This is a genomic window from Cytobacillus stercorigallinarum (assembly GCF_014836495.1).
In the GTDB taxonomy this organism is placed as follows: Bacteria; Bacillota; Bacilli; order Bacillales; family Cytobacillaceae; genus Cytobacillus; species Cytobacillus stercorigallinarum.
Genome location: NZ_JACSQT010000003.1, coordinates 212,230 through 269,900, shown reverse-complemented (window position 1 = coordinate 269,900; position 57,671 = coordinate 212,230). Strand labels below are relative to the sequence as shown.

Here is a 57,671-nt window from a genome sequence, read left to right as displayed (position 1 = left end):
TTCTATCCCACCTGCATCTTTAGCGAGTGGAGCCCAGCCAAATGTAGATGGAAACCCAACCATATCAACCGCTTCTTTTACAACTACTGGGATACCTGCTAATGGACCGAGCTTTTCCCCGCGCATTCGTTTCGCATCGATGGCTTTCGCATCAGTAAGGGCCTGTTCGTTCATAAAAGTAAAAGCATTATATGTCGATTCATATTGTTCAATACGATCAAGGAAAGATTGAATGACTTCTTCAACCGTATACTCACCTGTATCATACAATTTGTGAAGCTGTTCTATTGTTATCTCCTCGAATAAAAATAAATGCTGATTTTCTGATAGTAACGAGTTCGTTTTCATCACATAATCTCCCTTCAACATTTGTGTATTTAACCTATCTTATTACAAGCGAAGATCTTTTGCATGATTTTTGTGAGAAAATTTAACAAAAATTGTTATTGTGTTTGTAAGATTGGTAGATTAAAATCGGCCAAGAGGTGGTTACATGTTATCAAGAAAGAACGTATATATTTTACTGTTGCCAGTCTTTTTTCTCTTTGGTTGCCAAGGAACAGAAGAAGAAGTATTCCGATATAAGGGTGCTTATATTGGTGATAATAGTGCCGTGGGAAATATATTGAATGAGACAGCAGATTCGATCGATTATTTTGAATTAAAGACCGAGCAAGAACCGTATGGTGTAGAAGTATTTTATCATGAAGTCGATGATGGGGAGACATTAATGAAAAAGCAAGCGACTACTCTGTTTTCCTTAGTACAAAACGTGGAATGGATAAGCTTTCATGTAAATGGAATTGAAACGAAAGTAACAAAAGACGAAGTAAACAGTTGGTATGAAAAAGATATAGCAACTATAGGGAGCCAAGAAGAGCTAGAGCAATTGATAAACAGTTGGAACTAGATCTATTCTACCTATAACTTAAGAACTACAGGTCTACATAGACACTTTTGCAGATCCTTTTTGATACTAAAACTACATAGTAAATTGGAATGGGATATAAATATTTGGTAGAACAAGTGACCTATTAAATGCATGTAAAGGGTTGAATATTTTTCCTTATTTTTCTTGTTGTACTTATAGGTCATTGGATTTAAAAGTATTGCTAGCAAAGGAGTCGGTGCACTCATTCTCTATGATTTAAGTGGGAATGAGTGTAAATAATAGGAAGAATGAGAAAAACATAGATATCGATAATATATTCTGAATTTTTGCTAAACTATTACGTTTTTCATTATTATGCGTCTCATTTATACTACATATAGTGTTTTTTATCAAGAACAATATAGAACATATGAAAGAACAAATCACGAATGGAAGGGGGAAAGTGATGATTCTAGGATAAAAGTTGCGGCAGTGGATGACTAGCTTTGCTTTTTCCTAAAAATGAACACACATCTATGGTTGATTCCCCTACGAAAAATAAATGTGAGCAAGAAAGGACAGTATGAGGGTGAAAAAGGTAACGACCATCACAATCATTATTTGTCTCATGATTGGACTAACAGGTGTCTTCGTTCAAGCATTTTCGAGCGAATCCCTAGGAAAGTGGAGTAATGAATTAATCGAGTTAAGTGAGCAACAGACCAATATAGAACTGGCAACAGCCTATGAATCTTGGTCTGAACAAATGAAACAGCAAAAGTTGGATGCACAATTAACCTTTGAAGAGGAAATAGAAAAAAACGTAGTAGTTTCTAGTGAAGAAGCAAAAAAAGAGATCGACCAATACTTATATTTGTACAAAGTAGACCTTCAAAATATAAAAAAAGAACTAAGCGATTCATTTCATACTTATGAAGGTGAAAAGAAGGAAGAGCTAAATTCTGAGATGGATCAAGAAATACTATCATTCTTAGAAGAAACGTTAGAAAAATAAATTTCGACAAAAGGGGTCGGGAAGATGAAAAAGAAAATCATAGCTGGTGCAGTCACAGTCGGATTGCTAACGGGAGCAGGCTTTTCATTAGCAAATACAGATGCGGGACAAGCTTTAAAAACTTGGTATGATAACTTATTTAACCAAACAAGTGCTGAGGTTTTAAATGAGTCGGATGCCAATTTTGAACAGTTATTAACAGAACTCAGAGCAGAAAATGAAGCGTTAAAAGAATTAGCAGCCAGTCAAATTGATGAGAAAACATTAAGTGAAATTGAAGGGTCTACTTTAACTATTAACCAAGCAAAATATGAACATATTACCTCATTAGATAGTGAGAAATTATTGATTCTGGAAAATATGGATTATCAATTCTATCAATTATTTTTAGAAGGCTATTTTCATATTAAGGCAAAAGGAGATTTAATGGAGGAGGAAGCAACGGCTAATTTCCAAGCTTTTGCGAGTGAAAAGGGGCAGTCGGCTTTAGAGCAAGTCACAGCGGAATTAAATCAAGCGAAAGCAGATGCAGTGACAGAACTTGAACAAGAGATTGTAGCAGCGAAACAAGAAATTGTTACAAAAGTCGAATCTCAAGTTGAAATTAGTAGCCGAAACTTACGTAGCCAGGCAAATTGGAAGGCAGAAGAAATCCGAGAGGCATTAGATGCCATCTTAGCTAATTTAGTTGCAGAACAAGAGGCTGCAATCACAGCGAAAGCTGCTGAACTAGAGGCAGATGCAAAAACGAGCTTAGATGATGTTGTCAACAATATTGTCAATGATTAATTAGTTTCAGGGCCAAGTAATTTGGCCCTGGAAATCTCGAAAAGGGAGGAAAACAAAATGAATCATAAGAAAAGAAAATATGTCAAAATATTGTTTAGTTGCCTTTTCGCAGGTTTCCTTCTGTCTGTTAGTTTTCGACTTGTGTCTGCAGGTGAAGGTATGGAATCGATGCTAACGAATTGGTTCTCTGCAAAAAAAGCAGCGTCCATCGCCGAGATAGAAACGGCTGTAAACGAAGAAAAAAAGAAGCAAATTGCGAAATTAAAAGAAGAAATCCCACAAAAACTAGCGGCAGCAGATCAACAAATAAAAGAGAAAACACAGTCAGAAGTAGCCAAACGTGTAGCTGAATTAGAAGCGTACACAAATGAACTGATCCAAAATTACGATCCAACCATTGAAGAGAATCAAAAGAAAATCGCTGAGTTAGAAGCCATAATGGAAGCAGCAAAGGCTGATATGGCTGCAGTAGCTGAGGAGTAGTTGGGTCCAATCTTAACTGATTACACTACTTCATCACAATCATGGGCCCGTTCTTGATTCGATGTTGGCTGAAACCAATCAAACATAGATCCGCATTCGTAAATTTGACGCGATTCAAGTTTAAACGAATCAAAATTAGAGATACCTTCAGATAAATGACGCGATTCAAGAATAAACGAATCAAATTAAGCGATAGCTCCAGATAAATGACGCGATTCTGGAATAACCGAATCAAATTAAGCGATAGCTCCAGATAAATGACGCGTTTCCAATTTAATCAAATCAATTAATTCAATATCTACCTATATTGCTACGTTTTCATATGAATCAATCAAACAGACATCAAGGTTTAAAACTTCATCTAAACACAATCAAACCTCAATCTAACCCCTATCGATTCCAATTTCAATCCATAAAGGTACGCCACACTATAAAAAAGAACAAAGGCCAAAAAACCTTTGTTCACGGGTAATGTATTTTTCAATGGTTCTGACTGATAGTAAGTGCCATTTCCGTTCTATTAATAAAACTTCGCAACGCGTTCTAGTGGTAGCCTTGTTGTATTAAAGGCGGGTGCAGCACTTTTGCCGATAGCGATTAAAGTAATTGGGAATATGTTTTCTTCTAGTTCATATTGTTTGGCGAAGGCAGCTTTATCGAAGCCTCCCATTACGATTGTATCTAGCTCGCGTTCTTTTGCTAGCAGAAGCAATTGCATAGAAATCAGACCAGCATCATAGCTTGCGATGTTCATTAGTCCTTCTTTCGGTTGGCCAGGATATAGTTGGTGTGTATTGCTGATGGTACGGTCAGCAATGGATTGATCCATGTAACCAGCTTCGACATTTTGAGTATAGATTTCCTCGACATTTTTATAAGCCTCAATATCGCCAAGTACGGCAATAACAGCAGAAGCATTTTCTACAATCGCTTGATTATTGCCAAAGACAGGTAAAGCCTTTTTCATTGCTTCCTCTTGGATAACGATAAATCTCCATGATTGTAAATTACTAGAAGAAGGAGCTGAAATAGCATGTGCTAATAATTCTTCTAAACTTTCTTGCTGTATTTTAAAAGAAGGATCGAACACCCTAACAGATTTGCGTTCATTCATAAGAGTTACTAATTCTGACATTTATCTCTCCACCTTTACTTATGTATCGTAAGTTTATTTCGTTTTTTAAACTTACCATTCGTAAGTTATGTTGTCAACCAATGAATATATGATACTATTTAATGAGGACAGGTAAAGGAGCTATAAAGAATGGATTGTAACCATAATTTGAAAACGGATTCTAAGCATATCTGTAGCAACTACCATGAAGCGATTGAATTTATAGGTCGCAGGTGGATGGGCATGATCATCTATTCCTTAATGGACGGACCGAAGAGATTTTCTGAATTAGCTGATGAAATCAATGGTATTTCTGACCGATTACTTACAGAACGATTAAATGAACTCGTTAAGGAAGAACTTGTGAGTAAAACATATTTAGAAGATTCCTCGAAAAAAGTTGAATACGCCTTAACAGAAAGAGGAATGAGCCTGAAGAAAGTCATTGAAGCCATTCTTGCTTGGATTGCAGAAAACGAAAAGTAATAGCCGAGACAAATATTTTAGTGAAGAACGAACAGATCTATAGAGGATTTGTTCTTTTTTTGACTCTTTTTCTTATTAAAAGGGTGAATGATCTCCTGTTGAAAATTTAAATGAATAATAAATTGTAAAGGAAAAGGTGGAGTAAAAAATATCTATGGATCCATAATGGTTTGAGGAAATTTTCACACGTATCGATCATTTGAGAATCGTCGATAGGGAAATCCTAACTACAGAGCAGTTGTAGGAAACTTGGCCAAAGCGATTTTATAACGACCAATTTAATTGCAGATGAAAGGGATTTTAGAAAAAATTGCTGCAATTCCATGCTGATGGACCAGAAAAGTGTACAACCTATCCCCATTCTTTTCGGTAAACTGACCGCCGAGCAATGGGGAAGGGGATATACAAACATCTGGCTCATCATCTTCGTTCTTCTTTTATCTTCTTCATCAACGCTTCACAACCAGCGCTCACTAATTCATATGTTTCTTGGAAATCTCCGGTATAGTAAGGGTCAGGCACATCTTTTACACCTTCAGTTAAATCTAACAAACGGAAAATTTTTGGATGTTGAGGTTGACCAAGTATACTGTATATATCTTTTATATTCGATTCATCCATTGCCACAATATAATCAAATGCTTCAAAGTCTTCTTTCTGTAGTTGACGCCCTTTTAATCCTTTAGAGGAAATACGATAGTCGTTTAAAATAGCGAGTGTCCCTTTATGTGGAGGCGCGTCAATATGCCAAGCGCTCGTCGCTGCAGAATCTACGAATATTTCCTTCTCTAACCCAACTTGTTCCACCTTATGTCTAAATATCGCCTCCGCCATTGGTGAACGACAAATATTACCTAAACAAACAAATAACACTTTAATCATGAGGATGCCCCTTTCCTTTTACAAAAAAAGATTCAGTCGAAACGACCATCAGTTCAACAATTTGTTCTGCCATATAAGTGGGCGTATGCGGGAAGTCCTCTTCAATCCAACGAATAATGAGACCGGCAATGCCATTGGCGCGATAAATATATAACCATTTAGCGTCAACTGAACTGTCCTTAGGTAGGACATAGTCGTATTCATCTAAAAAAAGCTGTTCAATGGCCTTTGCCATTTGATAGCGGAAATCGACGCGAATATGGTCACTTAATAATAATTGATATAGTGATGCCTGTTCTTTGAAATAATTGAATAATGTAATCTCCTCAATCGGAAGTTCTCGTAAATAAACTTGTTCATAAGCTTGATAAGGAATACCAATTTGTTCAATCATCTCATGTAATGTTTCATCAATGACCTCTTTTAGTAACTCGTCCATTGAATGAAAATTGGCGTAAAATGTTCCGCGATTATAATTTGTCTCTCTTGCAATCTCAGATATAGTAATTTGGTCGAAAGACTTTTTATATAATAATTCAATAAATTTTGTTTTAATAGCCGCGCGTGATCGTTGTACGCGTTTATCTAAAAAATCATGCTCCAAGAGAATCACCTCTTTTCTTATTATGTTGAATTCCTACATATTTTGCAATTTTACTGAACAAAATAAAATTGGTTGAACATTACTGAACAAAATAACCCAATTTGTATATTGAGACACTAAAATTGATGAGATTTAATAGAAACTGAACAAAGGAAAGGGAGGAAAGAACAATGACATTTCCAGTATTAGAAGGTAAAGTCGCTATTGTTACAGGCGCAGCAATGGGCATGGGGGAAGCGACGGCTAAACTTTTTGCAGAGGCAAAAGCGAAAGTAGTAGTAGCTGATTTTAATGAAGAAAAAGGCCAAGCCGTAGTAGAAGAAATCAAAGCTAGTGGTGGAGAGGCCGCTTTTGTAAAAGTAGATATCTCGAAATCAAAAGAAGTACAAAACATGGTGCAATTTGCTGTAGACACATACGGTAAATTAGATGTGGCTGTAAACAATGCTGCGTTAACACCAGATGATAAATTAGCTGCTGAGTTCGATGAAGATTATTGGCACCGCTTAATGTCTGTTGACTTAACAGGTACGGCTCTTTGTTTGAAATATGAGCTACAACAACTAGAAAAACAAGGAAACGGTGGTTCCATCGTTAATATCTCATCTGTAAGCGGATTCCGTCCACAACCACAAAATATTGCTTATGTAGCAGCTAAGCACGGAGTAGTTGGAATGACAAAAGTAGCTGCTATGGAATATGGTCCACAAAATATACGTGTGAATTCAGTAGCTCCTGGTGCAATTGATACACCAATGCTTAGAGGTGCTCTTGATCAGTTTGGTTTTACGGAAGAAGAGTATGCACCACAACTAAGCTTGTTGAATCGCTTTGGTCAACCAAGAGAGATTGCACAAGCAAGTCTTTGGTTAGCATCGGATGCATCATCTTATATTACAGGTACTACGATTCATGCCGACGCTGGATATACATCTAGATAAGATACAATTGTTAGGGCTCTTTTTTAAAAAGGGCTCTATTTTATTTCCTCTTAATAATCTCATCCCTCACCCATATCGCTTTTGTATAGGCAACCCTCATTCCTGCCCGCTCCATATTCCTCTGACTAACTGAGCCATAGGAGGCTTGCCCAGCGATCCATTTGCAGCCAATTTCCTGCGCATGTTGCATTCTTTGTTGAATGAGTGCAGACTGCCCCCCTTTTTGACGAAAAGCAGGTAAGGTAGCAGCAGCGGCGAGGTTTGCCCCTTTTTCATTACAAAAAAGCACGCCGATTCCAGCAGGTTCATGATTGACTAGTGTTAAGTAAAATTTCCATTCAGGTAGCGGATAAAGGACGGCATTGTTCTGCGCTACGTCTTCTAGTAAGAAAGAGGGCATTTGAAAGCCTTGTATGTATATGTCAGCAAAAGTCTGGAATTCATCTTGGCGTAAAGTACGGATTTCTATCGCATGATTTACTGGTTTTATGGTATCGGGTAACTGCTTATATAAAGTGGTATGAAAATCTGTCTGATAAAAACCGCGCTTGTGCAATGCTTTTAATAATGATCGGGAATAATGACTTGGTGCAATTTCGAAGCGAGCAGGAATATGTTTCTCATCATACCAATCAATTATTTTATCAAGCAATAACTCGTCTTCCGCACAAAACCCTTTGATTACATTAAAAGCTGGCCCCGGAATATTTTTAACAGTGTAGGCCATTGTTTGTCCGAATGATTGGATGGATACACCGAGTGGATTATTTGGTCGGTTTCCAATAGCATGAAGGCGCGAAGTGAGTGTATCCATTTCGATTTGTTCCCATAATTTTTCATTCATATATTTCACATCCTCCGTTCAACCTTTTTCGACACCTTTCTGGATATTTCCTCTTTGAAAAATATTTTTCTATTTTATGTCAGCATCCGTTTCTTATGTCATCTATTTTTTATAAAAGAAATACCTACCTACGGACATAAAAAATATTTTATAAGAAGAACGGTTTGAACAATTAGAAAAAAATGTTTATTTATAGTGATTTACTCCTCGGGAATTGTAGTATTAATCCAAATCCTACTGTCATCTATCGGTAAAAAAAGTTTATTTCCATGTGATGGCAGTGAAATATTTATATATTAATATATTAATCGTGCCAATTTGACAATGAAAAAAAAGGAAAAGAGGAGGCGGGCATATGTGGATTATTGTTGTTTGCTGTCTCATTTTATTAACGGCAGGAATTATTGAAAAAAGAAAACATCGTAAAAGGCTAGATGCATTAAAGATACGAGTTAATATTAATGGAATCCGCGGGAAATCGACTGTCACAAGGCTTATTACTGGGATATTATTCGAAGCTGGTTATAAGACAGTAGGAAAAACAACGGGAACGGATGCGAGGATGATTTATTGGAATGATCCAGAAGAGAAACCAATTGTGAGAAAGCCTCAAGGGCCTAATATTGGTGAACAGAAGGAAGTAATTAAAGAGACGGTTAATCGTGGAGCAGAAGCATTAGTCAGTGAATGTATGGCGGTCAATCCCGATTACCAAATTACTTTCCAAGAAGAATTACTACAAGCGAATATCGGGGTTATCGTGAATGTCTTAGAGGACCATATGGATGTGATGGGACCAACATTAGATGAAGTTGCTGAAGCTTTTACAGCGACCATCCCTCATAACGGTTATTTAATTATTACTGATGATGCATATCGTGATTATTACGAAAAAGTAGCGGCTGAACGTAACACGACTGTGATTGTCGCTGATAATAGTAAGATTTCAGAAACATTTTTAAAACAGTTCGATTACATGGTTTTCCCTGATAATGCCTCTTTAGCACTGGCAGTAGCAGAAGCGATTGGTATTGATGAAAAAACGGCAAGACAAGGGATGCTCCATGCACCACCAGATCCAGGAGCGATGAGAATTTCGCCAATTGGACATTCGAAAGAACCATCCTATTTTGTGAATGGTTTTGCAGCAAATGATGCGTCTTCGACTTTGAATATTTGGAAGCGAGTAGAAGAAGTTGGATACCCGACAAAGGAACCAATCGTTATCATGAATTGCCGTGCAGACCGTGTCGATCGTACGGAACAATTTGCGAGAGATGTTTTACCATTTATCCCAATGAAAACGCTTGTTGTGATTGGGGAATCGGCAGAACCGATTGTGAAAGCATACGAGCTGGGACTTATCCCTGCACAATCATTAGAAAACTTAGAAGGATCGGATACGAGAGAAATTCTCGAGCATTTAAAAGGAGAAATGAAAGGTTCTACCATTTATGGAGTCGGCAATATACATGGTGCTGCAGAACCGTTAATAGAGGAAATTCAACATTTGAAAATAAAACAATTAGTCAGTTAAGGAGCGTTTTCCATGTTTGGTGATGATTTATACATATCTCTTATTCTAGGCGTCCTACTCAGTCTCTTATTTGCTGAGAAATTTGGGATCATGCCTGCTGGGTTAGTCGTGCCAGGTTATCTGGCTCTTGTATTGGACCAGCCAATCTTTGTTTTAATTATTTTGCTCGTCAGTTTATTAACCTATGTGATTGTAAAATATGGCGTATCAAAGGTCGTTATTTTATACGGACGTCGCAAGTTTGCTGCGATGCTGATTACCGGGATATGTCTCAAATTGATATTAGATTATTTTTACCCGATATTACCGTTTGAGATTAATGAATTTAGAGGGTTGGGGGTCATTGTCCCAGGATTGATTGCAAATACGATTCAAAAACAAGGAGTTACCATTACATTAGGTAGCACCCTGCTTTTATCCGCTGCAACATTTGGCATTATGTACGTGTATTACCTATTTTAAAGGAGTGAGAAGGCAAGAATGGAACAAAAAAAGAAACATAGGAAGCTCAATTTCCATGAACAACTTCTTCGTTTCTTAAAGAAGCAGAAAAGACGTATTCCTATACATATCATGATTCTTTTTCCGGTGCTAATTGTCGCATTTGCTATTATTTATAGTTTTGATATTCGTACGGAGGCAGATGCTCAGCCAGAAGAAAATGCGCAAGTAACGGGCGTGGCTGTTGGAGATGTAATGGTTGGGAGACATGTGGAAGAAGTAACAAAACGTTATGGTTATGACTATTTATTCCGTTATGTTGAGCCATTATTTAATCAGGCGGACTATGTCACAGGGAATTTCGAAAATGTAGCAAGTGATCGAGAGCTTGAACCGATGGAAAACAAAGAGATTACATTGCAAGCCAATCGTGAATCGGTTGCGGCGATGAAGGACGCTGGTTTTCAAACGATGGCCATGGCAAATAATCATATGATGGATTATGGCGAACAGGGAATGATTGATACCCTTGATGCCTTTCATGAACAAGGAATCGATGCCGTTGGCGCTGGGACAAATCATACCGATGCTAGAAATCGTATTTCTTATCAGGAAATCAATGGATTAACAATTGCGACACTGAGTTTTTCTGACTTAAGTTCTGATGAAACGAAGGCAGGAGAAAAAAAAGCCGGCATATTGGATTTTGATCCAGCTACTTTTATCCCTTTAACCGCAGAAGCAAAGAAAAAGGCAGATTACGTGATTGTCCATGCCCATTGGGGACGTGAATATAATAGTCGAGCGAGTGACCGCCAAAAAGAGTTGGGAAGAGCGTTGGCAGATGCTGGAGCAGATTTAGTTATTGGACACCATCCTCATGTATTAGAGTCTATTGAGGTCTATGATGACACAGTTATTTTTTATAGCTTAGGTAACTTTATTTTCGACCAAGGCTGGTCAAGAACGAGAGAAACAGCCCTCGTACAATTTCATCTCATGCCTACAGGGGAAACGAATTTCGAAATTACCCCTATGAAAATACGAGAAGCTACACCGGCCCCTTTATCAAACTGGGACAAGCTCTCAGAGCAGTCGATTATGCGTCAATTAACGAGAGATTTGGATGTGGATCACGCAACAGTTGATGATAAATTAACGTTTACAGTTAAACAAAGGGAGGGGGAAGAATGAAGAAGGTATTCAATCGTTTATTGCCTTATTTATTTGTAGCCGGTTTATTCCTTTTCATTGTGGGCTTTAGTCAAACAGATACACTAACAGAAAAAGAAGAACAAGAAATACAAATAGAATTGTTGAAGGTGAAAGTGCAACAAAGCCAAGATTAAAGAAGGAGGAGCAATGAAGAAAAAACTTATACTGCTAGGATTGCTGGTCGTTATTCTCATTGTGATTGTTCTTCTGTGGGTTTTTGATGGAAAGGGTGAGGAAGAGGTGAGCCTCCCGATGATAGGAACAGAGAGCGGTGAATACGGGGTAAGTGCAAGCCACCCGTTAGCTGTAAAGGTAGGAATGGAAGTATTAAACGAAGGGGGCAATGCAGTTGATGCAGCTGTTGCTGTGTCTTATGCATTAGCGGTTGTCGAACCATATGGCTCAGGCCTTGGCGGTGGTGGAGAAACTCTTGTATACCAAGAAGGCGCAAAGCCATTTGTTCAGCAATACAGAGAAATGGCTCCGCTTTCTTCTGAGGAAGTAGAATCAGATTCAGGCATACCTGGATTTGTAAAGGGAATGGAAGATATTCATGAAGCTGAAGGAAGTATGTCTTTTAAAAAGATTATGGATAAAGTGATTCCTCTAGCTGCAAATGGCTTCCAGGTAGATGAGGATTTATCTTATCGTTTTAAGGTGGCATTGAATAATCGGATAGACGAGGATGACGATTTGCCTTTTATCATTGATGGCGAACCGATAGAAGTGGGTGATCGTCTCGTCCAGCCAGCTCTTGCTGAAACGTTAAAAAAAATCCGTGATGGCGGTGCGGCAGCTTTTTATCGAGGTGACATGGCAGAATCGTTTGCTGAGCAACATGATTCATTTGACCGCAGTGATTTTAGTAAGTATACTTCACAAAAAATGAAAGCAGTGCATGGAGAGTTTATGGGATATGATGTATTTTCCTCTGCCCCACCATACTCAGGGCTGACTGTTATTCAATCATTGCAGATGGCAGAGAAAGTATTAGAGGAACAAGAATGGGACGATGAACCATCTTTTGTCGCCTCTTTCGGAGAAATTAGTAAAATTGCCTACGAGCAGAGATTATCACAAATAGGGGATATGGATTATACCGACCTTGATTTGGAAAAATCAATGAGTAAAGAGTTTACTGATGAGTTGGTAGAGGAACATAAGGACATTTTCAAAAGTGCCCGATTAAATGATTCAGAGGCAGAACGTAAAGATTATGGACATACGACTCATTTTGTTGTCGTAGATAAAAGCGGTATGATGGTGTCAACAACGAATTCATTAGGGAACTTTTTTGGAACAGGTGAGTATATGGAGGAAGGATTTTTCCTGAATAATGCACTCACCAATTACAGTGAAAATGAAAAAAGTCCGAATGTGTTTGAACCAGGAAAACGGCCAAGGAGCTTTATCTCACCAACGATTCTAGCCAATGATAAAGAAGTAATCGGCATTGGTTCACCTGGAGGAAGAAGAATTCCTGCAGTGATCACCGAATCCATTCTCTATCATCTTGTCTATGGTCATAGTTTACAACAAGCTGTAGAGCGACCACGTTTTTATATAGAAGATGACAAAATCGAAATTGAACCAGGCTTCAAACGTGAAACCTATAACGAACTACAAAGTAAAGGCTATAAAGTGAAAATCAATGACAATGCCACTTACTTCGGCAGTGTCAATGCCTTATCACTACAACTAAAAGACCGTACACTAGACGGAGCGGCAGATCCCCGTAGAATAGGGGAATGGAAGAAAGCTGAATAAATGAAACAGGCATTCAATCAAACGTTTGATTGAATGCCTTTTTTGATGAGTGCCCTTGATTTCCGGATGAGCTCGAAGTGGAAAATGGTTGCATGAATAAAGCGGGGTGGACGCTATTAATTCTATGAAGAACGAAGGGCAAATTAGGTAGGATATTCAGTTTGTTGAGCAAACAGACGAAATCGAAGTAGATAGTGGATAGTGTTGGAAGAAGGGGATATTCGCACTCAGGGGGGTGAACCCGAACTGAGTGCGTAGCAAAGAATTGTGTGCAAGTCGAATTCGCGTAAAAGTAATGAGGGAGAGGAGAAGGATTAAATCCAGAATACAAACAAAAGAAGGGAAAAAATCAGCAAGAAGTGTGAGCAAAAGGGAAAAGCCCACACAAGTGGAATCAAAATGAAGAGGAAGTGTGGTCAAAGAGGAAAAGCCCACACAAGTGGGATCAAAATGAATAAGAAGTGTGGGCAAAAGGGAAAAGCCCACACAAGTGGAATCAAAATGAAGAAGAAGTGTGGTCAAAGTGGGAAAGCCCACATAAGTGGGATCAAAATGAATAAGAAGTGTGGTCAAAGAGGAAAAGCCCACACAAGTGGGATCAAAATGAAGAAGAAGTGTGGGCAAAGTGGAAAAGCCCACACAAGTGAGATCAAAATGAATAAGAAGTGTGGTCAAAGAGGAAAAGCCCCCACAAGTGGGATCAAAATGAATAAGAAGTGTGGGCAAAAGGGAAATGTCCACTTAAGAAGGTTTGAAAAACCACAAGTTGTGTTGGTAAATGAGGATTACACCCATAAGAGGGAGAAGTGCACAAATGTTACGTAAACAAAAAAATACAGAGTTTGCGATTATAAATAGAAAAACCGCCAACAAAATGATTGTCTTCCTAGAGTATGAAATAATCAAAAATCTACACTGTGAGTTTGAGGTTACACGCAAAAAAATTCGTCTAACTCAACTAAGTATTCTATAGCACATCATCCCAGTGGAGATTGTTGTGAAAAGAAAATCTAGATCTACTCCCATTATTTAAATGACTTCTTCTAAATTGTAAACTCTCTATTAACTATTATAAAAATTTTCTAACAAATGTAAATATCTATTAAATGGTTTGTAAATAATCGGTAAATCCGTCATTTTTCGGCGATTGTCATGATACACTCTAGGCAAATAAAGCGTTAAATACAGCCGATGAATTTGGAGGATGCTAATGGCTCATTTCATGTTTATTCGAGGCAATCGCAATAAGAGGCTTTTTCATGATATTGGGGCTGAGTTGGAAGGAAAAGGTCATCAAGTTCATTTAATCCAGCTTGAATTAAATGAGTTATTAATGAAAACGACCATTCCAACCGTTTTTTTACCTCATCATGTGGCGAAAGAGGAATACCCGATTAGTGACGAGGAGTTAATGGATCTACAGATATATAATATTACTTTTACAAAAAGAGTACTGCAAAAGGAGATCCCGCTAAGTGAGCTTAGGATGTATAAGCGGTACATGGCAGCACTAGATCACCTGCTTGATAGACACAACATAGAAGTTATTTGCTTGTTTAATGGCTATCACTGGATTGACCAAATATGCCGTTATTTAGCAAAGAAGAAGGGTTTGCGGACGTATTTCTTTGAAGATGGGCTGTTCAGACCGTATACGATTACGTGTGATCCGAATGGGATTAATGCCTGTTCGAGCGTCCCGAGAGACTTCTCTTTCTATCAGGATATTGAGGTTGACCGTCCGCGTCTGATGAAATATATGTTCCGCCCTGAGGAAACATCACTTAAGCAATTAAAGAGGGAAAATTTACTGAAAGTTGCTTCAGCAAAACTATTATCAATGGCAGGGTCACTTTTGCGTATCCATCCAAACTATTTTGCTCATATTAATTTCTGGCAAGGACTCAAATATTTCGTTCATAAGAAATGGTATAGCCGAAGAAAAGAAGATGAGGTTGATTTGCGTGGTGAATATATCTTTCTCCCGTTTCAAGTGTCTCGTGATACGCAAATCTTTTATCATTCACCACATATTCAATCAATGGAGCAATTACTAGAGATTACTTTAAAAGCGGTGGAACAATATAACCAAACGTATCACAGGCAAATTAAAGTCATTGTAAAGGAACACCCTGAAGACTTATCACGACAAAACTATCAATCATTGAAGAACAAATATACAAATGTACAATTTGTTCAGAAATATCGGATGGACAAGCTTTTGAAGGCAAGCTTAGCTGTGGTAACGGTCAATTCAACGGTAGGAATAGAAGCGCTTGCTCACTACAAGAAAGTGATTACATTAGGAGATGCCTTATACAATATTGACCCACTTGTAGAAAGATGTCCGCATCCAGATCTTTTATATCAAAGTTTGCAAAAGTCATTATCGACTCCTTTATCTATAGATAAAATTGAAAAATTTCTCTATTATTTACGATTTCATTATCAAACAGAAGGTGTGCTTAATCGACCTAATAAACAAACAGCCAAAAATTTAGCGAATAGATTAGAAGATTATGAGAGAGGTGTATTGGATGAAAGCGATTGGAATCATTCCCGCAAGGTACGCATCGACTAGATTCCCAGGTAAACCACTTGCGCTTATTGCTGGCGTTCCAATGATTGAACGAGTATATCGCCAAGTGTGCCAATCGAAAGAATTAGAGCGTGTCATTGTCGCTACTGACCATGAAGAAATTAAGCGAGTAGTTGAATCAATCGGGGGTGAAGCGATATTAACAAGTGCCGCCCATGAAACGGGCTCTGACCGTATGGCTGAAGTAGCATCCAATATAGAAGGTGACTTTTTCATTAATATTCAAGGAGATGAGCCCCTCATCCAGCCTACCTTGATTGATGAGATGGTTCGAACCTCTCGAAAAGAGCAAAATAGGGCTGTAATTACCGCTATGAAAAAAATTGATCGCCCTGAAGATATCACGGACCCAAATGTGGTAAAAGTCGTGACAAATAAGGAAAATGAAGCACTCTACTTTTCGAGAGCACCGATTCCTTTCCAAAGAGGAGAAAAAACTGATTATTTCAAACATATTGGCGTCTATGGTTATCCACGAGAAATATTAATGAGATTCGTTATGCTCCCACAAACACCGCTTGAACAAGCAGAAATGCTTGAGCAACTGCGGCTGATAGAAAATAATATCATGATTAAGATGATTGCAACAGATGACCCGTTTCACGGTGTAGACACGAAAGAAGATATTCAAAAAATAGAAGAGATTCTAGGGGGAAAACAGTATGTCTAAAACAGTCAGATTAAATGATGAAATCGTATTTGGCGGTGAGCGTCCTTTTGTATTGATTGCTGGACCATGCATGTTAGAAAGCAAAGAAGTAGTGATGGAGACAGCGGCAAGATTAAAAGAAATTACATCCCATTTAGGCATTCCATTTATCTTCAAAGGGTCATTTGATAAAGCCAATCGATCTTCTATTTTTTCCGAAAGAGGGCCGGGACTTCAAGCGGGATTAAATATGTTAGCGAATGTAAAGGATGCCTTTCGCATTCCTGTGTTATCAGATATTCATGAACCTAGCCAAGCAGCACTAGCTAGTCAAGTGCTGGATATTATCCAAATCCCAGCCTTCCTTTGTAGACAAACAGACTTGCTTACTGCTGCAGCGAAAACAGGAAAAGTCATCAATGTAAAAAAGGGACAATTCCTCTCTCCTAATGACATGATCAATGTTGTGACAAAGTTAAAGGAAGCAGGTAATGACCGTATTTTACTTACAGAAAGAGGCTCAACATTTGGCTATAACAATTTAGTTGTTGATATGCGTTCATTACCAATGATGAGAGAAATGGCACCAGTTGTATTTGATGCGACACATAGTGTGCAAATTCCAGGGGGCAATGGTACGAGTACAGGAGGAAAGCGTGAATTTGTTCCTTACTTATCTCGTGCCGCGGCAGCAGTTGGTGTAGATGCCATTTTTATGGAGGTTCACCCTAACCCTGATAAAGCGTTATCTGATGGACCGAATATGGTGAAATTAAGTGATGTCGAACAAATCTTAAAACCGATTGTAGCCATGGATTGTTTATTAAAAGCGTCATCCTATGCAGGAGGGAATGAGCATGCTGAATATGAAAACGAACCAGCTGGATTATACTAATCACGTGATTTCTGTATTGGAAAAAGAAGCAACAGCTATTATGCAGTTAAAAGATCAAATCGGTCCACATATTAATGAAGCGATTGCCATGATTCTCCAATGTGAAGGAAGAGTGGTTATTACAGGCATAGGTAAATCAGGCATAATTGCCAGAAAAATCAATGCTACGATGGCGAGTACAGGTACACCTTCTATTTTCCTTCATCCATCGGAAGGGTTGCATGGAGATTTGGGGATGGTTACGGCTAAGGATGTAGTGATAGCGATATCAAATAGTGGGGAATCGGAAGAAGTATTACAGCTCATCCCGTCCATAAAAAGAATCGGTGCGAAAATGATTAGCATTGTGAAAAACCCATTATCGACATTGGCTAGAAAGTCAGAGATTGTCCTTTGCATTGGCAATGTAGTGGAAGCCTGCCCACATGGTTTAGCTCCTACAACGAGCACGACGGTTACTTTAGCTTTAGGAGACGCTTTAGCCATTGCCTTACTAGAAGCAAGAAACTTTCAGCCAGAAGATTTCGCCGTCTTTCATCCAGCAGGCTCATTAGGAAGAAGATTATTACTTAAAACAACCGATGTGGTTGCTAATACCCGCAAAAACCCGATCATTGCGACACATGCAACTGTTCAAGAAGCACTCTTCTCGATGACTTTACAAGGGATGGGCGCGATCAGTGTCGTCACAGAGAAAAATGAATTATTCGGGATTTTAACAGATGGCGATATTCGGAGAGCATTTGCGATGACGAATACAATACTCGAGGAACAAGTCCTTCAGTATTGTAACCCACAACCGTATTATCTGACAGAAAACCATCTCGCTTCTGAAGCGAAGACATTAATGGAACAGCATAAAGTAAATGTGCTACCGATTGTCAATGACAAACATGAGCCCGTAGGTATGATTCATATTCATGACCTTATGCATCTTGGGTTGTAGGAGGCACACTGATGAAAAATATTCGCTTAATCGTGTTAGATGTTGATGGTGTGTTAACCGATGGCAAACTCTTTTTATCGAGTAGTGGTGAAGAACTAAAGGCATTTCATGTACATGATGGCATGGGAATAAGCTTAGCGAAGTTTGTTGGGATAGAGGTCGCGATTATAACAGGCCGACGATCTGCGGCGGTTGAGAAACGAGCTGCGGAACTGAACATCAACCATGTGCAGCAAGGTGTGAAAGATAAAGTATCCACCCTTTTGCAATTAGCGGGTGAACTAGATATTGATGTGAATCAAATGTGTTATATCGGTGATGATCTGAATGATATAACAGCAATGAATATGGTCGGGTTAGCAGCATGTCCAGCAAACGCGATTGAGGAAGTGAAGCAAGAAGCGGAAATCGTTGCGGAACGGATGGGTGGCAATGGTGCAGTACGGGAGATTATTGAATCCATTCTTCGTCAAAGTTTTGATTACACGGCTCTTGTAAAGGATTTTCTTAACCAACAGGCGGTCAGACAGTAAGGAGTGTTTCTTTTGAATAGCTGTGCAATTTGTGAAAAACAGCTCGCTCATAAGCGTGAAGTAATTTATAAAAATGATCGGTGGATGCTTGTTGCGGTTGAATCAAAGACTGCATTAGGCTATTTACACTTGGAAACGAAGAGGCATATTGAACATTGGAGCGATTTAAACGAGGCAGAACAGCATGACTTTTTTCAGATCATCAAAGTGGTCGAAAGCGCACTGAAAGAAGTAATTGGCAGTGAACGTTTATATATGACTTCAATGAACGAACTTGTACGGCACCTTCATTTTCATCTTATCCCACGCCTAAAAGGGAGCGCTAAGCATGGGCTGCCATTCATTTCAGACGTCATGGGTGGAGCAGCAGCCACCTCTCTTAAGGAAGTGGATTGGGACGAAGGATTAAAAACACATTTCGTACATGTATAAAGGAAGGAGGTATTGTACGTATGGGTTGGAAAAAAACAATAAAAAAAAGTTTAAAACAACTTTCACTAAATAAAGGGAACGAACAAAAGCCATTTATTGAAATGGGAGAGAATTGGAGCAAAAGTGAGGCATTGCCTGTCGCTTTTATGTTCGGCTTTAATCCTTGGAAGAGGGAGCATAGCAGCAAATTTTTCTCGGAATATCGCACCGCGTTTGTTTTTGGACAAGGGGATTTAAAAAGATTGCAACCTTTCATCAAAAAGGCATCTCAGGTAGTATTTATCGTCTGGGGATTTAAAGAACCTGAAGGGCTAACTGCTTATGCAGCTAAGAAAGGTATTAAAGTCCTGCGTGTGGAAGATGGTTTTGTCCGCTCAGTAGGCTTAGGTGCAGCCCATACGTTTCCTTTATCCATCGCTGTTGATTCAAAGACGCTTTATTTCAATGCTCGGCAACCATCAGACTTAGAAGAATTATTAAATACTTACGAGGTATCAGTGGAATTGTTGCAGCGAGCAAGAAAATGTCGGCTACAGCTTATTGAACAGGGCGTATCAAAATATAACCATACTGCGCAAGCTGATATCAATAAGATATATGGTGAGAAAAAGTCAAAGCGGATTTTAGTCATTGGGCAAGTAGAAGATGACGCATCCATTCAATATGGACTAGAAGCGAAAATGACCAATAATGATCTCGTTCGTGCGGCTGCAAAAGAGCACCCAGAATGTGAAATCATTTATAAACCACATCCCGATGTTCTTGGCGGATATCGTAAGGCGTTTTCTAATCCGATGGACGTGACCGATGTGGCGAAAGTTGTAACTGAACCGCTTGGTATCGTTGATGCGCTCCAGACGATTGATCATGTGTACACAATGACTTCTCTTGTTGGCTTCGAGGCGCTTATTCGCGGTATACCAGTTACTTGTTACGGATCGCCATTTTATGCAGGCTGGGGCTTAACAACAGATAAGCAACCTAACGAGAGAAGACAACGGAAACGTACGATTGACGAGTTATTTGCGATTAGCTATCTTGTGTATCCGCGCTATATGAACCCGGATACCGGTGAACATATTCAATTAGAAGAAGCAATGAAAATCTTAATTAGACAACGTGCAGAAAGTATGGAGCTAGAGGGTGATAAGAAAAGACAAGCACTTGCCTTTTCTGAAGCTGAACAATTATATAAACAAGCATTAAATTTAGTTTATCAACCTGGAAGAGAGCAAGTGTATATTGAACTTTTAAATGATGCGAGACAATATGAAAAATGCTTGCAACTAATCGAAGAAAAACAGCAACAGAGCAGCTTACCTGACCCTCTCCATTGTGAAAAGGGCATTGCTCTTGCCGGTATTGGAGATTATCAGGCAGCACTTATCTCCTTATTAAAGGTAGAGAAAAAATCTAAGCGGCAAATGCTTGCTTTAATCAGATTACTATGGAAGATTGAAGGTCCATCAGATAGGTTATTACATGCAACAGAAGAGACGTTAAAAATGTTGGATGTCGATTTTTCTAGAGAAGATATCATGCAATTTGCAGCCATTCTTAATCATTGCGGTCACCCCTATAAGGCGAAACAGCTTTTACGAGAGAAGCAAATAGAACCAATAGAGGTGCCTTATCTTTCTTTGGCAGTCAATTTTGATTACGATCAATCAAACGCCTCCACTTATAGTGAGAAAGTGGTTGTTAATCAATTGATTCAATCAGAAGGCCGTTTTCAACAACTGCTGACCACGCATAAAAAGGTAGGGATTGTACTAGAAGCGACGTCACAAGAGGCGCTGCATCATTTCTGTCAAAAATTTGATAGCGTAATTTTTGTTACGCCACCATCCTTTCCATTGATTGATCGGAACAGTTCATTCATTTTATTTGGTACCATTCATCCTGAATTGCATGAGCAGGTGAACTTATCACAGGTGGAATTATTATTATGTAATGAACCTGGTCTCCTTCATCGCTATCCGCATGGCTCAGATTATATGCGTACACTGATTGAACGAGGAGTGGAGTTACAGTCTTACCCACAAGGTTTGTATCGTGAGCTAGTTAATCAACTGGGCAGAAAACCAAGCGATTGTGAATTATTACTCTACTGGGTCGTTCAACAAACAGGAGAAAAAATAGGCGAGGAACAAATTCTATATTCAGGTAGCAGTAAAGAGAAGGATATGCTCAAATCCTACATCGTAGAAGGTGTCTTACAGTGAAAAAATGGCGAGGGTTAGCAAAGAAAGGTGTTAGGAAAGTAAACGAGATACGGCAATATACAAAAACTGTTCGCCAGGTAAAAAGGAATAATGAAACAAAACCTATAGCGTTGGCATTCTACTTTTCTCATTGGAAACAAGAGTGTGTGAAAGAATTTTTTCGTGAATATGAAATTATTTTTATCCCCCATACTTTTACTACTGTATTTTTACACGGGTTGCTTCGCATAAACAGGGAAAAAGTATTCTTAATATGGGGATCTAAACAACATGTCCAACTGGAAGATATCGCCGAAGCCTATCAAGTTCCTATCTATCGTGTAGAAGACGGCTTTGTCCGCTCTGTTGGTTTAGGGGCACTGCATACTTTGCCATACTCGTTATGCATAGACAAAACAGGTATTTATTATGATAGTACCCAACCAAGTGACTTAGAGCATTTACTCAATCATCATCAGTTTGACCAAGATATCCTAGATCGTGCAGCGCACATCATAGAAGAAATAAAAGAAAATGGCTTAAGTAAATATAACCATCTTTCACATAAAGATGTGAATGTAGTCTACGGCAGGAAAATGAATAAACGGATATTAGTCATTGGACAAGTAGAAGATGATGCTTCGATTTTGATGGGAGCGGCCAGTCGATGGACGAACAATGACCTTGTCCGCTTAGCTCGGGAGGAAAATCCTCATGCACAAATTATTTATAAGCCGCATCCTGACGTACTATCCGGCAAGAGGCCGTTGCAATCCAATCCAAAAGACGTCTCTCATCTAGCACAGATTGTCAGCGAACCAATTAGCTTGCATGATTCACTAAAAACCGTCGACCATGTTTATACTATTACTTCTTTATCCGGTTTCGAAGCGCTTATGAGAGGCATTCCCGTTACAACAGTTGGAGCCCCTTTTTACTCCAACTGGGGCTTAACAGATGATCGTCAAATGGTAGCCAGAAGAAAGCGACAACGTACACTTGTTGAAGTATTCGCTGCCGCCTATTTACTTTATCCCAAATATATGAATCCTACTACCAAAGAGCCAATCACTCTAGAAGAGACAATTCGATTGATTAATGAAGAAAGGAATGCGCCTGTTCACACTTAATGGTGCGTTCCTTCTCGCCCCATCCTCTTTCTCAGGGATCTTCGTGCCCCTTCCCGCCACTGCTTCACAGCAGATATAGACACCCCCTCTTTAAGGGCAATCTCTCGAATCGAGTAATCATACATGAGCGTATACCATACCCACTTAAACTGCTTCTCCGTCAAACACCCTCGACAAATCCGCAAAAACTCTAACTCAACAGTAGAATCATCGCTCACTTCATCACTCGCCACCAATAACCAAAACTCTTCCTCTGCCACTACCCATCGCACTGAATAATTAATCGACCGCTTCAACTCATTCAACAACTTCCCCCTCACACAAGCATAAGCATAACTAATAAAAGGCTTCCCCAACCCTTCATCATATCGCTCCCATGCCTCCCACAAAGCAATCACAGCCACCTGATAATACTCCTCTTTCTCCCGATAAATCCCCAAACTCCTCATAATCTTAAAAATCATTGGCTCATACGACTGAAGCACAACCTCAAACTCCTGCACCCACCATCATCCTTATAGGAAGCGCGCTTACCGGTTTTTTCCTAGGTAGGGGTAGTTTAAGTGGTGGGGGTAGGGGAAGGCAAAGGAGAGGAAAGCTAGTTTTATAGATTTTTTTGTTTGTATTTTAGTAAAAAAACCAAATTTTAATTAATATCCTCTTGTTTTTATTAGTTTTATAAAAAACTTAAGAACTGTTAAAGACTGAGCTATACTTCTAATTGTAATTATTTCTCTTTAATACATTAAAAAGTAACTATATGTTATAATTTGAAAATGTGATTATTTTCAAATGTCGGTTTTATAAGGGGTGATGGGAAATGCTAGATTTTTATACCTATGATAAAAGTAATGAAATGATTTTGAATGACGGATATTGCGATTTTAATGGAAACACAATATTGTTGAAAAAAAGAGGAAATATAAACCATAAATACTATATATACAATCGTAAATCTGAAAAGCCTGTCATTGTGAAAGATATTGATCCTATGACTATAGTTAGCGTGGAAGAATTCTCTAAATTTAAGATAATATTTTATGTTGATACACATCATAAATTATCTTTTGTAAAAACTAAAAAGCATAAGACTTTAAGTGAGCGGGAAATAATAGATAAAGTAGAAAAATCGCCTTTCGTTAATATTAAAGTTTTTAATCTTTTTCAAAGTATTATTTTTATTGGTTTATTAAGATTTCGAACATATTCATATAAAGATGTAGAACTTTCCTTAGGTTATAATAAAGCTCAAAATTTAAAAGTTCATTTTCTCTTTCCTAAATTCTTAAGAGAGATGTTTTCAATGAATACAAATAAAATAGCTCTGTTAACTCATATATTTTGGTCGAGAGCTCCATTAGCTCATATTAACAAGCAGTATACTATAGATAGTAATATTAATGTGCCGGTCTTTATTAAAGTCATAAATCAAAAATTTAATTATTACTTTAATCTAAAGGGAAATACTAAAGATAAATATCACAAAAGACACTATTTATTTAATACTCGCTCTAGTAGAGTACTAAGGAATAATATTGAGATATTTGTTAGAAAATCTATAACCGGTCAATTTGTAATAGTCATCACTAGTGAATTAAAAAATAGAATTAAATTCATCGAGTCAATTGCGTATTTGTTTAGCTTAATAAATAAAAATAAAAGAATATACAATATATATTTTGAGAAATTTTGTGAGGGCGCTTCTGAATCAGGTTTTGAATTATTTAAAAGGGCAGTTAAAAAAGATAAGAATTCTGTTTATATTCTTGATAAGAAAAATAATAACTATGACATGCTGAAAAAAAGCTACCCAAGAAATATATTTGCTAAAAATTCTTTTTCAGCATTTTATCGAATATTTTTAGCAAATAGCTTTATATCGTCAGATTTAGTTACACATATACAAAGAAGGTTATATGATAATGACCAATTATTAAAAAGGAAAATTCTTTTTAATAAAAAGAAAATATTTTTACAACATGGAGTTTGCTTAGCAACTAATGTTTTTGAGAGAGGGTACTATAACACAAGGGTTCCAATTGCGCCTGATTTTATAGTTGTGAATTCGGAATTTGAAAAGGGAAAATTTCTTCATTATACTAATTATTCTAGTAATGAATTAATAAAAACGGGGCTCCCCAATTTAGATCTTTACGTGGATTCTAGAGACAAAATAAAAGATGAAATAACTTTTTTATTAACATGGAGACCTTGGGACTTAACAGGAAAATTAGAGAAACATAGTTATATTTCAAGGTATATCCAATTCATAGAGATGATTGAAAATAATAGTTTTTATAAAGACAAAAAAATTAATATTGTTTTACATCCAAAGTCAGAAAATATCTTAAAAGCCCAATTCCCATCAATTTATCATAAAAATGAGAAATACCTATACCAAGGAGATATAAAAGAAGCTTTGTTGAAAACAAAGGTTCTAATTACTGATTATTCTTCTGTTTCGTTTTATGGATTTGCTGGGGGAAGTAACGTGCTCTTTTTTTGGGGAGATAAAATTTTAGCAGAAAAAGAATACGGAGCTCCTAATATATTGCAAAAGAATATAGCATTTGGTGATATAGCATATAATTTTGAAGATATACATTCATTGGTTTTGGAAAATTATCATAATCCCCAAAAGGAATTATACGTGAAAAAGTATAGAACGTTAGTGGAATATCAAGATGGTAATAACACAGAAAACACATATAAATATTTATATGATAAAATACTAAGTCAAGAAGTTGGAACCGAAAGTTATAATTATGTTATAGAAAACTAGAATATGTGAGACATAACTAATTTATCTATGTCCAAAGGAAAACTGCACCCCAATTGTTAGGCACAATCTAACAACTGGAGATGCAGTTTCTCTATGGTCAAAATTAATGCTGAGGAAAAGTTAACTGTTGTCAATAGAGCACTCTATCTATTGCACAATCGATTGGTACGAACGATAAATCTCTTCACAAATGGAATAAACAATATGAATATAATGGGGTTCAAATAAGGAGTAGTAGAAGACACTACAGAACCTTCAAGCAGAAATCGACCGTCTACGTATGGAAATGCAATTAAAAAAGTTGAATGCCTTAGTTCAAGCCAAGGAGAAATCACCAAGAAGACAAAGTAAAAGTAATCTGTGAATTAAAGCAAAAATCCTCGGTGAAGGCACATGTGGCATGCGCAAAGATTCCACATAGCAAGTATTACGATTTAATAAAGAAGAGGAATCGATCCGATCAGGCTGCTGAAGTTCAAGGCAGAAATTCAAACAATCTACACGGAACACGAAGGCCATTATGGCTTTCGTCGTATTCAGGATGAGCTGGCGAATCGAGGGAAAAAGGTGAATCATAAGAATGTTCAACGCATTATGAAAGAGCTTGGTTTAAAGTGTATTGTACGAATGAAAAAGTATAAATCGTATCAAGGGTCGGTTGGTAAAATCGTACCCAATATTTTAGACCGTAACTTCACGGCTCAAGCACCAAATGAAAAGTGGGTAATGGACATTACAGAGTTTAAATTTTTTGATGAGAAGTTAAATGTATCACCTGTATTGGACTTGTTTAACGGAGAAATAATGGCCTATACAATTGGTCCAAAGCCAACCTATTCTCTTGTTTTAGAAATGTAGATCAAGCATTTAGCATTTGCACGTTTACCAGAGGACCACCAGCTATTGATACATTTCCGATCAAGGGTGGCACTATCAAATGAAAGTGTAGGGCATTTCAAAAAAGAAATAAAAAAATATGTGGAATACTACAACACGAAACGCATAAAGGCGAAATATAAAATGAGTCCGGTGCAATACGGAACTCATTTACCCGAGTTGCCTAATGAAATAACCATGTCTAATTTTTAGGGGTCACTTCATTATAGGTGTATTTAAAATAATGGTTCGAATTTTTGTTAGTTAAATCCTTTTGTCCTGGCCTTCTTTTTTGTAAGGTTTTATAACAAAATATCCTAAAATGTTACAAGATATGGTAAGATAATTAAAATTATTAAAGAATCTAAATTAAATTATTTTTTGCGGGGTGTTTTAATGAAAAAAGTCAAAAAAGCCATTATCCCAGCAGCCGGATTAGGAACAAGGTTCTTACCAGCTACAAAAGCTATGCCTAAAGAGATGCTCCCTATTGTGGATAAGCCGACCATTCAGTACATAATCGAGGAGGCTGTAGCTTCAGGTATTGAAGACATTATCATTGTAACAGGGAAAGGAAAGAGGGCAATCGAAGATCATTTTGATTATGCTCCAGAGTTAGAGAAGAACCTCTTAGATAAAGGTAAGTTAGATATTTTAGAAAGGGTAAGACACCCCTCTAAAATTGCCAATATTCATTATATAAGACAACAGGAACCAAAAGGTCTTGGACATGCAATTTGGTGTGCAAGGAATTTTATTGGCAATGAACCATTTGCTGTGTTACTAGGTGATGATATAGTGCAAAGTGATGTCCCATGTATTAAACAGTTAATAAATCAATATGATTTACTTGGGAGTTCAATTGTAGGTGTTCAGACTGTAGAAGCAGATGAAACCGATCGTTATGGTATTATTGATCCATTAAGTAATAATGGTAGACTGTATGAGGTGTGTCAATTTCTTGAAAAGCCCTTAAAAGGTACTGCCCCCTCTAACCTAGCTATAATGGGAAGGTATGTTTTGACCCCTGATATTTTTAGGTATCTAGAAAATCAAGAGATTGGTGCTGGTGGGGAAATTCAATTGACTGATGCTATTCAAGCATTGAATGAATATAAGTCGGTATTTTGCTATGATTTTGAGGGAACAAGATATGACGTAGGAGAAAAATTAGGGTTTATTAAAACTACGATAGAGTTCTCGCTCCAGAATGAGGAGTTAAAAGAAGATATTATGAAAATATTAGTAAATATAGTAGAATCAAATAAAAATAAAGAATACTCAAAATAGTAGTAATTAGCACATTTTTAATGAAAGAGGAGCAGATCATTTTGGCAAGTAATCTAATGAAATACTTCAGTCGCAAAGTTCCTTTTATTAAACAACCTATACGTGATTATATTAGGAATGAACGGTTTAAGATTCGCGCGAAGTATAATTATTATGTGAATCATTTAAAAGTGGAAGATCGAGTGATTTTGTATGAGGCATATCATGGTAAGAGTTTTACGTGTAATCCACTAGCTATTTTTTTAGCATTTGAAAAAAGAACTGATTTCGATCAGTTTCTTCATATTATAGTCGTGAATGAAAAAGATTCTTTTGTAGACGCATTACCAAAAAGAAAAAATATTAAAGTTGTGGCAGTAGATGATGATCTTTATTTAAAATCCTTAGCTACTGCCAAATATTTAATTAATAATACGTCCTTTCCTTATTATTTCATAAAAAGAGAAGGTCAAGTATATGTGAATACATGGCATGGGACACCTCTTAAGACGTTAGGCAAGGATATTAAACTAGCGGGTATGACCGATCATATGAATATCCAGAGAAATCTTTTGCAAACAGATATATTAGTTAGTCCTAATCAGTTTACATATGAAAAACTATTGTCTTCCCATGATATTTATGAAATCTTTCCAGGTTATGTAGCTGATATTGGTTATCCTCGTGTCGATCAAACACTACATGCTTCAAAAGAGAATGTATTATCACAATTAGGGGTACCGAGTGGAACGAAGGTGATATTATATGCTCCAACCTGGCGGGGGACGGTAGGAGATGAGGCAGATATGAGTGAGCAATTACTTCAGGATGTCCTCCAATTAAAGAGGAAATTAGGCAGTGAATATACTGTATTACTGAAGTCTCATTATTTTGCTTTTAAGTACTTTGAGGAAAATCAAAAACAAGAGCTATGTGTACCAAATGGCATCGATACAAATTTATTACTATCAGCAGTCGATATTTTAATAACTGATTATTCTAGCATTTTCTTTGACTTCTTACCGACCGGGCGATCAGTCATTTTCTATGGAGATGATATTGAACAATATAGTCATGAGAGAGGATTCTATCTCCCGATTGATCAATTACCTGGACCACTCACTCAACAATTAGAAGAAGTGATTGAGTATATTAAAAATATCGACTTAGAGCAAGAGATATATAATGAGAAGTACAAAAAATATCAAGATCAGTTTTGTTATAATGATGATGGACAGGCTGCTTCAAGACTGTTATCAATCCTATTAGACAACGAACAGAAACATTTAATCAAAACGGAAACAAATAAAGAGAAAATTATTATGTATTGCGGAGCTTTCTATAACAATGGCATAACGATGTCTGCTTTAACCTTATTAAATGCGATTGATTATGATAAATACGAAGTGGTTGTCATAGAGAATCCAAAAGGTTCTGAAGAAAAATGGGTGAATATTAAAAGAGCTAACCCTAACGTTCATTTTATTTATCGACCTGGGGTTCTTGGTAGAACAGTTCTCGATAGCTATAAACATCAGTGGATCTTGAATCGAGGTGTCAGTGGACAAATCGTAGAAAAGGTACTCCCAGCACATTTATATTATAATGAGTTTCGTCGGTTAGTTGGTGATGTGAATTTTGATCATGCAATAAATTTTGGTGGTTATAATGATTTTTGGAGTCTCTTGTTTGCCTTTTCGCGAATAAAGAATAAATCTATCTATCTTCATAATGATATGATGGAAGAATTTAATAAGAAAATCAAAGGGAAATTTAAACATAAAAAGAATCTAAAAGTGATTTTCTCTATTTATAAATATTATGATAGAATCATCTCAGTAGCAGAATCGACGCATGAAACGAATATGAAAAACTTACAGCAGTTAGTGCCAGATAGTCACAAAAAAATGACTTATGTCAATAATCTAGTTGATAGTAACCGTGTAAAGACACTGATGAATCAGTATGATTATATCGAAGTTAGCGGGAATAATTATCTTGTTACGGACCAATTAGCCGAGTCTGTTAAGTTAACTATTCAAGGAGTCATTGCTCCTGAAGAGGGAGATGTGAACTTTGTCACTGTCGGTAGACTTTCACCTGAAAAGGGTCATGAAAAATTAATTCATGCATTTTGGACTCTATACCAATACGATCAAGATATTAAGCTTTATATCGTTGGGGAAGGACCACTTAAAGAATCATTGCAATCTCTTATTCATAAGTTAAAAATGAATGATCGCATTATTTTAGTGGGGCAACTATCTAATCCCTTTGCTCTTATTAATCAGTGTGATTGTTTTGTCCTTTCTTCAAATTATGAGGGGCAAGGACTCGTTCTACTCGAGACATTGATTATAGGTAAACCGATTATAGCAACAGATGTAACAGGTGTTAGAAGTGTCCTTAAAGAAGGCTATGGTGAGTTAGTAGAGAACAATCAAGAAGCATTGGCTGAAAAGTTAATTCAATTTGTTGAGCGTTACCGACAAAAATGTTTACCTGAGAGAAGTTTATTTCATGACGAACAATATAATCAAGAAGCATTAAACCAATTTTATGGTAAAGTACTAGGTAAATCATTATAATATTGTTATCGGTAATGTAAGGGAATTATTTATCTTTTAATTCCCTTTTTATTTTTGCTCTGTCGCAACAGAAAATGACAATTTCATCATTCAATGATAAAATATTTTCTCGGGGAGAGTAATTCATTGTTAAAAGAAAATTAAAGGCACGGAAAGGAAAAACGCATGCGTTCTGTAGTGACAGTTTTAAAAGAACAAATCAAAAGTTTTTATTTAGTTAGACGCCTTTCTGTTTATGAAATGAAAAGTGCGAACAGAAACAACTATTTAGGGATTCTATGGGAAATTATCAACCCTATGATTCAAATTGCGATCTATTGGTTTGTGTTTGGCTATGGGATATTTAGATCTGTTGGTAGACCTGATGTGAATATAGGTGATGAAGTTTATATCCCCTATTTTTCTTGGATGTTATCAGGTATAGTCGTTTGGTTCTTCATTAGTCAATCGATCACAATGGGGTCAAAATCAGTTTATTCAAGAATCAAGATGGTATCCAAAATGAGTTTCCCAATGAGTGTCATACCTACCTATGTGATTTTTGCAAAGCTTTATCAACATTTAATGTTACTAGTTATTGTACTCATTATGTTCCAATTTATGGGTTATCCAATTTCTGTATACTATATACAATTACCTTATATGATGTTAGCGACCCTAATATTCTTGGTTGCGCTCTCACTAATCACCTCTACTATTTCAACAATTGTACGTGATTTTCAAATGGCTATTCAATCAGTCGTGAGGATTCTTATTTATGTATCTCCATTTTTATGGCCACCATATGCACTAAAGCCCGAGATAGTGCCAACATTAATGCAGCTGAACCCGATTTATTACTTAGCAGAAGGATATCGGGCGACGATCTTAGGTCTAAATTGGTATCCATTTGTGAATTGGGAATATAGTCTCTATTTCTGGGGAATTACTATATTATTATTTGTCGTTGGTTCGATTTTACATGTGAAATTTAGAGATCGCTTCGTAGACTTTCTATAAGATGGATGTGAATTATGGAACATTCAGTTATTTTAAACAATATTACAAAAAAATATAAAATGTATGAAGGTAATAAGGAAAAGTTATTAGATATTTTATTACCAAAAAGTTACGGTGAAGATTTTTACGCATTGCAAAATGTTAGTTTTACAGCTGAAAAAGGTGATGTTGTTGGATTTATTGGAGTGAATGGTTCTGGTAAATCCACGCTGTCCAATATCCTTGCTGGCATTATCCCACCTACTACAGGTGAGGTAACCATCAATGGGAAGACGGCATTAATTGCTGTAAATTCGGGTTTGAATAACCAATTAACAGGGCGTGAAAATATTGAATTAAAATGTCTGATGCTCGGATTTAGTAAAGCGCAGATAAAAGAGCTAGAACCGGAAATTATTGATTTTGCTGATATTGGTAAATTTATTGATCAACCAGTCAAAAGCTATTCCAGTGGGATGAAATCACGTTTAGGCTTTGCCATTTCAGTAAATATTGATCCGGATATTTTAGTGATTGATGAAGCACTTTCAGTCGGTGATCAGACATTTGCGGATAAATGCTTAGATAAGATGAATGAGTTTAAAGCAAAAGGAAAAACAATTTTCTTTATTAGTCACTCGATTGGTCAAATGAATCGTTTCTGTGAAAAGGCACTTTGGCTGGAGTATGGTGAAGTGAGAGAGTTTGGTCCGATTAAAGAAGTAATGCCAAAATATCAGGCTTTCTTAAAGGAATATAAAGCGATGAGTGCTTCCGAGAAGCGTGCTTTTAAAGAGAAGGCAATGAAGAAGCAAGCAGGACTTGTTACAAATTAAATAAATGTTTATTAAGTGCGGGGCTAAATTGATTTTTAGCCTTTTTTTCTTTGCAAAATTTGGTATAGTAAAAAGGACTAATTTAATAAATAATGGGGAAAAAGACATGGCCATTGAATCAGTTCATTTTGAAAATGTAACGAAGCGTTTTAAAATGTATCAAAACAACAAAGAAAAACTATTAGATATATTCGTACCTAAAGGATACGGTGAAGATTTCTACGGATTGCAACACATCAATTTCACTGCTTACCAAGGGGATGTCATTGGTGTAATTGGGATTAATGGTGCTGGAAAATCAACGCTGTCCAATCTTATAACGGGAGTAGTACCTCCCACCACTGGTAATATAACGATTAATGGTAGTGCGTCGCTTATTGCTATTGCATCAGGTCTTAACAATCAATTAACAGGCAGAGAGAATATTGAATTGAAATGTCTCATGCTAGGATTTAATAAGAGAGAAATTAAGCAATTGATGCCTGAGATTATTGACTTTGCTGATATTGGGAAGTTTATCGACCAACCAGTTAAAAACTATTCTAGTGGTATGAAGTCTCGATTAGGTTTTGCTATTTCTGTTAATATTGATCCTGATATTATTGTCATTGATGAAGCCCTCTCGGTTGGTGACCAAACGTTTACTGATAAATGTTTAGATAAGATGAATGAATATAAGCAAAAAGGTAAAACAATTTTCTTCATTAGTCATAGTATTGCACAGGTAAAGAAATTCTGCGATAAAGCCTTATGGCTAGAGGCGGGAGAAGTGAGAGATTACGGTACAATCGGAGAAATCATTCCAAAGTATGAAAAGTTCCTAAAGGATTTTAAATCTTTATCTAAAGAGGAACAGAAGAAATTCAGGCAGGACATTTTAGATAGGCGTAGTCAGTTGAATGATTATACCAACACTGAACCCAAAAATACTAACATTGGTTCTGATGATAGTCAGCGAACAAAGCCTGGTTATAAAAAATGGAAATTTATTTTAGGATTAAGTACACTCTTAATATTACTATCCGTTAGCACACTATTTCTAATAAATAACAATAACTCATCGACTCCGGCTGTGAAGAACAAATCATCTGCCGCATTAGAAGAACCGAACGTTGTCGAAGAAGAGTTAAAGGGTAAATCATTAGATATAAGGTATGTAACGGTCTCAAGTGCTAATATAAGACAAGAACCAACAATGGAGAGTGAAGCAATAGACTTTGCTATTTTTGGGTTTCCATACGAAGTATTAGAAGAGAAGGATGGATGGGCTAAAATCCAACAAAATGATAATGACGAAGGCTGGGTTAGTACAACGGTTTTGGCTAGATTAAATAATACAGTTGTTGACCCAGAGATGGATGCCAAATTAAATGGCATTGTCGGCCTTGAGTTCCCTTTAGAAAGAGTTAGGAACACTTTAGGAGAAGGACAAGTGTTGGATGAACCTCTCGAACATGCAGAATATATATATAAAGATGAAGTAATTAATGGCGTGGTTATTGATATGAATGGTCCGTCTACAGATACATTGTTTAATCAATTGGGAGAACCAGATATGCAGTTAGAAGAGACGAAATCTTTCTTATATCATGGAGAAGAATTTGATTACTTATTTCAAAGTGTAGAAGATGGAACAATAAGCTCACTGCAGTTGATTAAAAGAAGTTAAAAAAAGTCTTATTCTTAACCTAATTGGTTCATAGAATAAGACTTTTCTTCTTATATATCTAAGTGTGATTTCAATTCATTTTGTACTTTTGATTTTTCTTCATTTGAAACGATTAAATACCAAATGTCATTGATGCGTTGACCATTGCCAGATATGGTTAGTTGGTCAATTTTCCCGACTGCATTTTTATAATTTTTTTGGATATCACGCATTTCATTGAAAGATAAGTTCGTTCTAACATTCTTACCTAACGCACCTAAGATGTTATCATAGTTTGTGAGGGTGTTAAGGCTCATCCCTTTTTTAATAACCCCTTGAATCACTTGACGCTGACGATCTTGACGACCGAAGTCCCCGTTTGGATCTTCTTTTCTCATTCTGACATAAGATAATGCTTCATCGCCATTTAAGGTGTTTGTCCCTTCTGAAAAGGAAGAATTCCCCTGTTCAAATGCGAGGGAACTGTTCACTGTAATACCTCCAACCGCATCAACAATATCTTTAAACCCTTCCATATTTACTTTGATATAATAATCAATTGGGATATCAAGGAAGTTTTCTACTGTGGCCATCGCCATTTCCTCATTGCCGAATGCATAAGCATGATTAATCTTATCATCAATGCCCTTACCAACAATTTCAGTACGTGTATCTCTTGGAATACTTAACATTTTCATCGATTGGTCATTTGGATTAACAGTGATAACAATGATCGTATCAGAACGCCCTTTGTCTCCACTTCTTTCATCTACTCCGAGCATTAAAACAGAAAACGGCTCTTTTTCAGTCAGTGTAAGGTCCTGCTCTCTTTTCTCTGTTTTATACTTGATTGGTTGATGCATCGTTTCCACAGCCCCTGAAACAGAACGATAGACCATAAACCCATAAATACCAACTGCAATGACCATTAGCAGAACAATGGAACCGGTTATTTTTAACCATAACCGCTTTTTTTTCTTAGGTTGGCTACGCATTTCTTTTCCCCCATACAAATGTTAATTTTTTTGATATATGTTATAGAATACCAAATTATTAGTTCAGTGGATATAAAATAAATGTAAAATAGACAATATTAGACAAAAACTCTTCTTATTCGTAAAGTGAATGTAAAAAAAATAATAAATACTGTCATATTTTAATATGTTAATATGAATGGTGGGGTATGTAGAATTTAGCACTACTGGAAAAATAGTTATAAAGTATCATAACTTTAGAAAAGGAGGAGAAAATGACTAAACTAAAGAAACATATTTCCATGTTTCTTATTGCTTTATTAGTATTCAGTGTAACTTCGAATATAGGATATGCGAATGAGATAAATGATAAAAGTGTTGAACAAGAACCAATTACATATGTTGTAAATGAAGAGCAACAAGTTGCTGTATACCTTGAAGACTCACAAGAAAGCGAGATTTTATATCATTTATTCAAAGATTCAGTGTTTGAAATCCTTGAACAAGGAGAAGAGTACTCTTATATTCAAACAAAGGATGAAGAAGAGAATGAAGTGCTTGGCTACATCCTAAATGAAGAAATTGATGAATATGCAATTGTTCAAGATAAACTTACTGAAGAAGAGCTGAGCGATGAGAAACAGGAAGAAGCGGAAGAAGCAATTGAGCCCCCTTTGACAGAAGAACCGCAAGAGAATGCTCCTAATGAGGAAGAGGCGGTAAGTGAGGAGAATACTTCTATTGACTCAACAGAAGAACAAGATAATCTTACTGAAGAGAATGAACTCACTGAAGAAAGTCAAACAGATGAATTAAAACAAGACGAAGAACAACAAGCTGTACCAGATGAACAGGAAGTAAGTGATGAAGAACCTGTAAAATCAAGGATGCTCATGAGTAAAGCTTTAGTTACTGTACAAGGTGTTGCACTTAAAAACCCCACAAATGTTTATGCAGAATCCAGTCGAAATTCTACAGTGTTAAAGAGCTACTCACAAGGTAAAATCCTTAAATTTGAAAAGTCGAATAATCAATGGCTGCAAGCAACCGTTTATGTGAACGGTAAGGCCGTAACGGGTTACATCAATAGTGATGATGTTGACTTACTTGTTGAAAAGCAAGAGAGTTCAAGAGGAATCGTGTATAACAAAAATCTACATGTTTATGCTACGCCTTCTAAAAGCTCAAATGTCTTAAAGAGTTATAATGAAGGACATACTGTCATGTATAGTACTTATTCTGCACAATGGAATGAGGCAAGAGTTTATGCAAATGGTAAATGGCAATATGGCTTCATCCACGAAGATGATGTGATCCCAGAAAACACACCACAATCTACGTTAAATGGTGTGGTGAAAAATGAAAAACTTCATGTGTATAGCGGATTATCAAAGTCATCCAATGTGTTGAAAAGCTATAATGAAGGAAAAAGTATTAAATACAGAACACATACTGCGAATTGGTACGAAGCGACTGTCTATGTCAATGGTAAAGCAACTACAGGTTATATTCATAAAAATGATGTAATCAATGATGATGCGAAGCAAGAGACACTAAGTGGCATTGCAAAAAAACGTGTCAATGTATATAGCAGTACTTCCACTAGCTCAAGTATCCTAAAAAGCTATAGTGAAGGTAGTACTCTTAAATATAAAACCTACACGAAGAATTGGTATAAAGCTACCGTTTATGTGAATGGAAAAGCAACAACTGGATATATTCAGAAAGATGCAATGATGGATGAAGGTGTAACTAGAACGAATTACAGAGGGGTTGCGACTGCTTCGCCAACAAAGGTGTATGCAGATGTATCTGCTTCATCCAATGTACTGAAAAGCTATAGTTCAGGTTCAATCCTTAAATATCGTTCATACACTGATAACTGGTACGAAGCAACCGTTTATGTGAATGGAAAAGCAACAAAAGGTTATATCAATAAAAAAGATGTTGAAAATAGTAAGAATCCGCAACAAAGCATCACGGGTACGGCACAGTCGGAAGTGACTGTTTATAAAAAGGCATCTACTACCTCAAGTGTACTTAAAAGTTATAGTAAAGGTTCTAAGATAAAATATAAAACTTTCACTTCGAATTGGCATGAAGTGACTGTGTATGTAAACGGAAAAGCACATACTGGTTATATTAAAACGAACACCATGGAAAAAGGCTTAAAAGGAAAAGTCATTGTGCTGGATGCTGGTCATGGTGGTCATGATCCCGGGGCAATGGGTATAGAGAAAGATTTGAATCTTAACACAGCTAATTATCTTCGCTCTTATTTAATTGCAGAAGGAGCTGAGGTAATTATGACGCGTTCTACCGATGTATATTTAACATTGGCTGAACGTGTGGAAATTAGCCATGAATATAATGCTGATGCTTTCATTAGCATTCACTATAATTCAAATCCAGACCCCAGCCCACACGGTATTGAAACCTATTATTTACCTTCTAACGAAGACGAACGAGAGTTAGCTCAGTTAATTCAAGATGGAGTTATTGCTGAAACAGGGCTAAGAGATCGTGGAGTTAAAAATAATGGGAATTTTTATGTCATACGTGAGAATCAAAATATTTCTGTATTAGTCGAACTAGGATTTTTGTCAAACCCTAATGAATACGATACTGTTACTAAAGCTGCTTATCAACAAAAGGCAGCAAAAGGAATTTTTAATGGGTTAAATCAGTATTTTAATTAATTATATTATTTCTAAAAGGTGGTTCTTACAAAAGAATCACCTTTTAAGTTATCAATAATACTAATTAGTGGTAATATAATAAAATGGTATTTCCTGATTAATATTTAATTAGCAAATTTTATATGTTATATTTAAAAAGTTATTAAATTTTTATATTGTAAAGAAATGGAGTTTGTAAAGAAATGGTGAGAGAATGGAACCTATTGCGTACAATAGCTTGTCTAAGTGTTGTGTTCCTGCATAGTTCAACACAAATTGGTAGGTCTTTCGGATATCCTAGTATAGAAAATATGTACTTTCTAAGAGTGCTCTTAACTTATGCCACTCCTACCTTTATAGTTTTATCAGAAATTATTTTAGCAAATAGATATAAGGATAAGATACCGCCCAATTTTTTCACAAAACGAATAAAGCTAATTATATTACCATTCATTGCTTTTGCTATTATAGATGCATTAGTAGTGAACTATATGTCGGAAAGTGGTATAAACATCTTAGCTAAGATTCAAAGTAATTTAATGGGTAATTTTATAGGTTATTTTATTTTAATTATCTTTCAATTTTACATTTTACATTATCTGATAGTAAAATTCAGGATTTCGGTTTTGAAATTATTGCCCTGGAGTATCTTAATTATGGTGGCGCACTTATATATCTTAAATAGTGAAATTCCATTTGTAGTTGAGAACAGAGCTATGTTGAAATTGCCTTTTACTGCTTGGTTTGGTTATTTTACTGTTGCGTTTCTAATAGGGGCTTACTATGAAAAAATTATAGGTTTCTTGAAAACATATAAATGGATTCCGACAATTGCATTAACTTATGTAATCATACTTATTTTAATTGGATTCGAAGGCGGTTATAACCAAGTTGATTCTAGAAGACTAGATATTTTCCCACTATCTATAGCAATAAGCTTGACGATATTAGCTTGGGGGCAACTACTTCCGAACATAAATATAGTAAATAAAATTAGTAACTATTCATTAGGTATTTATCTTGTTCATTGGCAAGTACAAAGGATTTTTACGCCTTACTTGACAGAGAGTATACCTAATTTATCACCATATGTTTTGGTTGTAATATTATTTTTATTCTCTGTTGCTTTCTCAATGGTGCTCATAAAATTGATTTCGTTCCTACCCTTTGGAAAATATATAATAGGGAATACAAAACGAAAGTTTGATAAAAGTAAAACAACTCCTCAATTGAATTAATTTGGGGAGTTGTTTTACTTATTAATGAGTGAATGAATATATTTAGCTATTTCTTTACTGGAATTTCCGTTTGAATATTGATTCCATTCTTGTTTGAATTTCTTTACTTCATCTATATTAAAGTCACTTTCAATTATTGTTGAGATTATTTTTGAAGTAGATGAAACTACTGGCCCAGGAACTAATTGATGATAATCCTCCCAAAAGCCTCTTTCATTTTTATATTTGTCAAAATCATATGGATAGAAAATCATGGGCTTTTCTAAGATAGAATACTCGAAAGGCAATGATGAGTAATCAGTAATTAGAATATCAGTAATAAAGAGCAAGTCATTGGTGTTAGACATTTTTGAGAAATCATAGACAAAATGACTACAACTTTTAGGTATGTCAACACCTTGTTTAATTGCAGGATGTAATTTAAGTAATAAAATATACCCTCTTGTTGCAAGTTCTGTAGTCATCAATTCCAAATCAAGGTTTAGCTCAAAATTTTCAAGATCCTCGTTTCGATACGTAGGTGCATATAAAAGAATCTTCTTTCCGCGTAAATGTGGGAACTTACGGTATAACTGCTCTTTTTTTTCCTCTATGAGTACCTGATTATAAAAGATATCAGTTCGAGGAATACCAGATTTAATAAATCTTGAATCATCTAATCCAAAAGCCTTTTTGAATATTTCTTGCATCTTATCTGAACCAACGATAATCTTATGAAATTGATTGTAGACTTTATGAAATCGATTCATTGCTGCAGGTGTTCGTGTGTTGTTTCCGGGATCTAATAAACCGAATTTTTTTATAGCTCCATTTGCATGCCAAAGTTGGATGCAAGTTACATCCTTTTTAAACTTGATTGCGGATAAGAAGCCAAAATAATTATCTACAAAGATTACTTTAGATGTAGCTAAGTGAAATATCCCTTTTATAAATTGGAAAGGTGACCGCAAGTTAAATAATAAAATATCTGTATGAGCATCTTTATATTGTGTAAGGTAGTTAATGAAGTCTTTCCTTGTTAAAAAAATAGTGCGACAAGTATAATCTTGTCGCTTTTGTTCATTATATATATTAATATTATTCTCTAAAAAGGAAGTGACATAAACAACTTTATTTTGCACAGGAAATAGTTTAAAGAGTTGGAAAAGTAAACGAAAAGTAAATAAATAAAAGAATATTAGAAGTTCTCTAATCATCACTTTACTTTAAAGAGATCTTGTTTTATTTGTGAGGTAGAGATACCAACCGTTCTTGGTAAATAAATTACGTCACAATATTCATTTAGATAATCAAATTTCCCTTCCCAATCATCACCCATTACAAAGATGTCAATATTATGTTTAATTATGTCTTCTATTTTTTGTTCCCAGGTGTTCTCAGGGATTACTTTGTTAACATATCGAATAGATTCAAGAATCATTTTTCTGTTTTCATATGAGTGATATGCTTCTTTATTTTTTAATTTGTTAAATTCGTCGGAAGAAATAGCGACTGTTAAGTGGTCACCAAGGCTTTTAGCGCGTTTTAAAAGATTAATATGACCCCAGTGAAGTAGGTCGAATGTGCCGTATGTTATTACCTTTTTCATTAGAGTTACCTCCGAGTATTTGACATAAACTTTATATGGTTTGATAATATTTTCTATAGATGATACTCATTATTTTATTTTATGATATATAAATTTTTTTATCAAGTATTAGTAAGTATTACATAGAAGTGGCAAATGTTAATTAATTAAGTAATTGTTGAATAGCATTTAATATTCGTCTAAAATTGCTATTAGATAAAAATGGAGTATTTTTAAATGTTTACTGAAAGAAGGTTTTTACAATAAACACGAAAAACATGTTTGACTTTGCGAAAAAAGTTAAAAGAAAAGTTAGTCGTAAATTAAAAACTGAAAAGCAAAAGACAAAAGAGTATATTATCAATAATTTACTGAGTTATGGTGAATTAATGGACATAAAAGATGATGACTCAAAAATTGTTTTTAAAATAAAAGTTGAAAATAAGTTAGCTAATCATAAAAACATAAAACTTCTCTTTCATACAAAAGATGGTGAAGTATTCCAACAAATAGAAGGTATTAATCAAGAGAAACAGTCAAATGTCATTGAATTTATTATATCCAAAAGTGATATTTTGTTACCACCCAATAAGCGAACCTACCATGTTTCATTATTGATAGGAAAGAAAAAAATCAGGGTAAGGTTTTCGGATTGTTTCGTTCACAAAGATTTTCAGTACTTTTTAAGTAATTCCCATCTATTCTTACTTAGATGGGATAGGCACAATCGAGTTTTCTTCAAAATAAGTTATCTAAATGGAGAAATGGAATCTATATACGATATACCCAATACAATTGAATCGATTCGTTATGAAGAGAAGATCATTAAATTAAGTGGCTCTATTTATTTGAACTTCCTGGATGAAGAAATATTAAAAGAACAATTTTTCTTGGAAATAAGAAGACCTAACGGATATAGTGTAAAAACACCGATGAGTATAAATGGAAACCAATACACAGCAAATATTATACTGGAAAACACTTCTTTTTCTATAAAAGGAAAATGGAAGTTTTTTATTACAGTTAATCATGATACACAAAGTTTTCGCTTTCCTATGTACGTGCGAAATGAAAAAGCGAAAGAAAATACTGTTGAATTTTTTCTCCCTACCCATCGTGAAACGATGCATTTTCGTACTAAAGTAATCAACGGAAAAATATACGCTCATACAAGGTATTTATCTATCCGACCTAATAATATTTACTTTAAAAGAGAACAGAACATAGTAACTGTAACTCTGGAATTTACAAAAGATAAGATAGAAATCTTTAACGAGAGCGAGTCAGATATATTCTTACGTTTAAGGCAAAGGGATACAAATGAATTTACTAGCATTAAAATGGATAAAGAAGTAAAAGAAGACGTTTTAATGATATATACCAAATTGGATTATTCAATATTAGGTTATGATGCACTTGATAGACCAAGAAGATGGGATTTATTTATTGGTGTTGAAACAATTGAATCACAATATATTGATTTTCGGATTATTAATAATGTCATAAATAAAATTAAAAATTCGACAACTTATATTTTTGAGAATCAAAGGGATTGTTATTTCTTTGAATTCTACGGTACGAGGTATAATAAGCTTTCGTTAGTATATTCTCGTGCAAGGTTGAACAAATTTGTTAGCAAGTTCTATATGAAAGATCATCATTTTTATTTAGAAGGACAAATATATTTCGAATCGGAGTTCGTTAGAGAAAATATACAATATCACCCTTATATTGAATTAATTAATAGAAGAAATATGGAGGCTATCAGATATGAGGCCTCGGTTAAAAATGAGAGAGACTTCATCGTCTCCATTCCGATAAGTGAGTTCAAATCAATTGTGGATGAATTTAAAGAGATAATAGACTTTTATTTGATATTAGAAGGAGAATCGATTTTTCGGAAAGTGAAATTAGGATTAAGAGAGTATACGTATCACAAAGATAAAGTATTTCTTGATTTTATTTCAGAAGATGATACTCAAACGTATGAGTATAACTTAACTACTACTCCGAAAGGTAATATTAAATTTGAAAGCTTTATTTTTGAAAATAAGATCTATAAAGAAATGAAGACTATTTCTAAAACGCCCCAAAGTAATGAAATATGGCTTGTTGGGGAAAGGCCTGATACTGCTCAGGATAATGGCTATAGATTTTTTGAGTACTGCCGTAATCACTTTCCTGAGTTGCAGGTTTATTATGTAATTGATGGAAAATCCCCTGATATAGAGAAAGTTTCAGCATTCGGTAACGTCCTAGAAATAGGTAGCATTGAACACATTAAAAAGAGCTTACAGGCAAGTGCATTTATTGGTACTCATGATTTGGATTATATTCTTCCTTTTAAAGGAATAAAATATGAAAACTATAGAAAAGCAAAAAAAATCTTTTTGCAGCATGGTGTTTTAGGTAGAAAAAATGTTCCATATCATAAGGTTTACTATGAGTACCCTTTTGATTTATTCATTGTATCGTCTCAGGCAGAGAAGGATATGGTTATTGAGCAGTTTGGATATAATGAAGACGAAGTGGTAGTTACTGGGTTGGCTAGATTCGATAAATTACAAGAGAATCATCACCCAAAAAGAGAAATCTTACTTATTCCTACATGGAGAGAATGGATTAATAGTGAAGATAATTTAATCCAATCAAGTTACTTTGAAAAATACATGGGATTTATTCAATCGCAAGAATTATCATTAGTGCTTGAAAAATATAATTTAAGATTGAATTTCTATCCTCATTATAGAATGCAACAATATATTAAGGATCATGTTCCTATGAATAACAATAGGATTAAACTTGTAGAATTTGGAGAAAAAAGTGTTCAGGAGCTTTTGAAAGAAAATTCAATAATGGTTACAGATTACTCTTCAGTTTCCTTTGATTTTACTTTCTTAGGTAAGCCCGTAATCTATTTTCACTTTGATTCCGATTTATTTTTTGCAAATGGCATACTAAGACCAATAGAAGAAACTTTTCTAGGAGATATTGTTTCTTCACATGAAGAATTAGTCAATAAAATTGAAGAGGCAGTATTAAGGGATTTTAAAGAAAGGCCTGATATAATGACACGGAAATCTGATATATTTTCGGTGTTAGATAAAAATAATAATGAAAGAATTTTTAATTGCATTAACCATTTAAGAAAATAGTAAAGAGATGGGTCTTAAATAGGTATTAATGAATATTTAAAAAATAAATAAGATAAAAAAATTCCCCATCTAGTTTGTTTGGGAGGAAGATTCAGTGATTAGGAAGTTGTTAACAAAGGTTAAAAGACACCGTTGGATAAAAAAGGCTTATCAATTAGCTTTTAAAATAGTTGGTTTATTACCTAAGAAGAATAACCTAATCATTTTTGAAAGTTTTTTGGGTAAACAGTTTAGTTGTAATCCTCGTTCGATATACGAGTATCTAGAAGCAAATTATCCCGATTATGAAATGTATTGGAGCGTTGATCCTAGATACTCGGCTTCGTTTCAAAACAAAGGAGTTAAAACAATAAACCGTTTTTCTATACAGTGGCTCTTTAAAATGGCGAGGGCTAAATATTGGGTGTTTAATAGTAGAACACCTTCATGGATTCCGAAACCTAAGAATACAATATATTTACAGACATGGCACGGTACACCGTTAAAAAAACTTGCTGCTGATATGGAAGAAGTGCATATGCCTGGAACTGACACGGATCGTTATAAGCGAAATTTCTTAAATGAATCTGGAAAGTGGGATTATTTAATCTCTCCAAATCGGTATTCAACAGATATTTTTAGAAGCGCATTTGGATTTGATAAAGATATGATCGAATCTGGCTATCCAAGAAATGATTTTTTACTCTTAAATAATGGAAATGAAGCAGTTATTAATGGCATAAAAGAAAAATTAAAAATACCGCCTAACAAGAAAGTTATTTTATATGCACCGACTTGGAGAGATAATGAATATTATAGTGTGGGTAAATATAAATTTAACTTAAAATTAGATTTAGAAAAAATGAAAAAAGAATTAGGTAATCAGTACATTATATTAATGCGGATGCATTATTTAATTGCGGAAAATATGGATTTATCTATGTATGAAGGATTTGCAAAAGATGTATCCAGTTATGAGGATATAAGAGAGCTATATCTCATATCAGATATCTTGATTACGGATTATTCATCCGTGTTTTTTGATTATGGAAACTTGAAACGTCCAATGATATTCTTTACCTATGATATAGATAACTATAGGGATCAGTTAAGAGGGTTCTATTTTGATTTCGAAAAAGAAGCACCAGGCCCGTTAGTTAAAACAACTTCTGAAGTGTTAAAGGAAATTCGATTAATTGAAGAAGGTAAGATGTTAGATGAAAGTTTTGAACCGTTCTTTAATCGATTTTGTTATTTAGAGAAAGGGACTTCAAGTAGGCAAGTAGTAATGGAAGTTTTTAAGCGCTAAAAAGTAATGCATTAAAACAAACCCTAAAAATTTTGGGGTTTGTTTTTTATTGTTATAGATTATTTCATGATCTAATAAAATACCCAAATTAGATTAAAAGACAATGATTTTTGTCGATATAATAGTTGTTATTGTAATTGATTAAGTTAGTTAATCATATTTTGGGGAATTTAGGAGGTGTTTAACGGAGATAATTTCATATTTTTACAGTTTAATATAACTAAATCAGCTTAGTAGATAAATGACAATAGGATGTTATTTTAGTCTGTGTAATCTTTATATGTGGGGGAAACAGAAGTTGAAAAGTGTTCGCAAGTTGGCTATGTTAATGATGATTTTGTTATTAACATTTAATGGTGTTGTTAACTTTCAATACATAGCAAAGGCGCAAGAAAATACTATAGGTGAAGATTTAGTTTACGGTTTTATTTTTGGAGAATCAGTTGGAGCTCAAGTAAATGTTTATGAAAAGCCTGAAGTTGAGTCAGAGGTTAGTATTCAAATTGATGATGATACCAAAGTTAGAATTTTAGAACAGGAAGAGGAATTTTCTAAAATCGAACTACTAAATGAATCAAATCTGATTTCAAGTGTGAATAATATTGGTTATGTACAAAATCAGTATTTAGTAAAGGAAGAAGAAGCTGACATTTATCGTATTAATCGTTTAGATGGGGTAGACGATTCTACGGGTGCTCCAGAAATAGAAACTCCAGAAAATTCTTCTGAGGATTCTCCAGAAATAGAAACCCCAGAAAATCCTGATTTGAATTCTAAGGATACTCCTGAAGAGGATATTGAGAATAGTATTGATGATGATTTAATAAAGGATAGTGAAGAACCTATTCTTGAAGAAGAAGCTGAGTTAGAGGCAGAAGGTAGTATATTAGAAGAAGATTCACAAACAAATATTGATCAATCTGTTAATGAAAAAAACACAAAGGCTGATAATATTAATATACAAAGCCGGTTATCAACCTTCAGTTCTACAACCAACAAACTAGTTCAAGGGTTAGCCTTAAAAGAACCGACTTATGTATATGACTCTGCCAGTCAAAATGCCAAGTCATTAAAGCGTTACTCTCAAGGTAGCATTTTATATTATGAACACTATAATTCTAACTGGTATAGAACAGGTGTATATATTAATGGAATTAAGGTAGAATCTTTTATCAAAAAAAATGATGTAGAAACAATAAAAGAAAATACTTTAGTAACGGGTATTGCGAAATCTAATAAAACAAATGTGTATGAAAAGGCTGCAGACGGTTCAAAAGTAATTAAATCCTATTCAAGTGGATCTTTTCTACAGTTTAGAGCTTTTACTTCTGGTTGGTACTTAGCGACGGTATATGTAAATGGAGTTGCGAAAAAAGGATATATAAGGGCTAGTGATATTGAAGTAGGATCAACTGATGAAACAGTTATCAGTGGTATAGGAATGGCCTCCCCTACAAAAGTGTATCAAAAAACTTCAACCGGTTCTAAAGTGCTTAAATCATATAGCCAGGGTAATACCCTGATGTTTAAAAAGTTTGTTACTGGTTGGTATCAAACAAATGTATATGTTAATGGAAAATCTCAAAAGGGTTACATTAATGCTAATGATATAAGAATTCCAACAGAGAATAAAGTCAGTCATATTGGTGTGGGCCTAAAAGCGCCAACTAAAGTGTATAGCAATGCGTCAAATAATGCATCTGCACTAAAAGAATATTCATTAGGTAGTATCCTGCAGTATTCTACATTTATTGATGGTTGGTATTCCACCAATGTATATGTAAATGGTAAGAAACGCGCTGGTTTTATTAAACACGAAGATGTCGAAAACAGCACATCAACCCCTAAGTTAGTTTCACTTTATGCTGCAATTGACAAAGTTCACGTCTATACATCAGCTTCTAAGTCAGCTAAAGTTATAAAGTCATACAATAGTGGACATTTATTAAAAGTTAATACCTTTACTTCAAACTGGTACAAAGCAACTGTATATGTAAATGGGAAGAAATATACAGGCTACATCCACAAAGATGACCTCAGCACTGAAAAACCAGGTTATCTCAATCTTGATTTAAGAAAACCAGCAAAGCTGACTGTACAGGAGATCAAAGCGCTATTTGATCGTAAAGGTCATGGGGATAGTAAGTTAAAGGATTATGCTCAAGAGTTTATTAATGTCCAAAATAAATATGGGGTAAATGCAACTTACTTAGTAGCACATACCATTTTAGAGACTGGTTGGGGAAAGAAATCCAACTTATTCGATTATAAAAATAACTTATATGGATACGGGGCGTATGATGTTTGTCCGTTCACTTGCGGTTACTATTTTGATAGTGTAGAAGATAGTATTAGTAATGTAGCGTACCAAGTGAAATCGGATTATTTAACGCCTAATGGTAAATGGTACAATGGGCCAGATCTAGTTGGCATGAATGTGAAATATGCAACGGATAAAGATTGGCAAAATAAGATTGCTCGGTTAATGGAAGATTTACAGCCGTATGATGCGAAGTACTACTCTTCTACAAATGTTATAACGAGTAATGGTCCTGTACCATCAGGTAATTGGAGCAGGGATATTCCAGCAGGCAAGCCATATCCATCAGATGTTGTTAAAAACATGCCGGCTGGTACTACGGCAACAATTAACACCAATGCAAATTGGAGATCGTTCCCTTATGTGAATAATAATAGTAATGTCCTGGGCTCATTAAAAGTTTCAACTCAAGTGATTGTATTAGGATATAACACGGATGTAAAATCTAATGGCAGCTATCCTTATGATACAACTTGGTATCGCATTTCAGTTAATGGTAAACAGGGCTGGATTTACGGTGACTATTTAACCTTTACAAATGCAAAACAAGCAAAAGTTTTTACTTCTTCTTATGATTTACTACAGCAATTCAAATAATGACTATACCGAGGGATTTTTCCTCGGTTTTTTTCATTTTTCTAATAGAAAATCAATTTCAGAAGCACTTTTTTTGTACCTCTATAGTAAATTCCCAATTTCCTCACATACTAAAACCATAAAAATTCCACCAAAGGGTTGTTTATTTATGCTGAGGATTGAAAAGGGAAATCGGATGTTGTGGCTGATTATGGTTTTTTTGTTATTGCAGCCGGTGATTGATGTGCTTACATCTTTGTCTATTCGTTTGAATGATCAGGCATTTACGCTTGGTTTAGCGATGCGTTTTGGTTTCTTATTATTTATATGTGTTTACTTGTTATTTGCATCTTATGTAAGAAAGCCCGTGATTTTAGGGTATTTGTTGTTGTTTTGCTTGTTTGTTGTGTTATCGATTGGAGTTCAGTTTACGATGAAACCTGTTTTTATGTGGGGACCTGAGTTGAAATGGCTATTAAAAAATGTTTATTTTGTTGGCTGTTTTTTATTCTTTCTCGTGGTTTTTCGCAGAGGGTTTAGGATTTCTCCACTCTTTTATTTGATGTTAGCGGTGATTTTGACAGGGGCAATAATGACGGTAGCGGGGCTTTCTAATACTGCATTTGCTAGTTATGATTATTGGAAAAGTGGCCATGTTGGCTGGTTTTATGCTGGTAATGAGATTGGCGCCATTTTGGCTATGGGTTTACCAGTTGTATTATATTTTGCCTTAAAAGGCTCATGGTGGCTGATGGTAGGATTACTCATGGTAATGTATGGGTTGCTCGCTTTGGGGACGAAAGTAGGTTATGGGGCGATTTTGATTACATTGCTTATCGGGATCTGTACTTCTATTGTTCTTCGTTTGGTAAAAAGAGAATACATTCAAACATTCAAATTCGTTACGCTTAGCATTTTGTTTGTTGTTTTTATTCTTTTGACACCTTATACCCCAGTTGCCCATAACATGGAGCTACAACTTGATTGGCTAGGTGTTTCAAAAGAAGAAGGCGAAACGCCAGTGATGACAAGTGCACAACAGGATAACATCATCTATAGCGGTCGCGAAACTTATTGGGAAGATTATCAGGCTTATTTTCAAGCGGCACCATGGATGCAAAAACTTTTTGGCATGGGTTATGGTGGCAACTTTACGGATGAAGCGAAAACGATTGAGATGGATTTTTTAGACTTATTCTATTCATTAGGAATCATAGGGTTTAGTTTATATTTGCTGCCCTTTATCTATATGCTTTGGCAATTGATTAAACAAGTATTTCAAAATAGGAAGCAAATGATGGAATTAGAGGTTATTTTAGTACTCACTGGAATAGCGCTAGGTCTTGGGATTGCTTTTATCGCTGGGCATGTATTAACAGCGCCTGGTGTGAGTATATATTTAGCTGTATTGATGGCTTGGTTGACGTGTAGGATCCAATACGTGCAAGCTGAGAATTCTCTGAACTAAGAGTTCTCAGCTGCCAATTTCGAATGAACGCATTTTTAAAACAAACGTTTGATTGAATCTGTTACGTCCTTCTCTTCAGTGTCCTAGTCCATTCAGCGAACTTTTCCATTTCAGATATTCTTAATAATGTAGCCACTAGTATGGTGGCAATGATGGCAATGATGGTTGTCACTGATAATGACAGTAGTGCTGGTAAGTAGGTATGATAGAGCTTATGTAAGCCAAAAAGAACGCCAGTTACGAGTAAGAACATCGCGAGTACTTTCCCTTGGGAAAACAATAATTCCTTCATCTCTTGTCTCGGTATGCCTAAATCCTTCCGTAAAAAATACAGCAAAACAACGGTCTGAGAGACCATGCTGATAGAAGTAGCCAAGGCTACACCACCAATGCCCATTAACGGTGTTAAAATCAAACTAAAAATGATATTGACGATAATAGAGACGAGTGCAGCTATCATGGTCATTTTCTCATTTTGTAAGGCAATAAAAGAACGATTTAAAAATTCCTTTAATGCGATTGCGATCATACCAATTGTATAAAAGAAAAAAGCAATGGTCGTTAAACGAGTTGCCTCCGTATTGAATGCGCCTCTCTCATAAGCTACTTCAATCAATGTCCGACTTTCTATTAACATGACAGCACTAATAGGTATGCCTACTAAGCTAATAATCGTCATACCGCTAATAATCAGTGGAATAAGCTCTTTCTTATTCTCTGCAGCCGTATCAATAATGGATGGAAACAACACAGTGATAAAGGATAGGAGAATGATACTTAACGGCAAAAACATCAGCTTGTTCGCATAGTTTAAGGCCGAAACACTTCCATCTACCAATCCAGATGCAAAAAAACGATCAATGACTGTATTAAACTGAAAAGCAATGGACGTCATAATTAATGGCATAAAAGAAAAAAAGGTTCTTTTAATGAATGGAGAATAGGTTTTAAAATGAAAATTAAGTCGAATTACTTTATACTTCTTTATAAATGGGTATTGTACAAGAAATTGACTAATGGCTCCTAATAAAGTGGCAATGGCTACACCATATATTCCATAGAACTGTGAGAGTACGACAATACTAATGATAATTAGAATGTTTTGCGGAATGGCTCCCATCGCTGGTGGTGCGAATTCTTTTTCGTATTCTAAAATGCCAGTTGAAACGGCAGATAAAACATAGAAGCAGAAGCTTGGAAGCATGATTATCGTTAATACATTTGTGACATGCCATTGTTCTTTGGTAAACCCTGGTGCCATCCATTGGGTAACGATAGGGGTGATTAGAATGGCGATGATAGTAATCACTAATGCTACTATGAGGAATAAAGTCGTAAGTACCCCTACTACGTTTCGTGCTTCTAGTGAATGTCGTTTTTTTAATTCAGCATATAGAGGGATGATCCCTGTTGTAATCGACATGCCAACTGCTGAGAATAATAAAACAGGGATAATGGATGCTACAAAGTAAGCATCAGCCACTGTTGACGTACCGAAATAGGAGGCCATAAGCAATTCTCTTACAAAACCTAGAACCTTACTAATGATTGCAATACCTGTTATGAGTCCCGCAGCTTGGATAAGCTGTTTTTTCATCATGAATCTCCTTAAGGAAAAGTGCTTTTTATTATTAGTATAATCAGAACGGTGTAAACTAAAACACCGACCATTAAGATAAAGATTGAGGTTATAGAATGAGTCATGATTACGTAAATATACTTGGGGTTCCTTTTATTAATACAAGCTTTGCAGAAATGGAATCCATTTTAACCAATCATATAGACAAGCAAGAAAAAACATTTGTCGTGACAGCGAACCCGGAAATCGTTATGTATGCCAAAGAAAATAAGGATTATCAAAAGATCATTCAGTCTGCTCATTACGTAGTGCCTGATGGTAATGGCATTCTACTTGCAGCTAATATGCTTAAAAAGCCGATAACAGAGCGTGTAACAGGCTTTGATTTAACAATGGCCTTACTAGAAGAAGGAAATAAAAAAGGCTGGCATGTATATCTGCTCGGAGGAAGGGAACAAGTAAATAAAAGAGCAGCTGAAAATATAGCAAAAGATTATCCGGGAATTAACCTTGTCGGCAGACATAATGGTTATTTTGATTGGGCAGATGGGAAAGTGGCTGAAGAAGTAGCATCTTTAGCGCCAGATATTGTCTTGGTTGCTTTAGGCTTTCCACGTCAGGAAGAATGGATCACCACCAATTATCATCGCTTCTCTAAAGGGTTGTTTATTGGGGTTGGTGGCACGATTGACATTATTTCTGGTGAAATGAAACGAGCGCCTGAATTTTGGCAAAACCTTAAGTTAGAGTGGTTTTACCGTCTATTGAAGCAGCCCTCTCGTTGGAGAAGGATGCTTGTTTTACCTCAATTTGTGCAGCAAGTACGGCAATCCAGAAAGCGAGATTGAAGTAAAAATTCCTAGAATCTGCAACTATTTTCTAAGCTGTTCCGTCTGATACTATGAAGAAGGATGGAATATCAACGATGAAAGTACTCCATTTAAATGCAGGGAATGATACAGGTGGTGGCATGACACATATTCTTGATTTATTAGAGGATAGTGACCCTTCTGTTTTTACGCTAGGGATTTTTGAACCTGGGCCGATTTATCAGAAAGCATTACAGCGGGGGATTCGCGTAAAACTTTTCGCTACGAAAAAAAGATATGATCTATCAGTCATTCAGCGTTTAAAGAAATATATAAAATCTGAGCAAATGACGATGATTCATACACATGGTGCACGAGCAAATCTTTACGGTTACTTGCTAAAAAAATCCTACCGAGATTGTAAGTGGGTGACAACATTACATAGCAATCCCTATGATGATTTTCTTAATCAGGGCTTGAAAGGAAAAGCCTTCACTAGTTTACATTTATGGCTTTTGAAGCACCCAGATTATTATTTCGCCATTTCTAATCGTTCGAAAGAGCTCTTGCTTTCACATGGTGTGGAAGGGAGTAAAGTGAAGACTATTTTCAATGGCATCGATTTTAATAGACAGATGCAGTCTTGCACCCTTGAACGTAAAGAATTGGAACTAGAAGCGAATGATTTTGTCATTGCTATGGTGGCAAGACTTACACCTGTAAAGGGCCATCGTATTGCTTTAGAAGCCATCAGCCGTGTCATGGCTAAAGCACCTCAAGTCAAACTGCTTTTAATAGGAGATGGCTTTTTAGAACAAGAATTAAAAGCTTTTGTGAACAACAAAGGATTAGGAAAAAAAATAAAATTTCTAGGATATAGACAGGATATTGATGCCTTATTACAAATTTCGGATCTCCATCTATTATCATCATTAAGTGAGAATTTCCCAATTGTCTTATTAGAGGCAGCCAGGGCGAAAAAGCCAGTGATTTCGACCGATGTTGGTGGAGTCTGTGAATTGATTCCATCGAAAGAGTATGGCTGGCTTGTCCCGGTGAAAGATGTGGATGCCTTAACTCAAGCAATTGAAGAGGCGATAAATGCCCATTATGTAGGTTCCTTAAAAAAAATTGGTGAAAATCTATATAAACATGCATCAAGGTGGTTTAGTGTGGAGCATTTTCGGGAAAATGTGATGGACGCCTACAAAAATTGGACATAAATATTGCGGATTTTGTCAAAAAAAGTACCTTTTTAAATGGTACAACTGTGATATAATAGGTTCGATATACAATTGTACGAATTTGTAAATTATGCCTGGTTCCAAGTGTGAAAGCGGGGCATGCTATCCATAAGGAGGGTCTTTATGATTTATTTGACCTTAATATTATGTTTTATATGCTCCGTTCTTTTAACACCGCTGGTAAAACGACTAGCCTTTAAGATAGGAGCAACAGATAAACCAAATAATCGCAAAGTCCATGAAAAAGTGATGCCTCGATTGGGTGGTTTAGCGATCTATTTAAGCTTCATGCTTGGTGTGCTGATTTTCTCACCAAATAAAGAAGTGCATATCCCGATTATGGTCGGTGCGTTTATTATCGTCGTAATAGGTATGTTAGATGATAAATATCAATTACCTGCTAAGTATAAATTGCTAGGGCAAATTGCTGCTGCATTAATCGTCGTCTTTTGGGGAAATGTTGAAGTGGAGTTTATTAACAACCCATTCTTTGGCGATAATCGAATCGACTTTGGTTATTTTGCTATCCCGATTACAATCTTATGGATTGTTGGTGTGACCAATGCAATTAACTTAATTGATGGCCTAGACGGATTAGCAGCAGGAGTATCATCGATTGCGCTATTTACGATTGCTGGGATGGCAATATTTATGGGGAATACGTATGTAATTGCTATGGCTTCTTTGTTAATGGTAGCTACACTAGGATTCCTTGTCTTTAACTTTCATCCAGCGAAAATATTTATGGGCGATACAGGGGCTCTCTTTTTAGGATATATGATCGCTGTCTTGTCATTACTCGGTTTTAAAAATGTAACAGTGATCTCGTTTATTATCCCGATTTTAATATTAGGTGTCCCATTATCAGATACGATTTTTGCGATATTTAGAAGGATTTTAAACAAACAACCAATATCAGCGCCAGATAAATCACATCTCCATCATTGCTTATTGAATGCAGGCTTTACCCATCGCCAAACAGTCTTATTAATTTATGCGATGGCAGCCACATTTGGCATGATTGCCATTATCTTCTCTCAAGCAAAAGTATGGGGAGCCATCTTACTAATAGCCGTTGTCCTTGTCATGCTCGAACTATTTGCCGAACTGATCGGTCTACTCGGCAAAGACTACCAGCCACTCTTAAAAAGACTCAAAGGAAAAGGCAATTGATAAAAAACTAACCAATTTGGTTAGTTTTTTTTGTAGATTAAGAGGTTTGCAGACAGTTGTTAAGAGGGAGGGCCATGATATACAACCCGTATTCTAGCTTCAAATAAATAAAACCCCCAAACAAAATATACTGTTTGGGGGTTTTATAAAGAATAATTCTATTAATATCCGCTATTGTAACCAGCTTCACTTGATTCAGAAGAAATTTCGCCACCTGTTGAACCCTCGCCATTTGTCGGATTAGTAGATTCATTTTGTCCGAGGTTTGTAGTCCCTAAATCAAGATGGCTTTGTAGTTCTGAAATAACTTCCTGTAATCCAGTATCATCAATTTGATAATAGTACACGCGATTACCATTAGAGTTTGGTAAGTACATATCTTGACCTTTGAGATTGAGCGTTTCAATATCTGGTGTCATGCCACTAGAAGTCGCATAACTAATAAGTGATTTCATTTGGTCGAAGGAAAGGTCTGTCTCCATATTGTTTCCAACTGCTTCGATGACATTTCCGTATTTTGAAATAGCATCAACTGATACGGCTTTTTTCATCATCGCTTTCACGATTTCTTGTTGTCTTTGCCCGCGCATAATGTCATTATCTTGCTTTCTCGTTCGTGCTAGAGCTAATGCTTCTTCACCATTTAATGTTTGCAAGCCCTCTTCTAATTGAATAGCCCCGGCCTTGTCATTAGAGTCTTGCTCAGATAAGGCATAAGGTACTTCTACTTCAATTCCACCTAGTGCATCAATGATCTCAATGAATGCATCAAAATTTAACTTTAAGTAAAAATCAATGGGAATATCGAGTAGCTGCTCAACCGTTTCAATAGAAGTGAGTGGTCCGCCGTGAGCGTGAGCATGGGTGATTTTGTCTTGATAACCAAGCTTAGGAATCTGTACATAAGAATCTCGGGGGATGCTTAATAGTTTAATAGATTTCGATTCCTTATTAAATGTTGCAACCATTAATGCATCTGAACGCGCTGAATTACTAAAACCCCGCTTACTACTATCATCGACTCCAATAATGAGTAGTGAAAAGTTATCAACATCAGGTTGTACAGCGACATCTCGCTTGGTTTCTCTTTCTAGTGGGTTATATGTGCTGTTCATCGCTGTTTCTGCTTTATTATAGAGATAGGCACCGTAGGCTGTGGCACTTAGGGCAAGGACTAGTAGAGGAAGAAGGATAAATGCGAAAACACGTCTTCTGCGCTTCACTTTACGTCTACTCACCTTTTGGGCATTGCGACCATCATAAGACATATGATTGCTCCTTTATTATTAAAAATTTATCGTTTCTTTACATAGTTAATGTTTATTTTACAATGGATTAGCATATACGTAAAATATTTACTCAGAAATTGTCGATTCTAAATATAACACGTCGCCTTCTGTTATTTCTGCTTGTCCATTTGTTAATTCAATCATCCAGTCATTGAAATTTGTGGTTTCGTCGTCTTTTACATAAGTTTCAATTTCAACCAGATCGGCATAATGGATTTCTTTTATTGGATAAATTGAACTTCGTAATTCATTTTCAAGTTTTCCAAGAAACGTGTAATCCACTTTTGTATGCATAATGCGCATTAGCTTTCTTTCAACAATACCTGTAGCAAGTAAACCTTCGGATGTCGCTTTACCGTAAGCGCGAATTAAACCGCCAGCCCCAAGCTTAATGCCACCAAAGTAACGGGTGACTACCACAACAGTATCCTTTAATTGTCTCTTTTTTAACACTTCAAGCATCGGTACACCAGCTGTTCCACTCGGTTCACCATCATCGTTAGCTTTCTGAATTAAATCATGCTCACCAATTAAATAAGCAGAGCAATTATGCGTGGCATTCCAGTTTTGCTTCTTTATTTTTTGAATAAATTCTTGCGCTTCTTCTTCTGTTTCTGCTCGGTCAATATATGCAATAAATCTTGATTTTTGTATAATAATTTCATGTTCCCCGTAACCTTTGACGGTATGATATTGTGGAAGCAAAAATATCCGCTCCTTCCTGCAAGTCTCTTCCTATTATAATTCGACAATCTTCGGAAAACATAAATATTAATAGATTGTAAACAAACTTTAATATTGTCGAATCGTTGAAGTGATATAATAAGTTTATATCTGAGGATAACTAATAGAAATTGCTAATAATCCTCTTTTTTTAACATAAAATTAGGATATATGACATATAAATAATTTTCAAGCGTGCGACTATTTATCGAATTTTGTGTCAAATGGTATTATTTTCTGCCGCTACACATGGTCGAATACCGCTTTTCAAGGTAAAATAAGGAATAGCAGCAACAGGGTTATACCCTTGGAGGAATCGCGAATGAGTATAAAAAAGTTTGATACGAAGTCGCTCGATTTAATTTTAGAAAAAATGATAGAAACGGTCAGCACGAGTAAGAATGAAATTTTCCGGATTGGTGAGCAATGTCGAAAAGATTATGAGACTTTAACCGAAGAGCTGAAAGATGTAAAGGTAATGGTTATTAAAGTCATTGATGAAGGCGACCGTTTAGAAAGTCAAACACGTTTTGCGCGTAAACGATTATCTGAAGTCAGTATGCATTTCAAAGATTACACGGAAGCGCAAGTACGTGATGCATATGAAAAAGCCCATCAATTACAAATGGATTTATCGATGAATCGACAAATGGAAAAGCAGCTTCGGGACCGTAGAGACGACATTGAAAGAAGATTAGTGGGCGTTAGTGATACGATTGAGCGTGCCGAGCACTTAATCTCCCAAATTACTGTTGTCATGAACTACTTGATGAGTGACATCAAGCAAATGGGTGAGATGCTTGAAGATGCGAAGATGAAACAAGAATTTGGCTTACAAATCATTGAGGCGCAAGAAGAAGAGCGTAAAAGGCTCTCACGTGAAATACATGACGGTCCAGCGCAAATGATGGCGAATGTGATGATGCGCTCTGATTTAATTGAACGTGTATATAAAGAGCGTGGCACAGATGAGGCCATGGAGGAAATAAGAAATTTAAAGAAAATGGTCAGAAGTGCTTTATATGAGGTCCGTAGAATTATTTATGACTTGAGACCAATGGCTTTAGATGACTTAGGTCTTGTTCCTACACTAAAGAAGTATCTACAAACAATCGAAGAATATCATAATTCGACCAAAATTACTTTCATGAATGTCGGTAAAGAAGTCCGTTTACCAAGTCAATATGAAGTGGCGCTCTTCCGACTCATTCAAGAAGCTGTGCAAAATGCAATGAAGCATGCTTATGCAGATGAGATTATTGTTAAAACTGAGATTAATAATGATCGAATAGCAGTCGTAATTAGAGATAATGGTAAAGGCTTTGATATTAATGAGAAAAAAGCACAATCCTTTGGTATTATCGGCATGAGAGAAAGAGTTGAACTTCTGGAGGGCCAGCTTTCGATAGATTCCAATATTGGTAAAGGCACAATTATTATCATTCAAGTACCTTATATGAAATAATAATTGATGATTTTGAAACTGGTCAAACATCATGATAGATATAAAACAGTTGAAGATTGGGAGGGGAAGAACTTGAATACTAAAATAGTAATTATTGACGACCATCAACTTTTCCGAGAGGGCGTAAAACGTATTCTTGATTTTGAAAAAACATTTAACGTGGTAGCAGAAGGTGACGATGGCGACGAAGCGATCAGACTCGTTGAAGAATATCAACCAGACGTAATTATCATGGATATTAACATGCCGAATATTAATGGTGTTGAAGCAACGCGTCAATTAGTAGAGAAATATCCAGATTCTAAAGTAATCATTCTTTCAATCCATGATGATGAAAACTATGTAACGCACGCTTTAAAAACGGGAGCAAGTGGTTACCTGCTTAAAGAAATGGATGCAGATGCATTAGTTGAGGCTGTAAAAGTAGTTGCAGAAGGTGGTTCTTACCTTCATCCGAAAGTAACGCACAACCTTGTTAACGAATACCGTCGCCTTGCTTCAGAAGGAACTGGTACAACAGGCGCTTACGGACAAATTGAAATCCGTCGTCCGCTCCATTTACTTACACGTCGCGAATGTGAAGTACTACAACTCCTTGCAGACGGAAAAAGTAACCGCGGCATCGGTGAAGCACTATATATTAGTGAAAAAACAGTCAAAAACCATGTAAGTAACATTCTACAAAAAATGAACGTCAATGACCGTACACAAGCGGTTGTCGTAGCCATCAAAAACGGTTGGGTAGAAGTTCGCTAATCCCAGCTGTTGATA

General features: G+C 35.9%; 47 protein-coding genes and 3 pseudogenes (1 of these 50 running past the window's edge). 38 read left to right on the top strand and 12 right to left on the bottom strand.

Annotation, left to right across the window (positions count from 1 at the left end; all coding sequences use genetic code 11):
- A protein-coding gene (locus tag H9655_RS09320) for an amidase (RefSeq protein WP_191813241.1) crosses the window boundary here: on the bottom strand, nucleotides 1-348 show its 5' end (the start). The gene continues 1,182 nt to the left of window position 1, outside the view; the window shows 348 of its 1,530 coding nt (coding positions 1-348); it begins with the start codon at nucleotides 346-348; its stop codon lies beyond the left edge, outside the window.
- 145 nt (nucleotides 349-493) lie between these two features.
- Here H9655_RS09320 and H9655_RS09315 point away from each other — a divergent pair, with 145 nt between their 5' ends.
- From H9655_RS09315 to H9655_RS09300, 4 genes are all read left to right on the top strand, one after another.
- A complete protein-coding gene (locus H9655_RS09315) occupies nucleotides 494-910 on the top strand; it encodes a DUF4825 domain-containing protein (protein ID WP_191813238.1) in 417 nt (138 codons plus the stop codon).
- 550 nt (nucleotides 911-1,460) lie between these two features.
- Entirely contained in the window at nucleotides 1,461-1,886 is a 426-nt protein-coding gene (locus tag H9655_RS09310) for a hypothetical protein (protein WP_191813236.1), read from the top strand.
- Between the two features lie 24 nt (nucleotides 1,887-1,910).
- Nucleotides 1,911-2,675 (top strand): hypothetical protein, encoded by a 765-nt coding sequence (locus H9655_RS09305; RefSeq protein ID WP_191813234.1) that lies wholly within the window; start codon nucleotides 1,911-1,913, stop codon nucleotides 2,673-2,675.
- A 57-nt stretch (nucleotides 2,676-2,732) separates the two neighbouring features.
- On the top strand, nucleotides 2,733-3,158 hold the full coding sequence (locus tag H9655_RS09300) for a hypothetical protein (RefSeq protein WP_191813232.1): 426 nt from the start codon (nucleotides 2,733-2,735) through the stop codon (nucleotides 3,156-3,158).
- Between the two features lie 520 nt (nucleotides 3,159-3,678).
- On the opposite strand, the gene H9655_RS09295 is transcribed toward H9655_RS09300, so the two are convergent.
- Nucleotides 3,679-4,293, bottom strand: a complete 615-nt coding sequence (locus H9655_RS09295; RefSeq protein ID WP_191813230.1) for a nitroreductase family protein — start codon at nucleotides 4,291-4,293, stop codon at nucleotides 3,679-3,681.
- Between the two features lie 129 nt (nucleotides 4,294-4,422).
- Here H9655_RS09295 and H9655_RS09290 point away from each other — a divergent pair, with 129 nt between their 5' ends.
- Nucleotides 4,423-4,758 carry a winged helix-turn-helix transcriptional regulator gene (locus tag H9655_RS09290; RefSeq protein WP_191813228.1) on the top strand — a complete coding sequence of 112 codons (336 nt, stop codon included), beginning with the start codon at nucleotides 4,423-4,425 and terminating at the stop codon, nucleotides 4,756-4,758.
- Nucleotides 4,759-5,178: 420 nt separating this feature from the next.
- Here H9655_RS09290 and H9655_RS09285 read toward each other — a convergent pair whose 3' ends face one another.
- The gene (locus tag H9655_RS09285; protein WP_191813226.1) at nucleotides 5,179-5,640 is read right to left on the bottom strand and encodes a low molecular weight protein-tyrosine-phosphatase; all 462 of its coding nucleotides are present in this window, start codon (nucleotides 5,638-5,640) and stop codon (nucleotides 5,179-5,181) included.
- Nucleotides 5,633-6,244, bottom strand: coding sequence for a TetR/AcrR family transcriptional regulator (locus tag H9655_RS09280; RefSeq protein ID WP_191813224.1), 612 nt, complete (start codon nucleotides 6,242-6,244; stop codon nucleotides 5,633-5,635). Before H9655_RS09280 ends, H9655_RS09285 begins: the two co-directional genes overlap by 8 nt.
- A 170-nt stretch (nucleotides 6,245-6,414) precedes the next feature.
- On the opposite strand from H9655_RS09280, the gene H9655_RS09275 reads away from it, so the two are divergent.
- A complete protein-coding gene (locus tag H9655_RS09275; RefSeq protein ID WP_191813223.1) occupies nucleotides 6,415-7,185 on the top strand; it encodes an SDR family NAD(P)-dependent oxidoreductase in 771 nt (256 codons plus the stop codon).
- Nucleotides 7,186-7,225: 40 nt separating this feature from the next.
- Here H9655_RS09275 and H9655_RS09270 read toward each other — a convergent pair whose 3' ends face one another.
- On the bottom strand, nucleotides 7,226-8,029 hold the full coding sequence (locus H9655_RS09270) for a GNAT family N-acetyltransferase (protein ID WP_191813220.1): 804 nt from the start codon (nucleotides 8,027-8,029) through the stop codon (nucleotides 7,226-7,228).
- A 355-nt stretch (nucleotides 8,030-8,384) separates the two neighbouring features.
- Between H9655_RS09270 and pgsB the strand changes: the two genes are divergently transcribed.
- The 14 genes from pgsB to H9655_RS09200 all read left to right on the top strand — a co-directional run bounded on the left by pgsB (nucleotide 8,385) and on the right by H9655_RS09200 (nucleotide 22,377).
- Complete coding sequence (gene pgsB / locus H9655_RS09265) at nucleotides 8,385-9,566, top strand: poly-gamma-glutamate synthase PgsB (protein ID WP_191813219.1); 1,182 nt, start codon at nucleotides 8,385-8,387, stop codon at nucleotides 9,564-9,566.
- Nucleotides 9,567-9,578: 12 nt separating this feature from the next.
- Complete coding sequence (gene pgsC / locus H9655_RS09260; protein WP_095371783.1) at nucleotides 9,579-10,028, top strand: poly-gamma-glutamate biosynthesis protein PgsC; 450 nt, start codon at nucleotides 9,579-9,581, stop codon at nucleotides 10,026-10,028.
- A gap of 18 nt (nucleotides 10,029-10,046) precedes the next feature.
- Nucleotides 10,047-11,201 (top strand): CapA family protein, encoded by a 1,155-nt coding sequence (locus tag H9655_RS09255; RefSeq protein ID WP_191813217.1) that lies wholly within the window; start codon nucleotides 10,047-10,049, stop codon nucleotides 11,199-11,201.
- Complete coding sequence (locus tag H9655_RS09250) at nucleotides 11,198-11,356, top strand: hypothetical protein (protein ID WP_191813215.1); 159 nt, start codon at nucleotides 11,198-11,200, stop codon at nucleotides 11,354-11,356. Before H9655_RS09255 ends, H9655_RS09250 begins: the two co-directional genes overlap by 4 nt.
- A 13-nt stretch (nucleotides 11,357-11,369) precedes the next feature.
- Nucleotides 11,370-12,989, top strand: a complete 1,620-nt coding sequence (locus H9655_RS09245) for a gamma-glutamyltransferase family protein (RefSeq protein ID WP_191813213.1) — start codon at nucleotides 11,370-11,372, stop codon at nucleotides 12,987-12,989.
- 399 nt (nucleotides 12,990-13,388) lie between these two features.
- Entirely contained in the window at nucleotides 13,389-13,814 is a 426-nt protein-coding gene (locus tag H9655_RS09240) for a hypothetical protein (RefSeq protein WP_191813211.1), read from the top strand.
- Nucleotides 13,815-14,199: 385 nt separating this feature from the next.
- Nucleotides 14,200-15,570, top strand: coding sequence for a capsular polysaccharide export protein, LipB/KpsS family (locus tag H9655_RS09235; RefSeq protein ID WP_191813209.1), 1,371 nt, complete (start codon nucleotides 14,200-14,202; stop codon nucleotides 15,568-15,570).
- Nucleotides 15,527-16,258: a 3-deoxy-manno-octulosonate cytidylyltransferase gene (gene kdsB / locus H9655_RS09230; RefSeq protein ID WP_191813207.1), complete on the top strand. Its 732-nt coding sequence runs from the start codon at nucleotides 15,527-15,529 to the stop codon at nucleotides 16,256-16,258. Before H9655_RS09235 ends, kdsB begins: the two co-directional genes overlap by 44 nt.
- Complete coding sequence (kdsA, locus tag H9655_RS09225) at nucleotides 16,251-17,132, top strand: 3-deoxy-8-phosphooctulonate synthase (RefSeq protein ID WP_191813205.1); 882 nt, start codon at nucleotides 16,251-16,253, stop codon at nucleotides 17,130-17,132. The genes kdsB and kdsA overlap by 8 nt, the downstream gene beginning before the upstream one ends.
- On the top strand, nucleotides 17,095-18,078 hold the full coding sequence (locus tag H9655_RS09220; RefSeq protein ID WP_191813203.1) for a KpsF/GutQ family sugar-phosphate isomerase: 984 nt from the start codon (nucleotides 17,095-17,097) through the stop codon (nucleotides 18,076-18,078). The genes kdsA and H9655_RS09220 overlap by 38 nt, the downstream gene beginning before the upstream one ends.
- A gap of 11 nt (nucleotides 18,079-18,089) precedes the next feature.
- Nucleotides 18,090-18,611 carry a KdsC family phosphatase gene (locus tag H9655_RS09215; RefSeq protein WP_191813201.1) on the top strand — a complete coding sequence of 174 codons (522 nt, stop codon included), beginning with the start codon at nucleotides 18,090-18,092 and terminating at the stop codon, nucleotides 18,609-18,611.
- Between the two features lie 12 nt (nucleotides 18,612-18,623).
- Nucleotides 18,624-19,043: an HIT family protein gene (locus tag H9655_RS09210; protein ID WP_191813199.1), complete on the top strand. Its 420-nt coding sequence runs from the start codon at nucleotides 18,624-18,626 to the stop codon at nucleotides 19,041-19,043.
- 20 nt (nucleotides 19,044-19,063) lie between these two features.
- Nucleotides 19,064-21,268, top strand: a complete 2,205-nt coding sequence (locus tag H9655_RS09205) for a capsular polysaccharide export protein, LipB/KpsS family (RefSeq protein ID WP_191813197.1) — start codon at nucleotides 19,064-19,066, stop codon at nucleotides 21,266-21,268.
- Nucleotides 21,265-22,377, top strand: coding sequence for a capsular polysaccharide export protein, LipB/KpsS family (locus H9655_RS09200; RefSeq protein ID WP_191813195.1), 1,113 nt, complete (start codon nucleotides 21,265-21,267; stop codon nucleotides 22,375-22,377). Before H9655_RS09205 ends, H9655_RS09200 begins: the two co-directional genes overlap by 4 nt.
- Here the strand turns inward: H9655_RS09200 and H9655_RS09195 are convergent.
- Nucleotides 22,374-22,880, bottom strand: a complete 507-nt coding sequence (locus H9655_RS09195; protein ID WP_318245463.1) for a sigma-70 family RNA polymerase sigma factor — start codon at nucleotides 22,878-22,880, stop codon at nucleotides 22,374-22,376. The two genes, H9655_RS09200 and H9655_RS09195, sit on opposite strands and share 4 nt — an antisense overlap.
- A gap of 317 nt (nucleotides 22,881-23,197) precedes the next feature.
- Between H9655_RS09195 and H9655_RS09190 the strand changes: the two genes are divergently transcribed.
- From H9655_RS09190 to tagH (H9655_RS09160), 7 genes and pseudogenes are all read left to right on the top strand, one after another.
- Entirely contained in the window at nucleotides 23,198-25,159 is a 1,962-nt protein-coding gene (locus H9655_RS09190) for a CDP-glycerol glycerophosphotransferase family protein (RefSeq protein WP_191813193.1), read from the top strand.
- 241 nt (nucleotides 25,160-25,400) lie between these two features.
- Nucleotides 25,401-26,248 (top strand): annotated as a pseudogene (locus tag H9655_RS09185) (IS3 family transposase); the annotation flags it as partial.
- Between the two features lie 183 nt (nucleotides 26,249-26,431).
- Nucleotides 26,432-27,325, top strand: coding sequence for a UTP--glucose-1-phosphate uridylyltransferase GalU (gene galU, locus H9655_RS09180; protein ID WP_191813191.1), 894 nt, complete (start codon nucleotides 26,432-26,434; stop codon nucleotides 27,323-27,325).
- A gap of 41 nt (nucleotides 27,326-27,366) precedes the next feature.
- A complete protein-coding gene (locus H9655_RS09175) occupies nucleotides 27,367-29,892 on the top strand; it encodes a glycosyltransferase (protein WP_191813189.1) in 2,526 nt (841 codons plus the stop codon).
- Between the two features lie 165 nt (nucleotides 29,893-30,057).
- Complete coding sequence (locus H9655_RS09170) at nucleotides 30,058-30,891, top strand: ABC transporter permease (protein ID WP_191813187.1); 834 nt, start codon at nucleotides 30,058-30,060, stop codon at nucleotides 30,889-30,891.
- 14 nt (nucleotides 30,892-30,905) lie between these two features.
- Nucleotides 30,906-31,691, top strand: a pseudogene (gene tagH / locus H9655_RS09165) (teichoic acids export ABC transporter ATP-binding subunit TagH); the annotation flags it as partial.
- A gap of 121 nt (nucleotides 31,692-31,812) precedes the next feature.
- Nucleotides 31,813-33,375 (top strand): teichoic acids export ABC transporter ATP-binding subunit TagH, encoded by a 1,563-nt coding sequence (gene tagH / locus H9655_RS09160; protein ID WP_191813183.1) that lies wholly within the window; start codon nucleotides 31,813-31,815, stop codon nucleotides 33,373-33,375.
- A 50-nt stretch (nucleotides 33,376-33,425) separates the two neighbouring features.
- Here tagH (H9655_RS09160) and tagU read toward each other — a convergent pair whose 3' ends face one another.
- Nucleotides 33,426-34,349 carry a polyisoprenyl-teichoic acid--peptidoglycan teichoic acid transferase TagU gene (gene tagU / locus H9655_RS09155; protein WP_191813181.1) on the bottom strand — a complete coding sequence of 308 codons (924 nt, stop codon included), beginning with the start codon at nucleotides 34,347-34,349 and terminating at the stop codon, nucleotides 33,426-33,428.
- 254 nt (nucleotides 34,350-34,603) lie between these two features.
- On the opposite strand from tagU, the gene H9655_RS09150 reads away from it, so the two are divergent.
- Both H9655_RS09150 and H9655_RS09145 read left to right on the top strand, forming a co-directional pair.
- Nucleotides 34,604-37,027, top strand: coding sequence for an N-acetylmuramoyl-L-alanine amidase (locus H9655_RS09150; protein WP_191813180.1), 2,424 nt, complete (start codon nucleotides 34,604-34,606; stop codon nucleotides 37,025-37,027).
- 182 nt (nucleotides 37,028-37,209) lie between these two features.
- Nucleotides 37,210-38,244, top strand: coding sequence for an acyltransferase family protein (locus H9655_RS09145; protein ID WP_191813179.1), 1,035 nt, complete (start codon nucleotides 37,210-37,212; stop codon nucleotides 38,242-38,244).
- Nucleotides 38,245-38,258: 14 nt separating this feature from the next.
- Here the strand turns inward: H9655_RS09145 and H9655_RS09140 are convergent, their stop codons facing one another.
- Both H9655_RS09140 and tagD read right to left on the bottom strand, forming a co-directional pair.
- The gene (locus H9655_RS09140) at nucleotides 38,259-39,365 is read right to left on the bottom strand and encodes a CDP-glycerol glycerophosphotransferase family protein (protein ID WP_191813177.1); all 1,107 of its coding nucleotides are present in this window, start codon (nucleotides 39,363-39,365) and stop codon (nucleotides 38,259-38,261) included.
- 74 nt (nucleotides 39,366-39,439) lie between these two features.
- Nucleotides 39,440-39,832 (bottom strand): glycerol-3-phosphate cytidylyltransferase, encoded by a 393-nt coding sequence (gene tagD / locus H9655_RS09135; protein WP_191813176.1) that lies wholly within the window; start codon nucleotides 39,830-39,832, stop codon nucleotides 39,440-39,442.
- Between the two features lie 257 nt (nucleotides 39,833-40,089).
- Between tagD and H9655_RS09130 the strand changes: the two genes are divergently transcribed.
- From H9655_RS09130 to H9655_RS09115, 4 genes and pseudogenes are all read left to right on the top strand, one after another.
- Nucleotides 40,090-42,966, top strand: coding sequence for a CDP-glycerol glycerophosphotransferase family protein (locus tag H9655_RS09130; protein ID WP_191813175.1), 2,877 nt, complete (start codon nucleotides 40,090-40,092; stop codon nucleotides 42,964-42,966).
- Nucleotides 42,967-43,066: 100 nt separating this feature from the next.
- Nucleotides 43,067-44,254 (top strand): annotated as a pseudogene (locus tag H9655_RS09125) (CDP-glycerol glycerophosphotransferase family protein); the annotation flags it as partial.
- Between the two features lie 298 nt (nucleotides 44,255-44,552).
- Nucleotides 44,553-47,171, top strand: a complete 2,619-nt coding sequence (locus H9655_RS09120; protein ID WP_191813173.1) for a glucosaminidase domain-containing protein — start codon at nucleotides 44,553-44,555, stop codon at nucleotides 47,169-47,171.
- A 148-nt stretch (nucleotides 47,172-47,319) separates the two neighbouring features.
- On the top strand, nucleotides 47,320-48,618 hold the full coding sequence (locus H9655_RS09115) for an O-antigen ligase family protein (RefSeq protein ID WP_191813172.1): 1,299 nt from the start codon (nucleotides 47,320-47,322) through the stop codon (nucleotides 48,616-48,618).
- A 61-nt stretch (nucleotides 48,619-48,679) separates the two neighbouring features.
- On the opposite strand, the gene murJ is transcribed toward H9655_RS09115, so the two are convergent.
- Nucleotides 48,680-50,215: a murein biosynthesis integral membrane protein MurJ gene (gene murJ / locus H9655_RS09110; RefSeq protein ID WP_191813171.1), complete on the bottom strand. Its 1,536-nt coding sequence runs from the start codon at nucleotides 50,213-50,215 to the stop codon at nucleotides 48,680-48,682.
- 98 nt (nucleotides 50,216-50,313) lie between these two features.
- On the opposite strand from murJ, the gene H9655_RS09105 reads away from it, so the two are divergent.
- The 3 genes from H9655_RS09105 to H9655_RS09095 all read left to right on the top strand — a co-directional run bounded on the left by H9655_RS09105 (nucleotide 50,314) and on the right by H9655_RS09095 (nucleotide 53,423).
- On the top strand, nucleotides 50,314-51,045 hold the full coding sequence (locus H9655_RS09105) for a WecB/TagA/CpsF family glycosyltransferase (RefSeq protein ID WP_191813170.1): 732 nt from the start codon (nucleotides 50,314-50,316) through the stop codon (nucleotides 51,043-51,045).
- A 53-nt stretch (nucleotides 51,046-51,098) separates the two neighbouring features.
- Nucleotides 51,099-52,229, top strand: a complete 1,131-nt coding sequence (locus tag H9655_RS09100; RefSeq protein WP_225230522.1) for a glycosyltransferase — start codon at nucleotides 51,099-51,101, stop codon at nucleotides 52,227-52,229.
- A gap of 144 nt (nucleotides 52,230-52,373) precedes the next feature.
- Nucleotides 52,374-53,423 (top strand): MraY family glycosyltransferase, encoded by a 1,050-nt coding sequence (locus tag H9655_RS09095; RefSeq protein ID WP_191813168.1) that lies wholly within the window; start codon nucleotides 52,374-52,376, stop codon nucleotides 53,421-53,423.
- A 161-nt stretch (nucleotides 53,424-53,584) separates the two neighbouring features.
- On the opposite strand, the gene H9655_RS09090 is transcribed toward H9655_RS09095, so the two are convergent.
- Both H9655_RS09090 and H9655_RS09085 read right to left on the bottom strand, forming a co-directional pair.
- A complete protein-coding gene (locus H9655_RS09090; RefSeq protein ID WP_191813167.1) occupies nucleotides 53,585-54,691 on the bottom strand; it encodes an LCP family protein in 1,107 nt (368 codons plus the stop codon).
- A gap of 87 nt (nucleotides 54,692-54,778) precedes the next feature.
- Nucleotides 54,779-55,417, bottom strand: coding sequence for a YigZ family protein (locus tag H9655_RS09085; protein ID WP_191813166.1), 639 nt, complete (start codon nucleotides 55,415-55,417; stop codon nucleotides 54,779-54,781).
- A 340-nt stretch (nucleotides 55,418-55,757) separates the two neighbouring features.
- On the opposite strand from H9655_RS09085, the gene H9655_RS09080 reads away from it, so the two are divergent.
- Together H9655_RS09080 and H9655_RS09075 are read left to right on the top strand one after the other, a co-directional pair.
- On the top strand, nucleotides 55,758-56,900 hold the full coding sequence (locus H9655_RS09080) for a sensor histidine kinase (RefSeq protein ID WP_191813165.1): 1,143 nt from the start codon (nucleotides 55,758-55,760) through the stop codon (nucleotides 56,898-56,900).
- Between the two features lie 72 nt (nucleotides 56,901-56,972).
- Complete coding sequence (locus H9655_RS09075; RefSeq protein WP_191813164.1) at nucleotides 56,973-57,656, top strand: response regulator; 684 nt, start codon at nucleotides 56,973-56,975, stop codon at nucleotides 57,654-57,656.
- Nucleotides 57,657-57,671 lie beyond the last annotated feature (15 nt).

Bases quoted from the DNA above. Each gene is read 5' to 3' on its own strand.
- H9655_RS09115 (WP_191813172.1), top strand. From the start codon at position 47,320: ATGCTGAGGATTGAAAAGGGAAATCGGATGTTGTGGCTGATTATGGTT.
- H9655_RS09215 (WP_191813201.1), top strand. From the start codon at position 18,090: ATGAAAAATATTCGCTTAATCGTGTTAGATGTTGATGGTGTGTTAACC.
- H9655_RS09190 (WP_191813193.1), top strand. From the start codon at position 23,198: ATGCTAGATTTTTATACCTATGATAAAAGTAATGAAATGATTTTGAAT.
- H9655_RS09095 (WP_191813168.1), top strand. From the start codon at position 52,374: ATGATTTATTTGACCTTAATATTATGTTTTATATGCTCCGTTCTTTTA.
- H9655_RS09205 (WP_191813197.1), top strand. From the start codon at position 19,064: ATGGGTTGGAAAAAAACAATAAAAAAAAGTTTAAAACAACTTTCACTA.
- H9655_RS09300 (WP_191813232.1), top strand. From the start codon at position 2,733: ATGAATCATAAGAAAAGAAAATATGTCAAAATATTGTTTAGTTGCCTT.
- H9655_RS09170 (WP_191813187.1), top strand. From the start codon at position 30,058: ATGCGTTCTGTAGTGACAGTTTTAAAAGAACAAATCAAAAGTTTTTAT.
- H9655_RS09100 (WP_225230522.1), top strand. From the start codon at position 51,099: ATGAAGAAGGATGGAATATCAACGATGAAAGTACTCCATTTAAATGCA.
- H9655_RS09145 (WP_191813179.1), top strand. From the start codon at position 37,210: ATGGTGAGAGAATGGAACCTATTGCGTACAATAGCTTGTCTAAGTGTT.
- H9655_RS09080 (WP_191813165.1), top strand. From the start codon at position 55,758: ATGAGTATAAAAAAGTTTGATACGAAGTCGCTCGATTTAATTTTAGAA.
- tagU (WP_191813181.1), bottom strand. From the start codon at position 34,349: ATGCGTAGCCAACCTAAGAAAAAAAAGCGGTTATGGTTAAAAATAACC.
- H9655_RS09275 (WP_191813223.1), top strand. From the start codon at position 6,415: ATGACATTTCCAGTATTAGAAGGTAAAGTCGCTATTGTTACAGGCGCA.
- H9655_RS09305 (WP_191813234.1), top strand. From the start codon at position 1,911: ATGAAAAAGAAAATCATAGCTGGTGCAGTCACAGTCGGATTGCTAACG.
- H9655_RS09295 (WP_191813230.1), bottom strand. From the start codon at position 4,293: ATGTCAGAATTAGTAACTCTTATGAATGAACGCAAATCTGTTAGGGTG.
- H9655_RS09270 (WP_191813220.1), bottom strand. From the start codon at position 8,029: ATGAATGAAAAATTATGGGAACAAATCGAAATGGATACACTCACTTCG.
- kdsB (WP_191813207.1), top strand. From the start codon at position 15,527: ATGAAAGCGATTGGAATCATTCCCGCAAGGTACGCATCGACTAGATTC.
- H9655_RS09290 (WP_191813228.1), top strand. From the start codon at position 4,423: ATGGATTGTAACCATAATTTGAAAACGGATTCTAAGCATATCTGTAGC.
- galU (WP_191813191.1), top strand. From the start codon at position 26,432: ATGAAAAAAGTCAAAAAAGCCATTATCCCAGCAGCCGGATTAGGAACA.
- H9655_RS09240 (WP_191813211.1), top strand. From the start codon at position 13,389: ATGAAGAGGAAGTGTGGTCAAAGAGGAAAAGCCCACACAAGTGGGATC.
- murJ (WP_191813171.1), bottom strand. From the start codon at position 50,215: ATGAAAAAACAGCTTATCCAAGCTGCGGGACTCATAACAGGTATTGCA.
- pgsB (WP_191813219.1), top strand. From the start codon at position 8,385: ATGTGGATTATTGTTGTTTGCTGTCTCATTTTATTAACGGCAGGAATT.
- H9655_RS09090 (WP_191813167.1), bottom strand. From the start codon at position 54,691: ATGTCTTATGATGGTCGCAATGCCCAAAAGGTGAGTAGACGTAAAGTG.
- H9655_RS09315 (WP_191813238.1), top strand. From the start codon at position 494: ATGTTATCAAGAAAGAACGTATATATTTTACTGTTGCCAGTCTTTTTT.
- H9655_RS09285 (WP_191813226.1), bottom strand. From the start codon at position 5,640: ATGATTAAAGTGTTATTTGTTTGTTTAGGTAATATTTGTCGTTCACCA.
- H9655_RS09255 (WP_191813217.1), top strand. From the start codon at position 10,047: ATGGAACAAAAAAAGAAACATAGGAAGCTCAATTTCCATGAACAACTT.
- H9655_RS09130 (WP_191813175.1), top strand. From the start codon at position 40,090: ATGTTTGACTTTGCGAAAAAAGTTAAAAGAAAAGTTAGTCGTAAATTA.
- H9655_RS09245 (WP_191813213.1), top strand. From the start codon at position 11,370: ATGAAGAAAAAACTTATACTGCTAGGATTGCTGGTCGTTATTCTCATT.
- tagD (WP_191813176.1), bottom strand. From the start codon at position 39,832: ATGAAAAAGGTAATAACATACGGCACATTCGACCTACTTCACTGGGGT.
- kdsA (WP_191813205.1), top strand. From the start codon at position 16,251: ATGTCTAAAACAGTCAGATTAAATGATGAAATCGTATTTGGCGGTGAG.
- H9655_RS09105 (WP_191813170.1), top strand. From the start codon at position 50,314: ATGAGTCATGATTACGTAAATATACTTGGGGTTCCTTTTATTAATACA.
- H9655_RS09235 (WP_191813209.1), top strand. From the start codon at position 14,200: ATGGCTCATTTCATGTTTATTCGAGGCAATCGCAATAAGAGGCTTTTT.
- pgsC (WP_095371783.1), top strand. From the start codon at position 9,579: ATGTTTGGTGATGATTTATACATATCTCTTATTCTAGGCGTCCTACTC.
- H9655_RS09150 (WP_191813180.1), top strand. From the start codon at position 34,604: ATGACTAAACTAAAGAAACATATTTCCATGTTTCTTATTGCTTTATTA.
- tagH (WP_191813183.1), top strand. From the start codon at position 31,813: ATGGCCATTGAATCAGTTCATTTTGAAAATGTAACGAAGCGTTTTAAA.
- H9655_RS09220 (WP_191813203.1), top strand. From the start codon at position 17,095: ATGCTGAATATGAAAACGAACCAGCTGGATTATACTAATCACGTGATT.
- H9655_RS09250 (WP_191813215.1), top strand. From the start codon at position 11,198: ATGAAGAAGGTATTCAATCGTTTATTGCCTTATTTATTTGTAGCCGGT.